Origin of the sequence: Niveibacterium sp. 24ML (assembly GCF_026586805.1) — a bacterium.
Classification (GTDB): Bacteria; Pseudomonadota; Gammaproteobacteria; order Burkholderiales; family Rhodocyclaceae; genus Niveibacterium.
Window position 1 is genome coordinate 1 of sequence record NZ_JAPFHA010000010.1, and the last position, 54486, is coordinate 54486.

Genomic DNA, 54486 nt, shown 5'->3' on the forward strand with positions numbered 1-54486 from the left:
AGCCTGTGGGCGAAACACCCCCTGCTGCGGAGCCAGACCGCCAACCTCTATGGCCAGCTTCAGTATGACCAACTGCACCTGAGTGACCGCGTTGAAGTCGGCGCGGTCGAGAACAAGCGTCGCCTCAAGAACTGGATGGCGAGCCTCACTGCCGATCTGCACGACACCCTGCTGTCCGGCGGCCTCAACCTCCTGAGCCTGAGCTACACCAATGGCGAGGTGAGCTTCCAGGATGAGGCGGCAGGTCTCTCCGATGCGGCCAGCGCGCAGACCAGCGGCGGCTTCGCGAAATGGAATGCCAGCCTCAGCCGCTTGCAGCGGCTGGGGCTACGCACGAGCCTGTATCTGTCGTACTTCGGCCAATGGGCCCAGAGCAATCTGGACTCATCCATGAAGATGAGCGTTGGCGGCCCTTACTCGGTGCGCGCCTACGCGCCCGGCGCGATCTCGGGCGACGAGGGCAATCTGGGCAGCATCGAACTGCGCCAGGATCTGGGTTCAGCCCTAGGGTTCTGGCAGGCAGTCGCCTTCGCCGACAGTGCCCGCGTCACGATCAACCATTCGCCCTGGGGCGACAGCACCAACCACGCCACGCTCAGCGGCGCGGGCGTGGGGCTCAACTGGGCGGGGCCGCAGCAGCTCTCCGGGCGTCTCTACTGGGCGACGCACATTGGCGATAAACCCGAGCTCGTTAGCACCGTTCCATCTACGCGTCTCTGGGCTGAATTGCGCTGGGGGTTTTAAGGGCACAGCGGTCACGCCGCGTCACGCATGAAAGCGACGCTACAAGTGGAAGGAGGGCGCGTTCGACTCCCGGTTGTGTCCTTCGCGGATGTGGTGAGTGCCGAAATTTCTTTTCGGCGCGTACCGGAGCGATCCGGTTGAGGTCGCCGCAAGCGGTGTACGAGCCCATGCGTTTGGATTTCCCGTGAAGTTGGTGATGCGCTGAGCGACGCGATTGTCAGCGGGTAAGTGCTGACAGTCTTGTTGCTGATGAACAGCGCCATGGCCACTTCGATGTTGATCCGCCCCTCAGCCAGTAGACGTAGCACCGTAATCTCGCAATCGGACAGCAATTCGGTCGGCGACTTCGCTCCGATGTCCACGCGGGCTCTCTGCATGGCCCTAGCCGGGAACAGCCTGAGCCAACGGATTCTCAGGTCAGCAAATGGAGCACGCGGCAACGGTCCAACCTGAGTCGTCGTGTTCCCGTTCAGAACAGAGTGACTCACATTGGAGGGAGGAGAGGAGGGAGTCCCTGTTGGTAAAATGGGAATCCGTTTGGGAAAATCTGGGGAAAATTTCGATCGAAACGCGGTACAAAGCGGCACATCGAAAATCAAAAATTCCCAATAAAATCAATGGTGCGGGTGATAGGACTCGAACCTACACGCCTTGCGGCGCCAGAACCTAAATCTGTTTTACCCCCAAAAACACCCCAAAACGCACGACTTCTGTTCGGTGATAGTCCGCTTTCCGCGATTCCCCGCAATCTTTTGTATTGACTTGCACAGACGCCTGTCTTGCCCGGCATGTAGTGCTGCTGTAGTGTTCAGCTGAGTGCACTCAGTGCGCTCTGTTTTTCGTCTACCTACCGTCTACCCGCTGACGCAACAGAACCGTCGATGACGTCTACCCACCCGCGCGGAGCGTTTGAACTTCGCGTACAACATGCAATTGACTATCCGCCGCGTGCCGGGTCAAAAGCTGAAATCCGAGACGAGTCGACGCCGGGACTCGTAGTCAGAGTCTCAAGCTCAGGTAAAGCGAGTTACTACGCTGAGTTGTACGACCGTATCTCTAAGAAGAGAACATACGAAAAGCTCGGCGATTTCGGCGTCATCAAGCTCGCAAAGGCGCGAGCAGTCGCAGCGCAGCGACGCGAGAGAGTGCAGCACCAAGCTGCAGATGGGATTAGTTACGTCGAACAAAAGAACGCTCGTCGCGCACAAGAACTTGTTGATGACAAGCGTTCATCAACGACGCTGAAGTCCTGCATTGACGCATATATAAATGCAAAGCACCTTGCAGCTGCTTCTGTCTCTGAATACCGAGGCACCCTCGAAAGCAAGTTGAATTCGTTCGACATTCTGGAGCGACCGGTCAGCGAAATCACGAAAAGCTGGTTCGACGGACGCTTCAAAGAGATCTATGCCCGGTCGAAATCAACCGGCTGGAGGTGGTGGGCTTACTTGCACGCGGTACTCAAGCATGCTGCTGAACGCGACCCAAACTTGTTTCCGGACGGCCTGCCAGTTCCCGAAAAGAAAGCTCTGCGGGGATTTGAAAAACCGGGCCGGAAAAGCAGTCGCCTCGATCTCACGCAGTTGCCTGCTCTCCGCGCGCGGCTGCTTGAACTCGACCCGGATGACCGCGACTACGTACTTCTACTGCTGCTGACGGGGATGCGCAGCGGAGCTGTGATGCGGTTGCGTTACGTCATGTCCTGCAGCCGCGCGGACGCGCTCGCGTGGAGCGAGGGGAGGGCGCTGATATTTGACGCAACAGAAGCTCGCGCGCCGCGCGAACTCGTTGTGTCAGAACAAGTCCGTGGGCTTATCAGCGACCGCTACGCGCGGCTCTCGAATACGTCTGACTATTTGTTTTGGAGCAAGCGGAAACCAGCGGACACAAACAAAGCGATGCAAGATGATCGCGATGTATTTAAGCGGCTAGGCTTTTACGCAAACGACAAAACGCTTCTTACAGCGCATGATTTGCGCAGGACTTTTGCATACATTGCGCGGGCGGTCCTCGGTATCGACCCGCTTCTAATTGCGAAATTGCAGCTGCACTCAACAAAGAATCTTAGTGTGTCCGACGGCTATGTGTCAGCGACTAACGCCGACCTTCGTCGGGTTACAAATCGAATTTCTGGTGAAATACTTCGCTGGATGCGATCTACAGAAGAAGAAATCGCGAAAGAGTTGGGCGTTGGCAGCAATGCGTCTAGCCCGGCACCGAGTTTTGCACTTTAGCGCTGTCGTCGTGGCAAAGCTCGTTATCGATTACGTGCCAGTTCAGCGGGAACTCGAAGAAGCGTCGCGCACCGGCTGCGACGTATTGAACTCGCTGCGCATCGATATCTGCTTTGATTGACGCTACGATTTCTGCAGATTTCGGATGTTCGCCGTTTTCGATGAGAGCTATAACATCTTGAACAGTTTGATCGTCGCCGCGTAAAGCAGCACGTAAGATTCGCGAGATAAGGTACGCGACTTGCCCGTCTGTTCTTGCTGCTGTTCTTGCTGTCATGATTATCTGCATTGTGAGACAAAAATAGACACCATAACCTACACGACGGTTCGAGCAAACCTTGCCCGAACGATGGATCGCGTTTGCAACGACCACGAGCCGCTGATCATCACGCGCAATGGAGAGCAGTCGGTAGTTATGCTCTCGCTCGAAGACTACAAAGCGCTCGAAGAAACCGCGTACCTCCTGCGCACACCCGCAAACGCGAAGCGTCTTTTGGCGGCGGCGGCGCAGTTGGGTGCCGGAAATGGCACTGAGCGGGAACTTGCAGAGTGAAGCTGATCTTCGCTGATGAGGTATGGGCGCGGCCGAAGCGGGCGATGTCGATTGATTTTCGATAATTCGATCCGACCATCGCGCGCTATCAAACGTACTCTGTCGCCCGGATGTAGATTGAGCGCGCGTCGAACCGGCTCAGGAATTTCGACAATCGCATCTCCGCTGCCGTCGCCGGCCGACATTAAAGTTGCGCTGTATCGCTGCGCTCGCTCGCAAGTCTGTATTTTCTGTCTTCGCTTCATCTGAACGCCCTTGTCGTTAGAAACAAAAAGACCCGCGCAAGCGGGTCTTTTTCTGCTTATTCAGCAGTTAGAGCGACATACAGCAGTTGCTTACTCTTCTTTCTAAGCTGCTTATTCAGCAGTGAAGTGCCACGAGTAAAACGCTACGCTTCACATTCCTGCTTGTCAACAAAATTGACTGCCCGCTGGTACGCAGTTTCTGAAGTTTTGAGAGCAAAAAACGACAAAACACTTCAAAAACTGCGTACCGGACGCCCCACGAACTATTGACTAGCCGACCCACGAAAAATATTTTTGCGTGCCGGCGTCGCTCCAAGCCGTTCATCCGCGCAATTCCGCGCGAACCCTCTCCGCAATAAATCCATAGCTGACAAGGCGTTACGTACGCTCGCGCCTGCAATAACTATAGACATGAGTTAAGTTGTTGATTGCAAAGCGGAAAGTTGACATGTGATTGCACGAAGACCATTATTTGCACATGCAAAACGAAATCACATCGTCACGTAAGTATTTACCGGTCAGGTGCTCAGATGCGCAGCACCGGTGGGTTGCGCAAATGTCCAGTGTTGCGACTGCGTTGCAGTCTGACGGCAAGAAGATCTCCGGAAATCGCTTGCTGAGCGATCTTCTCGCGCTCGTCAGCAAGCGGGGGGACGTTGTGTCTGACTTGCTCAGTAGCGTGCCGGAAGAGCTTGTTAACGCACTACAGAAGCACTTCGACGACGCGCAGCGAAAAGCCATCAGGGGGCTGCGCGCTGGCAAAACGGGGGCAAAAAATGCGGACTAACGATAGTACAAATGCGACGTTGCTCGTTTGCCTTGCGGCGATTCTGTGCAGCTGCGCGACGGTGGAGAACGGCCGCGTCAGCGTCGGTCTGCCGCCGCAGATCGCGCGGGCCGTGGCGCCTGCACCCGCACCCGCACAGCTGGTGGGTTACGAGAAGCTCGTTGTGGGGCAGACGAAGACTTTTGCAGGCAGTGACGGGCATTTCGAGCAAGCCATCGCGGTGCTCTCTTCAAACGCTGAAGAGCGTGAAAAGACTTGCAAGCTTGTCGGCAAGTTCGCGTCGACTAATAGCGACGTGCGCGTAACGCTGCACCTCGCTGCAGCTGCTTCGAGCGATGAAGCAAATGCGCTTGTGAAAGCGATCAAGTCGGGTGCGGGGAAGCGAGCGGTAGCAGTTGAAGTCGTCGGCAACAACCCTGCCGCGCACGCTCTGCTGGTGTGGGTTCGGGACACGAAAGCAGTATCAGAGCCGACGCTCGCGCATGTGCTCGTCGCCAAGAAACTACAGCTGCCGGAGTAGTGAAATGAAAAGAATCGCGGGTTTTCTCTTAACGCTGTTCTCGATCTCTGCTCACGCAGCAGGGTTGCCGGTTTTTCGGATCGACGCGAATGAGCTTTACACGATCAACCGACTCGGCGCGGCATTCGAGCAGTCGTTCGTCGTATTCGACATGAACCGGATGCCCGCTGCGCTCCGCGCGGCAGTAGCAGTTGGTGAGTCGTCGCAAAGAAGCGCTGGGAAAGTGTTTCTTGCTGTCGCGCCGGGTGACGAAGACAAGTCGCTTGTGATTGAGCGCTTGATCCGGATTAGCGCAGGGGACCCGAATCTCGAAGTCATCCGGCTTGCTGCGCAGGGCAAGAGCTACGTCTGGTTGCGCAGCAGTGCTGCAACACAAAAGACTTTGAGCGAGACGCTGAGTTCGCTCGACATTCAGTTTCCATGATTGAAGAAAAGGAGAACGACATGAGCAATGGTCTGAAAGCGCTTTTCGCAAGTCTCTTGTGTGCAGCAGCTGCAGCGGTTTCTGCTGACGACTTTGTATTCGTTGGCCCGAAGACTGTTGATTCACTGCCGGCAGTGATTGCTTCGAAAGCTGGCAAGTTCGCTGCAGGGGTGAAATTCGAACAAGTCACGAGTCCCGCAGCTGCAGTCGAGCAGCCGGGCGGGCACGTTGATGCGGCAATTCTTTCTGTTGTCGATGCTGTTGCTATTACCCGCGCGCACCCGGAGTTCGTTCTTGTACAAGACGTCTCGGCGACGCGCGCTTCAATTGTGTGCCAACGGACTGAGACTTTGCGCTCACAACGTCAGCTCGGGCAAATCAGGAAGGTAGGTGTCGCGGACCTTGGCGGCGCAGAGGTGCTCGCGCTGGCGCTGTGGGAACGCGAGTTTCATGCGAAACCCGGCTCGCTGTCTGACAAAGCAGTAAAGATTCCGGCGGGCGATCTCGGCCGCGCTTTTGAATCCGGGGAAGTCGATTGCGTCTCGGTCACGTTCCCTATTGATGACCCGTTCGCAGCTCCTGCCGCAATTCGCTCTTCAATCGACCGGGTTGTCTGGTCAACCGAGTCTGCATATCAACCGGGTTCCAAAAAGCTTATCGGCCGCATTCCTGCAGCTGTTCTTGTTGTGAATCGCGAATCGTGTGAGCGCAGTTCGATTCAGTGCCTTTCGGTCGCCCGAGGTCTTGTTGCGGGTGCGCAGGAGTTCTATCTGCATAACGTTGAATTGATGGAGAAATTCGGGTTTGCAGACAAAGCGCTCATGAAAATTATCAATGAGACGAACGAGCGCAAGAACTTCCTGCCACGCGACAACCCGTATGACTACTCGCTCGCTGCCGCTCTGACTGTCGAGCGCGGCTGGTCGAATTGAAAACAGTTTCCACTGAACGAAAGTGAAGAACATGAATACGAAACGACTTGTGCTTCTCGCAATGCTCGCTGCGATCCCGGTTGCAGCAAGCGCTGACGAAACCGGTACGCTCAAGAAGATCAAAGAAAGTGGCTCGATCACGCTTGGCATCCGCGAATCGTCGATCCCGCTCTCCTACCTCGACGCGAACCAGAAGCCGGTCGGTTACCACATCGACATCTGCAACCGCATCGTGGATGCGATCAAGGTCAAGCTCGCGCTGCCGAACCTGAAGGTCAACACCCAGCCGGTGACCTCGCAGAACCGCATTCCGCTCGTCACCAACGGCACGGTGGATCTTGAGTGCGGCTCTACGACGAACAACGCGACACGACAGAACCAAGTTGCCTTTGCGCCGACAACGTATGTCACGACCGTCCGCATGGCCGTGAAGAAGGCCTCCGGCATCACCAGTCTGTCGCAACTGGACGGCAAGCCCGTCGCGACGACCTCGGGCACGACCTCGGTTCAGCTGATGCGCGCTCACGAGAAGAGCAAAGGCGTGAACTTCAAGGAGGTGACCGGCAAGGACCACGCCGATTCTTTTTTGATGCTCGCGTCGGATCGCGCCGTCGCCTTCGTGATGGATGACAACCTGCTTGCCGGCCTCATCGCTACCGCTCAAAGCCCGAGCGACTACGCGGTCGTCGGCGAGGCGCTGTCGGTGGAGCCCATCGCGATCATGTTCCGCAAGGATGACCCGCAGTTCAAAGGGCTGGTGCATGCCACCGTGCGTGACCTGATCAAGACCGGTGAGGTCGCCAAGCTCTACACCAAGTGGTTCACCCAGCCGATCCCGCCGAAGAACGCCAACCTGAACCTGCCGATGAGCGATGCGCTCAAGAGCGCGCTTCAGTCGCCGAACGACGCGCCCGCCGAGCAGTACAACAAGAAGTAAGCACGTGCGGCGCCTCCAGCGCAGGGGCGCCGCGCTCTCAACGTCCATTGCAGCAATCACTCACTGTTAGCCCGACGCGATGAACTACCACTGGAACTGGGGCGTGTATCTCGAACAGGTCAGCTCGGGCGACGAGCGCTACCTCGACTGGATCGTCTCGGCACTTGGCTGGACGGTTGCGGTGTCGATGACGGCGTGGGTCATCGCGCTGTTGCTTGGCGGAGTCGTCGGCACGCTGCGCACCGCGCCGAACCGCTGGCTGGTGATCGCCGGAAACGCATGGGTCGAGTTCTTCCGCAACGTGCCACTGCTTGTGCAACTCTTCATCTGGTTCTTCGTCGTGCCGGAATTTCTGCCCGCCGAACTGTCGCGCTGGGTAAAGCAGGACATGCCCGCCAAGGAATTCTTCACTGCCACGATCTGCCTCGGTCTCTTCACCTCGGCGCGCGTCGCCGAACAAGTGCGCTCCGGCATCCAGAGTCTGCCGCGCGGCCAGAAGATGGCGGGGCTCGCGATGGGGTTCACGCTGGCCCAGACCTACCGCTACGTGATCCTGCCGATGGCCTTTCGCATCGTGATCCCGCCGCTCACGTCCGAGTTCATGAACATCATCAAGAACTCTGCGGTGGCGTTCGCCATCGGCCTGATGGAGCTGACCTTTATTTCGCGCCAGATGATCGAGGAATCCGGCCAGGTGTTCGAAAGCCTGCTCGCCGCGACCATCCTCTACACCGTCTGCGCCTTTGCTGCGAACCGTGTGATGGCCTTCATCGAGGCACGTGCCCGCGTGCCCGGCTACATCGCCGGGGCGAAGTGAGGGATGACGATGCTCGGCCAACTCGACTTTTCCATCGTCGGCCCCGGCTTGCCGTTCATCTGGATCGGACTGCTGTTCAGCCTGAAACTCACGCTCGTTGCCATGAGCGGCGGCATCGTGCTCGGTACGCTGCTTGCGCTGGCGCGCACCTCGTCGAAGGTCGCTGCGTCGCGCGCAGCCGCTGCCTACGTCAACACGGTGCGCTCGATCCCGCTGCTAATGGTGATCCTGTGGTTCTTCTTTTTGATCCCACTGTTCACCGGCGCGCCGATGGGCGCCGAGAACTCAGCGCTGATCACCTTCACGGCGTTCGAAGCTGCGTACTACTCGGAGATCGTGCGGGCTGGCTTGAACAGTGTTCCGCAGCCGCAGCGATTCGCAGCTGCAGCGCTGGGGCTCACGAAGATTCAAGCGCTTGCACACGTCGTGCTACCGCAAGCCTTTCGCAACATGCTGCCGGTCCTGCTGACGCAGACCATCGTCCTGTTTCAGGACACCTCGCTGGTGTACGCCATCGGCGCCAAGGATCTGCTGAAGGCCGCCGAGATCACCGGCAAGAACTACAACCGCCCGGTGGAGATGTACCTCTTCGTCGCGCTCATCTACTTCTCGATCTGCTTCTGCCTGTCGACGCTGGTGAAGTGCCTGCAGAAGCGCATCGCCATCATTCGCTAACGGAACGTCCCCCATGTCGATGATCGAAATCCGCAACGTCTCCAAGTGGTATGGCCAGTTTCAGGTGCTCGCCGACTGCAGCACACAGGTGAGCAAGGGCGAAGTGGTGGTCGTGTGCGGCCCCTCCGGTTCCGGCAAGTCGACCCTGATCAAGTGCGTGAATGGGTTGGAGCCCTTCCAGAAGGGGGATGTCGTCGTCGACGAGATCTCGGTCGGCGCCGCGAAAACCGATCTGCCCAAGCTGCGGGCGCGCGTCGGCATGGTTTTCCAGCACTTCGAGCTGTTCCCGCACATGAGCGTCATCGAAAACCTGACGATTGCGCAGACCAAGGTACTCGGCCGCGCGCGCGACGAAGCGCGCGAGCGGGGCATCAAATTGCTCGACCGCGTCGGGCTCAAGGCTCACGCGGCCAAGTTCCCCGGCGAGTTGTCGGGCGGCCAGCAGCAACGCGTGGCGATTGCCCGCGCGCTCGCGATGGACCCGATCTGCATGCTCTTCGACGAGCCCACCTCGGCGCTCGACCCGGAGATGGTCAACGAGGTGCTCGACGTGATGGTCGAGCTGGCCCGCGAAGGCATGACGATGATGGTCGTCACGCACGAGATGGGCTTTGCTCGCAAGGTCGCGCACCGCGTGATCTTCATGGACACCGGTCGGGTCGTCGAGGAAGCGGGGGCGGATACCTTTTTCGGTGCGCCGACCTCGCGGCGAGCGCAGCAGTTCCTCGCGTCGCTCAAGCACTGATTTCTAGTAACACCGGGAGCAGAAATAATGACAAACGGAACGAATGTTGTCGCAAGCTTATTGCTTGCAAGTGCGCTGTCTGCATGCGTCGTAGCGCCCCAGCGGAGCGGGGCGGGCATGCCTGCAGGGCAGGGAGCGTTGCCGCAATACGCTGCCGGTGAGCAGCGGCGGGCGAACTCACAGGAACTTGCAGTGATTGAATCCTTGAAGCCTGTCGATCTTAAAGCACAAGCTGGTTCGACCGGCAAGTACGCTGGTGCCGCGCTCGGCGCGGCGCTGGGCGGGTTGGGCGGGTCAGCTGTGGGGCACGGCAAGGGGAAACAAGCCGCAACGCTTGTAGGCGCAGCTGCCGGAGGTGCCGTTGGTGGGTCGCTAGGTTCTGACTACGACGAACGTGCGAGCCATACGCTGGGTCTCGAAATTGTCGTGAAGATGAGCGATGGGAAGCTTGTCAGTGTCATACAAGCACAGAACGACAGCGAGAAGTTTGAGCGCGGGCAGCTTGTACGGGTTGTACACGCCCAGGGGGGACTACATGTCTCTCCGTACTGAAGTTGCAGCTGAGCGTCCCTACATGAAGTTGCCCCGGCTCGACCTTGCGATGCTCAGCGTCATTGTGCTGCTCGCTGCAGTTTCGTTCGCAACCGCTGACTCGCGAGACGAAGTAAAGCAAACTGTAATTCGAATTTATTGGCTTTCAGGATCTGCGCTTCCGCTCTTTTATGTTCCGCAGATCATGAAGTTCCTGCGGGGCAAGCAGGGCGTCGGCGATTTCGATGTGAAAGCTGACATCGCGCAGTTCCTGCTGCGGCTTCCTGCATTCTTGTATGCTTTCGTCGCACTCAACCCCGCAGCTGTTGCTCCATTCGCTTTTGCCGTGGGCGGAGATCTCGTCGGGCGGGCAGGGCGGCTGATTGCGATTTGTATACGTCTGCGACGCGAGAGAAAGAACTGATGCTGGTCTTCCTCGACACCGAGTTCACCGACTTCATCGACTGCGAGTTGATCAGCATCGGCATCGTGTCCGAGGACGGCCAGCATGTGTTTTACGCCGAGCGCAACGATTACCGGCGCGAATGGGAGAGCGATTTTGTGCGGCTCGCGGTGCTGCCGCAACTGGGGCAGCAGCCTGCGGCGATCTGCAACCGCGATGAACTCCAGACCCGACTGTGGGCGTGGTTCGAATCCCTTCCGGGGCGCGTCCAGATCGCGTGCGACTCCCAACACGATCAAGACTTGCTGTGGGACGCTTTCGGCGAAGGGCTGCCAGAGAATCTCGATCCCAAGCGTTTTGATCTCGCGACACTTTCAAACACCGCCGCGTTTCACGCAGCAGTCTGCGACTATCACGCCAAACAAGGCAGCTGGCATCACGCGCTGCACGATGCGCAGGCGCACCGCTCCGGGTGGCTGGCATGGAAGGGGCAGCACACAAGTGCGCTTTCAGCAGTTGAACTTACTCCATGCTGCGGCTTCATCAAGCTCTCAGCTGCTGGCAATGCATATGTTTCTCGCGCTGAAGCGAAGGATCTTCTTAGCGAGTTCGAAGCTTACGATCAAGTCGAAGTTGATTTCGAGGGTGTAGAAGAGATCGGTGCGTCATTCGCCGATGAACTAGTGCGCGTCTTTCCGCTCTCTCATCCTGCTGCGCAACTGACAATCGTCAATGCGAGCAGCAAGGTACTGCAAATGCTCAAGCGCTCGCAGAGTCGAGCTGACCTTCCTCAGCCTCCAAAACCAGTATTTTATTTCTAACTGGGCAGCGTTCTTATCGGTGCGTTTTCGTGTTCGTCGCAACGAGTCATGTGCCAACCGTTTGCAATTAGCAGTTTTCCCGGTTTTCCGCACTCATCACATATGCGCACTGACATTGCCTCTGCCATCGCGATCATGCCGCGCTGGACATCGTTTGCGTTGCGCACATAAAAACATAGAGCGCCGAATTTTTCTTTTACTTGTATCGCGACAACTTGGGGCGACTTATTGTGATCAGTGAAGAACTGAAGGCGCTCGCACAGTACATCTATTAAATCGAACCAGCCGTCGCCGCATGAGAAACCACGGGACATGCAACTGACCTGTGGGCTCTTGTGTCGGTCAGCGAAGATAAGTGGGTAACGTGCGCTTAGCAAATCGTCGAGGCGCTCTCTCATCTCGTGCTACTTTTCTAACGTCTTATGCCAGAGCAATGGCAGCTGGACATCCTGCCTTTCTTTGCACAAATTGCAGACTAGAGCGTGCGATTGCGTTGGGTCTCCGGTCAGCTCAAAGAGTATTCCAGGCGCTGAGACTTTGTATTTGCCGTTTTCAAAGCTAGACACCGTAACGTTGATCTTCTTCATTCCTTCTTGTGTCTTGGCTTCAAGAACTCCATTACCCTTGTCATCCAAAAGCCTTATAACAGCCGGGAATGTCTGATCGTCGCCAACCAGCGTAAGTTTCTCTTGAATATTCCAAGAGCCGACGTATGCGTAATATGTACTTCCGACGACTGCAGAAACTACAAGCAGTATAGCTGCGATGCTAATTTTCGGGCTCTGCGGGATGAACGGTGGAATTAGCATGGTCTCTCTTTCGTGGGATTGAAGTGTTGCGAATTGCGATTGCCGCTCCGGCGATGACAAAGCTTGATTGTGCGACGATGTAAGTGAGAGTGTCGTTTGCGAACAGCGCGTTGACAGCAAGCGTTACCGCTATGCCTGCGATAACGTATGCAGCGTCAGCGACCGCAGGGCTACGCAAAACGCTTGCGCAACGCAAAACCGTTGCCCCCACATTCAATAGCTGCACGGATAAGGTCGAAGGCTGCTTGAGTTTTGGTTAGATAGCGCCAGCCGCTATTCATTACCCAGAGCCCCGAATTTGGGCCGGTTCCGACATAGACATTGAGCCCTGCGTTTGCATTCATCGACGCGTTCAGTGCATTCATCTGGAACCCCGCAGCGAACGCGACGCCCGCAACAGCACCTGCGGCATTCGCAATCGTCGGGATGCCGTTTGCCGTCGCGAAGTTATATTGAACGAGTGGGACGAAGATCTCCGGTGCGCTGCCGCTGCCGTCGCCGCATGACAGCCGGGAGATTTGTCGGAGATCGATCTTCGCATATGCCGGTTTTTGGACTTTCAGGTTTTCAGGGTCAGGTATATGAATGCCGACGATATGTAGTGACAGCTGCCCCGTTTCGTCTTCTTCCAGCGCGCATGCAGGCCCCGCTTTCAGCGGACCATTGATTGTCTTTTTGTTTAGCTTCCTTGTTGCACGTTTGAACTTGTTACGTGCGAAGCGGAATTGCATGAAGTCGATAAAGCTCGACACCATTCGTTTTCCGACCACAGCTAGCAAAAAGACAACAAGCAGCGGAACAATTGCGCCGCTGTCGTGTATGTATGAACCAATTGCGCCGGCAATGAATAGTCCTAGCATGAACATGCCTAGGGTCTTGTGCAGATTGACAACGTAGTACGTTCCCGTTTCTAGCAGCGCACGAATGAACTGCCGTGGCGCTAATACGAACGCAGCAATGTTGATGCCGTAGACCGCAAATACCGTTGCAAATATCGCGATTTCCCGTGGATCGTGCGAACGAAACATTTCTTTCTGGCCCCCGGTTTAGTGAATCGAAGCGCAAAGCTCTGCAGCTCTTGCGCGCGTAAGTGCTGCGAATCCATCGACTGCTTCGACTGATAGACTTACCGCTGCTCGAATATCTTCAGAACTCAATTCTTCAAGTCTTGCGTGTTTCAATAGTCGTTCAAGAAAGAGCGCGGTATTCATTGCGCAGATCGCATCAGCGGGGTCTGCGATGTCGTTGCAATGTGTTTGATACAAATAGATAGAAATAGAAAGGCAGTTGAGCGCAAGATATTCGTCGATGCTCAGACCTGTGCGCTCGAAGCGCATTTTGTCGGTGTCGATCATGAATGTGGATGCAGATTGCTCGCCGAGTCGCGCGCACATGAATGCGACGAAGGTAGGTGTGTCGGGCGCTACAATAGTGCGCACTATGCCCGCGAGCGGCAATTCGATTCCGGTTCGATACAGGAGAACCACCTCGGGTTCGTCGGGCTCTTTCATCTGCAGCGTTCCATCTGCGGATTCCCGGACCCCAGCGAGCGCTCCAGCGTCGCCTGCACTGACCCATCCCCCGGTAGAGAAATCGCACTGAGGACAATGTTCGCCGTCCCAGTTACCTTGCATATGCCTCGCGGCAACTTGAAAGCGAGGCGCAATGCTTGCGCTGCATCGGGCTGGTTATCAAAGCAAAAGGAAGTGCCAGCTTCAGGCGGTAGCGCCCGCTTCCCCGACGAGTCTGCTGTGAAACACACTCGGTCCCCGACCTCGTCGGCAATCGCAGGGGTCGCATCGCGAACAAAAGTGCCGCTAACTTCAACGTGACCGGTGTACCTCACGCAAGCATCAGCGCTCTGTTGGCGCGTCCAACCCTGACTCGTGCGGGACGCGGCTGTTGCACTGGGGGTTGGCGCACCTGAGTCACCCATCCCAATACATTGCGCGCGTGGCTTTGGCACAGCGCCCGGATCGGCTTGGGCAACCTTGACAAGGTGTGCAATATCGCTGATCGGCATATCAGGCGTCGACGGCGTCTGATTTTCCACGTACGAAGAAACCACAACCGTCAGTTCCCGTTCCAAACACGCAGCGTTCTTTGCCCCGGAAGCGCGCATCCCCAAGGCCTGATAGGTCTGCGAGTCGGCCTCAAAACAGAACATCGCCGGTCGTGTATCTCCCGGCAAGCGAGGAATCCGGTTCAAGTGTGTTTGCATCGGGTACATGCACACAGAGCCCGCCAGCGGGTGGTCTGACGCTCGAACAAGCTGGACCTTTCCCCGGATTTCGACTTCTCCGGTGTATGTCGTGATCAAGCCGTTCTGTGACGACTGCTTCCAATTCGCCCACGGCGAAAGCCGCTGCTGAGCTGAATTAGATTGTTGTTGTGGCTGAGTTTCCACGGACTTCTTTGTCGCGTCATGCAACGCTTTGTTCAAAAGCGAACCCAGCGTCTCGGCTGCATTTGCTGAAAATGGAAGTATTGCCAATATTGATATCGGCGCTACGAATTTTCGTAATTGCATTTCAGCCTCGGCGTTGGGTATGAAGCGCTATCTTGCAAACTATTCAAGCCATGCAAGCGTGAAGAACCCCACACGACATAGACGTTCTCTCATGACTCAGGTCAATACACCGTCATTGGACACGCACGCTCGCAATAGCTACCTCGCGCTCGACTTCACTGAGTTCTTCTCGCTCGCAGTTGCTAAACGCACGACTCGTGATTACGTTGTCATCAACAATGATTCGTCGCGCAGCATGACTCAGCGCTGACTTGATGCTGGGGTGTTCGAGCAGGGGGTCAGTGTCGTTGTCGAGCAAAACGACGGTGAGATTTTCGTTGCGTTCTGCAAAGGCACCTTGCAGTGCGAGGCCGCGTTGGATGTCTGTTGTGAACAGGACAGGGCACTCGTGATCAGAGTCAGCTAAGCGATACACACGCTTCGAGAAGCGGTCGGTCAAGTCAACGTCTGCCCGTCGCACATCGCGATCTGCGCCGGCATCGCTTCGCTCCAGCTGACGAGGTACATCACCTTGCAGTACGCTTTCAAGCCGTCCGGGGGCGTGAACCACACTGAGTTGGGACATGTCGCGCAGGCCGTGTCGGGCAGCGGGTGGCGGTGGGCGATAGCCTGCAAGGTCGGGCTTGTGACTGGCGCGCTGGGGGGCGCGGGCAGCTGCTGGAGAAGGGACTGAAGGCTGGTCGGTTCGGGCATGATGGTCTCCGGACAATGTGACCCCGCGTGAAGCGGCGAGCCCTTCGAGGGCGAGGCGGGTTTCTGCTTGCAAGCGCAGCGACGCTTGCTTCGTGTTCTCGACAGCAGCAGCGGCAGCTTCAGCAGCAAGGACTTCTTCGCGTCGCTGTGTCAGTGCTTCTTCGAGCGTGCCGTGCGCTGCGAGGTAGTCGACAGCAGCGACGCGAGCGCCGGTCGTCGATCCGACGCGAGCTACCTCAGCGACGATCTCGTCGTCGCTGATCTCATGCGCTGGGCGCCAGTCGGGGCTCCGTGACTGTATTGACTTGATGTACGGCTCAGCGTTGATGACAACGTCTGCATCTTCGCGATGGCGCGTGAGCGCGACGTACAACGACTCTTTGTTGTTGTTCTCTAGCACGATGACTTCGCGCTGATCCGTCGCCCCCTGCGCTGCGTGTACTGTTCTCGCAGTGCAGTGTTCAAGCTGGTACGCGCGCTTGTCGTTGTTGAACAAGTCGTTTTTCTTGTCGCCGTCCAGCCGCAAGACGTACTCGCCGCCGCGATCCAGCGTGATCTTGACCGCTGGAACGGAGCCGCCCAGGTCAATACTTGTCACGGTGCCTTCAAGGCGGTTTACGAGGCCCTGCGCTGCGTCGTCGCCCGCGACGCGCGCGCGCTTTGCAGTCCTGCGGAAAGCGATGCGGTCGCCGGGCGCTAGTTCGGATTTCCAGCAGTGATCGCCGTCGGTCAGCTGGATGGCTACTGCGCTGCTACGATCAACGATGCCGCGTGCCGACAGGTCAGTCCGCACTTCAGCTGTCACAGCGCGCGCTGTTGCGCGGGTTGCAGCGACGATGCCGACGTGTTGATCGACGTGGTTGTCGAAGCGCTGCTTTGTATACAGCGCGGCAGCTGTCCGAACGGTTTCCTCGCGGGTGCGACAGATGTGCAGCTTCCCAGCTTCGCGGTACGCGCGGAGAGCCCCTGCTGCGTCGCCCTCTGCTGCGCGCAAACCTGCTTCGCGTTGCCAGTCAACAGTTTGGCGGCGGACAGTGTTGATCCGCGCGCTGCTGAGCTTGTCGACAACAGACGAGAAGATCGCCGACCCGGCAACTGGCGACAGCTGATTCCGGTCGCCCGCGAACCACACTCCCGAACCGGCTTTCCGCGCAGCGGCGAGGATCGTGTTGGCGTCGCGCGCGTTCAACATCGATGCTTCGTCTACAACAATCCTGTCGCGCTCACTCAGCTTCAGTTTCCCAGTGCGCAGGTCTTCAGCGAGCTGCGCGATTGCAGTCGAGTATTCTGCGCCGGTCTCTTGTTTGACGACGCCTGCGGCGCGGTGACTGATCGCTGTACCAAGAAGCCGGAGCCCTGCACGGTCGCACACAGACTTGACTACGCTCAGTGTTGTACTTTTGCCTGAGCCTGCAGGGCCTTCAAAGACAGCTAACGCTTGATCTCCCACCGGAGCGCGCGCGTCAAGGTGCTCCGCCGGATCGCGCTCGTCGTGAGCGAGGAGAAGATGTCGTACAGCACGCGCTTGCTCGTCAGTTAGAGGGCGCTCTGGATTGCGCTGGGCTTTCGCGATCTCGTCCTCGACGATGTCGAGCGACACTGCGCGACCCGCCGACAGCTCGCGGCTTTGCCACAGCACATCGAGTTCCAGCGACAGCTGCTCACGTGTTGTGTACAGGCGTTCATGTTTCGATTCCTCACCTGTATCGACGAGTTCTGATAACTCCTCGCGCGATGCTCGTTCGACTGCAGCGATGTCGTTGCAGCGTCCGACCAACGCTTTTGTGAACTCGCGGCGAAACTGCGGTTCAGAAAACGTCGATTCGTTCGTTGTGAGCGTTGCGTATGCACGACCGCGCGCGAATGCGCGCAGGTCATCTGTCAGCTTTGCGGGTGTTGGTTCTTGATGCAGCCGCCCGCGCGCGTCGGCGAGCATGTTGGATATTGAAGACCGGTCGAGACCGAACTCCTTACCCATTTCTCGCCACATACGCTGCAGCTGTTCAGGCTCGATCTCGTCACGTTTACCAGCGCGGTCTTTTGCGACGTGCTTCTGTTCTAACGCGCTTGACATCGAATCGAGCGCTTCCTTGCCTCCCGCGTTCGCGAGAATCTGAGCCCGACGTTGCGAAAACGACTCAATAGCCGGAGCGAATACTTCGCAGGGCAAGTCAAGTTTGAAACCGCGCTTACCTTGGGTTTCGATTGCGCGAACGCCAAGTCGCTGTTCAATCTCGCGTGCAAGGTTCGAGTGATACATCGACTCAGCTTCCGCGCGCCACGCGAAAAGCCTTTGCGCATCGATAGTGCGGCACTTCCCGTCTGAGTCTTGTGCAACGTTCAATAGCGCAGCATGTGTATGCAGCTGCGGCATGGGAATTCCATCTTTACGCCCAGCCTCGTCAACTGGGCGCGCGGTCTTGTGTTCAAACAGTGCGACTGCAATCCGAGAAACGTCTACTTGTTCAGTGCCGCCGTGCCCCGACCTGGACTTAATAACTTCGCGACGCATGTGATCCAGCGCAGATTCAACTGCTGCGCGCTGCGCAGCTTCGACAGTCTCGCGCACGTTGTCGTCGCCGAGAGCCCAAATGATCGAAAGATCTTTCGGGCAACTGAATGCGATGTTAAAGCCCTTGACCGCGCCACGCTCTCCAGCGTTCTGCCGGAGTTTTGAACCGGCAATTGGATCGAAACCGTCGGCGAGCTTGCGGAAATCTGATGCGTCAACAGCGCCGCGAAGGACTGCAATGCCGTTTCGAAGCCAGTACCCGGTGCCTTCCGCAGCAAGGTACTCTTCGTGCCTGTCGCGGGCATGATCAAGCAGATACGACACGCTCTCGTCGCTGAGTATCTTCTTAACCGACAGCGACATGATCAGTCACTGTCGCTGCTGCGCAGCGGGACCCAATCGTCGCCTACGCGTCGTGCAATTCGAGACAGCACAGTTGAGTTGTAGTGTCGGCCTTGGTGGTTCCAGAGCGCTGGGGGCTGTGCTGACAGCCAGCGGCGGATGATTTCGCGCCCAACGGTTTCCGCAAACTCGCCCGCTTCGGCACTATCTATTGGTGCGGGGTTTGCCTGCGAAACGTGCCACAGCTGACTGATGTATTCGTCTGTAAGGTTCGACAGATTGTCTGTCTCGACTGTGAACGTAATAATCGTTTTCATGTCGCTCTCACACTGTTTGTGACGACGTCTTAGCGTCGAAGGCGCGCTCGCTGCGCGTCATGAATTCGCGCTCGCGGGGCTGCTCAAAGCGCGCGTGAAGCAACTCTATTAACTGTCTGTTGACGCTATAAAGCTGTTCCAGATGGGCAGTAATTGCTGCGACGTCAGCACGCAGTTCACGCACTTGCTCTGTGTTTTCACGAGACCGGGAAGCAAACGCTGTCAGAGCGTGTTCAATGTTCTCGACACGCTCGACAAGATCGCGCCGCTTAATTTCAGCTTCCGTCACATCGACCACTTGCCCGGCCAGGTCTCGCTCGACTAACTCACGTATGTACCGATTCGGCTCGGGGCACCCTTGCTCAGCGGCCCTCGCTGCTAAGCGTTGTGTAAAACGAGCGTCTGGATGTCGGAACGTAGATACAGCTGTCGGCCCCTTCTTTTCTTTGCGCATCTTGCGTTCTCCGAGCGTATTCATATGCAGACACTTTGCTTACGCGCTAAGTCGTTAATTGCACGATAGTACAAGCGCGATGGAAAGACAATTGTATTCAGTGTCTGCAATTGCAGACTAAGTAGAAATAGCCGCAATAGCCAGTGTTTGCAAGGTATGCAAACGAAACCCAATGCACCGGCAGGTGCATTGGGTGTGGGAAAACAAGTGAATCGCTGCAGAAATGGGGGTTCATTGCGCGCAAGGTGCTGGCTGTATGCATGCGAGATCTTGCGGTTGGCAGCCCTGTGTATAAAACGGCATTGAGCAATGTACAAAACGGCAATGGTCAATGTACAAAACGGCAATAGGGAAGGCTGGATGTATGAAACGGTTGCAAGTGATGTACAAAACGGCAATTGCCGATGTACAAAACGGCGATGCGTGGTCGAGTTGTACAAAATGGATGTGAAGGATGTACGAAACGGCATTGATTGATGTACGAAACGGCGTTCGGCGATGTATGAAACGGCAATAGGCCAATGAATGTATAAAACGGCGGTGGCTGATGTACGAAACGGCAGTCAGGGGGGTGAGGCGCATGTCACGTACGATCCCTGTGCTCAGCTTGAGACATTCAAGCGCGCAAGGCGCTTGTTATTGTGCCCTTCCGCGCTTGAGCTGGTCAGTGCTGGAGACGCAAGGATCTTGAGCGACTTACGCGTCCAGTTGTTGAGCGCTTCAGCAACTCAATAACTGAGCAACTTAGGTATTGACTCATGTACGAGTGAAGTGCCGGAATGGCTTGATACCTACGCGATTCCGGAGTTGAGCAGTTAAATATCTGGAACATTGAAAAGTGTTGATATAGCGGGATTTCCTCGTAGAAGATTGACCGACCTGCACGCTTGTACTATCGTGCAATGAAATAGTGAAATCGTGGAGTCGTGCAATGAGTTTGTCTGACTTTGAAGCGAAACTTCCCGCTGCAGTCGCTGCAAAATTGCCGGGGGCGCCCGTTGATTCAGAGCAGGGTACCCAAGCCCCGGTTACTGACGCTCGAAAGAAAACGTTGCGCAACAAACAACCAAGCGAGCAGCTGCAGCAAGTTGCTGTGTACTTGACTGAATCTCAGCTGCAGCAGATTGACGACGAGCGGGTGGCGGTGCGTCCAATTTTGTCGCGCTCAGAGTTTCTGCGTAGCGTTGTTACACGCTCGCTTGCTCGAAGCAAGCGCTAAGGGTTGTAGCAGTGTCAAACAAATTACCCGACCTGCGCGTCTTGCTCGACATGTCTGAAGTCGAAAAACTCGAATTGCAGGCTGCTGCAATCGCTGCTGCACGTGCTCAGCGGGGAGATGTCCGGCAAGGTTTTGTACGTTCGACACTCTTGCAACTCGCGACATCCATGCGTCACGAAATCTTCGAATGCGCATGCGACCGAGACCTTGAAGCCGCCGTTGACGTGGGTGATCAGTTGTTTGAAGAGTTCTTCTCTGTTCGTGAGTTGCTTGCTGCACGTCCTTGCGTTGAAGCGCGCGAGCGCGGCGCAGATGAAGTCTGGGGTCCTAAGCGGCTCATTGCAGATCCTGTTGTTGTGTCGTCGCGCCACTCGACAAGCGAGTTAAGTTTCCTCCGGTGGCGTTCAGCAGCTGGGCGTGTGATCGACAAGGATCGGGGCGTAACGATTACGTCGCTAGTGCGCGAAGGTCTTTTGATAGTCGATGCGCTTGAAATGTCTGCTGTTGCCGGAAACCGGCGATATGCAAATCAGGTGCGACGTGATCTGTACTTTCAAGACCTGGAGTTCGCGGGGCTGTACAAACTCTCGACGAAGAAAGACATGCCCCGGTTTGATGTTGTTGGCACTGTTCGTGACGAGACGCGTGCGAAGAAAGCGAGCGACCTGTGATTATTTCATTCCTTGGCGCTAAGGGCGGTACTGGAAAAACTACTCTGGCCCACGCTTTCGCAGCCGGGGTCGTGATCGAGAAAGGTCTCTGCATCGAAGAAAGTTGGTACGTCTTGACCGACGACCGCGAAGTCTTTCCAGATGCTCAGCGCCCTTACCGCGTTCGCGATGGGCGAGATCCGCGTGAGCTTGAGCGCTTCGTTAACTTGATGCTGAAGCTTAATCGCGAGCAGCCTGACCATCGCTGCGTGCTTGTCATAGACGGCGGCGGCAACCGAACTGAGATCGACGACTGGCTCTCAAGCGTCTCGACTTTGTGCGTGCTACCTGCGGACCCGAGTTTCGAGTCTGTCAAGCGAGTCTGGCGCGATGCTGAGCGCATGCCGTCAGCTGTGATCTTACCTAACCGGTGGCCGACCAACAGTTTTGCCGCGCAGGCGGACAAACCCCTGCTTGAAGTTCTTCACCAAGAGTTTCCGGGCCGGGTGCTAGAGCCCCTGCCTTCGATGCACGCAGTGAACAAGTTGCTTGCGGCAGATTTCACAGCGCTCGACAGCGGACAGCGGACGTTTTGCCGTGCGGTTGCAGACCGCGTGTACCACACGGCAAGGGCGCGGAGTGCTGGCTCATCAGGCGATCAAAGTTTGGTGGAACGATAGTACAAATGCGACATGAACGGAGCGAGAAATGAAGAGAGAAGATGTTGAACTGCCACCAGCTGAGGCTGCACATGCAGCTGCGGCCGAGAAGGGGGGCAAGGCTGTTGCGCGGTACGCGCAAGACGATCAGCTAGCAGACGGGTGGGCACACCGGCAGGACCCGCACTATGTAAACGGGAAGTCGCAGCTGCGCGGGCAGATCCGCGCGCTCGTCAGTTTCGGACACTGCTGGCACTCGCGCATCGCAGCGTTGCCGTGGGGCCCCGCGCTGCTCACGGGGTTCTCGATCTTCCTGCTCGCTTTTGCGCTCTACGCATCGCGCGCACCTCGGCTGTTCGAGTCGCATCCCGCCGCCGCAGCGGAATCGCGCAACGAACGCAGCCAGGTCAATAGTGAGGTCGTGCGGGCAATTCGATGGCAGCCAACAACTCAAGTCACGCGCGATGACGTAGCGCAGCACAACGTGACGCTCGCAGGCGAGCTGCCGAACTTCGTCAAACAGCAGCTGGACGCGTTAAGCAAGACAAACAAGCTGTCAGCTGACATCCCGTGCGCCGAGTTGACCGCTATCACGAGCAGCTGGGCGAATCCGTCGACGGGCAAGCCAGACGTTCCTCTCTGCCGGTCGGCTGGCGACACGATCTACATCGCGAGCGTCGTGCTCAACGAACGTCAGCAGCTGCAGCCATGGCTGGGTGCGTTTCACAAAGCAGACGGGTGGCACTACGTGAATGTACAGGTGCCGGGCCTACGGACAGCTGAAGTCAGTGGTTTCGAGACTATTCCGGCTGCGCGCATCGCCCCATCGCTCTTGAGCGCGTTCCCTGAAATCGGAGGTGTGAAATGACTTCGCTGATCGAAAACGCCTTGAGCGCGCTTGCGGTCTTGATTGAGCTGATCTCGCAACCATTCAAACTGCTGTTCGGACTGTTCATGTTTGTGCTGTCGCTGCCACAGCGCGCCATCACGTCTGTATACAAACTGGCACGCAGGACGCCGCTGAAGCGGCTCGGCGCTCAGATCGACGCACGTTTCTCAGACGCGAACATCGAGGCGTGGTTCGACAAACGCTTTGCGAACGCCGTTGACCCCGCACACCGGGGCGACGTAGATGCAGTTGCTGAGCAGCTCTACCCGCGCGCTCAGCATGCGTGGCTATATGAAGAGCGCATCCCGGCACATGTACGGCTGCCCGTCGTCGTTGACGGCCGTCTGCCGAATGGCCAGCTGATCGCAGAAGGCTTGGCACCCAGTCTGATCGACACAGCTGCGGTCGGTGTCGCAGCTCGCAAGGCCGCGCGCGTCGGCGTGATCAACGCGTTCGTCATGTTCGTCGCGCTCGTCGCTGCGTGTGCGATTCTGTTCGGACATCTCTCCGGCAGCGATGCGCACGCTGCTGTCAGCGCGGATCAGCTGACCGGTAGCTATTGGTCTCAATCCGAGTTCGACGCAGCACTCGCGGATGCACAGAAGTCAGCTGACCGGGTCGCGTTCGTGAAGGCGCTCGGGGCAAAGTCGCTTGTCTTAACCGTTGACCTGCTGGTTGCAGCCGCCGGGGGCGTCTTGTTCGGCGCACTCGTTGGGTTCGCGCACTTCCGCAAGCTGCTGTCGTCGAGTGTTGAGGCGCGTCTCGAACCCTACGCACGGCTGTTTCTCGACTCGCTGCGCCGATACCACGAACGCTTCGACCGCGTGCAAACATCGCGCGCGAAGTACAGCGAGACGATTGCTCGCTCGAACAAAGACGAATCGTTCCGCTTCAATTTCGGCATCTCAACGGGGGACGCCTTGTTCCGAGGCGGCCTGAGCTGTCCTGAGCCGCAAACGGTGATGCAGCTGTCTTTGTCAGAAATGGGCAAGGGCGGGATATGGTTTTTCGGCGATACAGGCCAAGGTAAGACTTCCCAGCTGATCCTGCCGCTCTGCCGGCAATGGATTACCGCGATGCGCGACAGCGCTACGGGTTTTGTGAAAAGCGCGCTGTGGGTTTCAGACGCTAAAGCGGTTTTGTGGCGCGAAGTGAGCGCGCTCGCAAGCGACTTGTGCATGTCTGAGTTTGTCCGTGTGATTGGAATCGCAGACAACGAATTTGGAGTCGATCCGCTCGAAGGCGTTGATCCGCCTGTGGCTGCTGACATCCTGACCGGCGCAGTTGATCAAGCGACCGGCGGCGGAAAAGACGGGTCCGGCGCGCAATGGAAACTCGCTGCTGCTGATGCGTTTCTGCAGACAGCAATTATTGCCCGAGCTTGGGAGAAGACGAGCGATGGGGTCAGCTACATGAGCGAAACTAGTGAGCGATGCTATTCGCTCGCTGCTATCTACCGACTCGTGACTGACGTCGAACCCTACTCGCGCATGAACCGCGCGATTGAAGCGATCAACGAGGCAATTCAACAGAACTCCGGTCTCGGAGGATTCGCATCGCTTGTCGGACCGTCTCTCGAAAACGCAATTACCTACATGTGCATCGACTGGCGCGCGCTCGCTGCGGAAACGAGAACAAGCGTCTTGTTCAACGTGCGAAATGCACTAGGGATGCTGCTTACTCATGACGGGTTGTATTACAACTTCTCGTCAGGGAACCCCCGCCGTCTCTACGACGTCAGCGAGGCATTCGACAAGCGAATCACTCTTGTGAACCTCCCGGAAGGGAATTACGGTGTTGCCGCGCGCTTGCTGAATATCTTCATCAACAATCGCATAAAGATTGAAGCGAAGCGCCGCGAGGATTGCGATGGGAAGATTTCTGAGAAGTCGCGACTCATTTGCGTATTCGACGAAGCCCAGAATCTACTGATAAAGGGCAATTTGTGGGCAGATAGTGAGTGGTCAAACATCGCTAGATCGTCCGGAGTCGTCGGTGTGTATTCGACTCAGCATTTGACAGCAGTGAACATGTCACTTGGTGAGCATGCTGCAGCGAACATGAAATTGAATCTGTCGAACGCAATTGTCTTACAGACGCGCGATCCAGCAACCTTCGAATTCTTCAAAAGTTTCGTTGGCACTGCAAAGCGCTACCAAATTCGCAACGACGGTGAATTCGAGAGTTACGACGCTTTCCGACGCATGACCGGGCTCGATGCGATTGAAGAAGTGCAGGTGCCGGTCCGTCTAAGCGAAGATTCAACCCCATACGTGCGCAAGTCGCTATCAGCTGTCTTCGACATCCTGCATGTCACGCAACCATTCGAATTCTCGCTCGGTTCGACATCGCTCTCTCTTGATCTCGATTACGCGCCGCCTTTAATTGAGGTAAATCCGGGGCAGCCTTCGGGCAACTCATCTGAGTACCGGAACTTCATGCGCGCGGCAAAGCACCGCGCTGAAGACAAGCGCTCTGAAGCACAGAGAGACGCGTCTGAAGAGCCCATCCTGCGGCCGGAGGATTTCGCGGCAGCTGGCAACCGGGCGTTCTGCTTGTTCCAAACGCCAAACGGTTTCAGATATGACTTCGTGCATGTAAATGCACCTCGTGCAGGAGAAATGCAATGAGCAAAACGTGGTGGGATATGACTCAAGACGAGCGTCTCGAAGCACTCCGCGAAAAGCACTCGTCAAAACGCTGGCGCGATGAAAGCTATGGCCGTTTTCGAAATGAAGCGTCGAACCTTGCACAAAGCGCTTACGACGAGCACTGCGCGCACGAGCAGCTGAAGGGTGATTTCGGGCAGCGGATCGAGAGCGCTCAAAACCAAACAGAGAAAAAGCACCTGCAACTGCAGCTTGCAGTCATTACAGCTGATCACGACCAGCACGTCGCGGAGCGTGCTGCGGGGGTCCAAGGAGTTGTAGGCGATAAAGAACAGCAGGTGCGGATGCAGCAGTTTGCAGCAGCTGCTGAGCAGCAGCGGGCGACAGCGCTGACTGCGCTGCAAGCGTTTGAAAAGCTGCACAAGCTTAGCGACAACCCAGCTGCCCAGCTCCAAGGGCAGGGCCGGGGCCAGGACGAGCCAAGCGCTTTTGCTACCCCCGTTCAAGAAGCGCACGCAATTAAGGCCCTCCAGCGCAATCTCAACGCGACGGCTGAAAACACGGGACAAGCGTCTTGGCAATCCATTGCTGCGGGGCACGAACGCGCCCAAGCGAACGCTGACCTGCTCGGCTTCGACGTCGATGAAGTCATGCGCAACCTTGATCTTCAGCCTGCTGGTTCGCTCGAACGCCGCATGACTGACAAGTGCATTTCTGCATGTGCTCGCAATGAGCACCGCGCTGTACCACCGCCGAACGTTGTGAAGTCAATAAGCGAGACGGTCGAGAGGGCGACGCAGAAGCAATCTGACGCTGATCGCAAGCGCCAGTCAACTTCCGCCCGGCTGTGACCACCGAGGACGACTTTGACGACAGCGACGAGCGCGCAGCTGCGCTCGTCGAGCGCATGCGCATTCAGCATGAAAGCGACGCAAACAACTGTGCGCGAATCGAGCGCGCAGTTCGCGCTGGAATCGAGCGTGCATGCGCTCAGATCGCTATTCAGCGCGAAGAATTCGAGGCAAAGCGGGCCAAAAAGAAAAGAGTTTCAGCGAATGAAAGTCGCGCAAATGCTATTGACTTGCGCGCAGAAGAAGATGCTCGCGCGGAAAATGAATTGCTCAATTCATTGTCGTCTCGGAATCGAGGGAATAGAATTGCATTGGAATTGGAGAGTGAAAGTGCGAAACATGAAAAGCAAAGCGTGTTTAGTAGTTTGCTGGAGCAGCTTGACGCTGCTCGCGACGCCCGTGTTTGCGTTCAAGTCGAAAGCGAACCCGCCCACAGCCGCCCCGGCGGCGGCGCAGTCGGCGCCGAGTGCGGCACCAGTTGCGGCTCCGGCACCGGCCCCAGCGCTGCAAGCGACGCAACCGACGCAGCCGCCGACGACGACGAAGGAGACGAGGGCGACGACGGTGGAGCCGTCCCCATCGCGCGGATCGCGCGCTGAAGATGCGGTCCGCTACACGCCGCCTGCCGGTTCGATCAAGTTCGCAAAACCCCTTGGCGATCAGAAAGTCGATAAGCCCAAGTCGCTTGTGAAGCCGGCTGCGAGCGGAAAGAACGAAGACGTTTGGGGCGCTCTGGCAGCGCAAAAATGATGATTTACGACCAGTTCACTGAAGCGCGTGAAGGTCTCATCAAGACTGCAGAGCAGCTTGAACAATACCTCGCGCGACTTGAGCCGCACGTCAATCCAACTCTATTGACTTGGGAGGCGTGGGAGACGTTCTGTGACTGCCGCCGGGGTCTTGACCGCGCGCTGAGGACTCGCATTCTGCGTCAGTACGACATCGTGCTGCTTACTGAAATCGAGAAGATCGTGTCGCGAATGTTCGACGTGCAGAACAGAATTGCCGCTGCAAGTTTGAGCTGGGCGCCGACACCGCGCCCAGCGTGGAGGCAAAGATGACTTCGCTGATCGAGAAGATACTGCTATTGACTGCAGATGAATTCATGAAACGGGCGGGCGCTGGATTGCCGGACCCACAGCTGCAGCCTATGCGGTCAGAATTGGCGCGCGACGCGCTGGTTGAAAAGCGTGAAATCGCAATTGCGGGGAAAAGTGTAAACAGCTGTAACAAACCCCGCTAAATAGTGCAATTCGCGGGTTTCACTAAATGAAAGTAATAATCCGGCCGATTCTATTTATTGTGATTGCGCATTGAAAGTGATAGCGTATTAAACATGCAATTACGAAAAGAGGCGGTGCGAAATGGATGGCACGGACAAATTAGTGCTTTGGCTCTATCGAGCCGGGGCGGCGGCGGCGGGCGCAATAATCGTGCTCGCTGCTAGCTCAGCGAACTTACTAAATCTGAACGCGCTCACCTGAGCGCGTTTTTCATTTCTGGCTATTGACTTGAGATGGTTCGTCGAGTCAATCGCACAAGGAGATGTGCAGATGAGCGACATCACGATTTTCGAAGCATCAGCTGACGCTGACGAAGACAACTTAGTCGTGCTCAGTGCGCTCGATGCGCTTGCGCACCCTGTCACCCCTGCGCCCGGCGCGGCGGTGACGATGATCTTCGGGAACAGCGCTGCATTCGAAGCGTTCCTTGCGGACCCAGCGCGGTTCGCGTCTGAGCTTGCCGAGCGTGCGCGCAAGCTCGCGCACGCAAGCGACTTGGTTATCAGCTGACGGAGGAGGCACAGCATGTCATTCGAGTCATTCTTGCAGCATCAGCGCTCGCGCGCTGACCGGCCGCTGCCGTCCGGGCAGCGCAATCACTTCGAGAATATCGACACGTCGCGGATCTCGCAGCGACTTCCAGTCGAAGCACCTCGATCCAAGTCGCTTGGGTATTTTGCGAGCGAGCGGGGCGGCAGCATCTACGCGCCTGATTCAGCTGTGCGGGTCAACTGGGACGCGATCAAGCTCGAACCCATCGCGCGGCAGACCGCGCGCGATCAGCGGAGCGAAGCGGTTGCAAACAAACAGCTCAGCGAAAGCTTGGACGCGCGACAAGACGCTTTGATGTCGCGGATGTCGAAGAAAACGGACGTCCAGCCCGCTGCAGCTGTCTCGCAAGGTATGCAAAGTCGCTTTGCCGACCTGTCGCAGCGCATTGATTCGTCGCGCGCGACGCGAGAAGCTGACCGGCTGAAGCAATCCAGCGGTCAACAAGTGCCGAAGATCAGCTGACAGGGGGAGACAAACATGAAACTCAATACACAAGCCCCGGCAGGTCGGTATATCAATGCTCGCGATGGTGCGCTCGCGCTCGCACTTCTGCAGCATGCAGACGCCCCCGAAATTCTGGGAACGGTGCGTGTATATGAAACGCAAGACAATACCCAGCTGCCTGCGTTTCATCTTGAAGCAGAAGGGTATGAGATGCCAGTGCTCGTGCTCGTCGATGACCCGAAGTCTGCATTGCGGTTTGAAGTGTCGGGCTATCAGACAGTCGAGAGCTATTTCGACGAACCGCAGAGACGCAAATACGCAACTTTCTTCAAGCAGCTGTGCGAGCGTCAAGGATGGGGCGTGGATCTCTTCTGTGTGCTGAACGTCGTGCACTGGTTGTCCGAGCGGCAAATTGATCTCTGGGACGATGCTTTAGCAGCTGCAAACCTTGCAGCTGCAGCGAGGGCGCATTTTTACGATTTTGTAGAAGCTGTGCAGTTGCGAGAACCTGCGCTGATGCAGTGATGGAAACCCCGTCAATGAAAGCCCGCATATGCGGGCTTTTTTTGTTTGTGGACATATCAGGAACGCTACCGGAATTGCACGCTCGCTTTCCAAAAAATCCGATCAGGTGGACATATCAGGAACGCATCATAAAGCCACCTTATCGACTTCCATGCATATTTATTCATGTGGTGAATAGCAAGGGGTTTCACCAAATCATAGTCGGAAAAATCCCGTTTTTTCACCAAACGATAGTAATAAACGGTTGTTTTACGTGAGAACGGTTAGAAAAATTATTGATTGGTAATATCTTTCTGAAAGGCCGAAAATGGAATCACTGAATCACTGAATCACTGAATCACTGAATCACTGAATCACTGAATCAACGAGGAGCTTAGCAATGACGAAGAACGAATTGCGCGCAGTGAAAGCAGCAGCACATGCAGCTCGTGAAGATGCTGAAGCATCTCTGCAAAGCATGTTGCAACTTAAAGCAGTGCTCGACGCGCAAATCGAAGCTGCGCGCTGGCGTGCAGCGAGTGCCGCACGTCGTGCTGTTGAAGTCGAAGCGCAAATCGACGCGTTGATCACTGAATTACTGTAATCACTGAATAGCTGAATCACTGAACGAAAGAATTGCAAATAGGAGCTACAAAATGCGCTATGGACGCAATAATGAACTCATTCCGGTTACTGAAGCTGAGGAAGCTATAGTCGGAAAAGCAACAATGCTGCTAGATCAAGCAATCAAGCTGGGGAAAGTTGAACCGCGTTACAACATGTACTACCGCAAGGAAGGCATCAAGTACAGAAAGCATCGAAAGTTCAGAGTCCTCGATATATCAAAAGACGGGAACGACGTGCTGTTCAGTAGCTCTGATCTGCTGCAGGGCAAGTACTACACCAGCTCTCGGAATACCCGTTTCTTCTTGTTGAGGAAAAGGGGTCGGAGCGTACAAGCTGACTATACAAGCGCGCAAATGTTCTCGTACCTTGATCGATGCTCAGATTATCTCGGTGACATCATTGAGATGCTAATAGAGAAGTTGAAAATCACTCCCCCAGCGCGAGTCCGAAAGGGCTACAAAGTAGTAGTGCGTGACAAGAACGGACGCCTTCGCAGCGTTTACGACGGTAGCCTTTGGACGCGCCTGCGCTGGCGGAACGAGACGGCGAAACGCAACGCTGGCAGCGGGTTCTATTACTTTCGTAATGCGGACGATGCAATCCGCTCGGCATCAAAGATACCAGACTGGAACGTGAAGGACCTCGTGCTTGTAGAAGTTGAAGCCGGAGGGGCCGAGTTCCGTGTCAGCGAAAACGAGCTTCGCTGCAGCTACCTGCGGACAACAAAGATCGTCGGTTGTATTGCCGACTTGCAGCAGAAGGTCGGTGCAAGCGCCGAATTGGCGAATAGCGCGGCGCAAGTTGTTAGTGGTGCATGCTCTGCAGTTGTATAGCGAAAAGTAGCAATGCTATGAATAAAGAAGCCATTCTGATTGCAAATCAGGTTGAAGAGATTCTTGAGTATGACGACCGGACGCCGCCACGATGGCACGGACATGTCGGGCACGCTAGTGCATTAAATAGCGGGCTGGTCATCACGCGAAGCTATGCAAGCCCGCGCGAAGGAGCAAACGAAGAACGCCTGCGGGTCTTCGTTGAAGGCAAAACTGCGCGACTTGTCGGTTTCGATGAAAACAATCGACACTTCGACATAAGTCGCAATATCGATGCTGTGGAACTAATGCAACTCTTTCTTCGGGAAGCAATTGCAGGTTGTAGGGCAGTGCGGGACTTCGTAGAAGCGTTGCGCAAACACCTCGGCGAGTACGGAGAGCCGCTATGAACAACAAACAAGACGAAAAGGATTATGTTCGAATCACTGTCACGATTCGACCGGAGCAAAATATTGCTCTTCGTAAGCGCGCAATCAGTGAGGGTGTTTCGATAAGCCGTCAGGTCAAGGACGCGCTAGACATTGCTGCAGAAGCAAAGCGCGCTAACGCTGTCAAAGAGAAGAAGTGAAATTAGGAATTGAGTGCAATGCTGACTCAAGACAAACCAGACTTCCGATACGACGCGCGATGCCCAAGGGGCGTTGGGCTGTGGAATCTTTTCTTTCCGGCAATTCGCCACGACGGAGACTATGAAAGCAAAGGCGCTGTCGGAAAGTTGCTCATTGAAAGATCCGGTCGGCAAGCGATTACAATCTCGGCGGGACATGGATGGTCTTGTTTAGTGACAGCACCGTTCGATTTGAGCTTGTACGACGAAACTGTGTTGATCGCACTGACATACTTAGCCGGCTTGAAATCAGCTTCGGAAAATTCAAATGACGGTTCAGCAGAAGTCTATACAGGAGACTATACGACAACATTTCGTCGAATTCACGAAGCAACTTGCAGCAAAGATCACTTCAGACCTGGCTTTACTGCGAAGCGCATCACTGCATCGCTTGCAAGACTTGAGAGTGTGATGATTACGCTTTACAAAGACACGGGAAATCAGAGTGAGCTAAGAAAAGATTTTCCTGAGCATTGCTTTATTAAGTCAAAAGTTGTAGGTGAAGATGTAAGGGTAATCCTTAGCGAATACCTCACAGCTGCTTTGCAAAAACGTGGGGAATTCGGGGGTTGGTTTTTGTTGTCGCTCGGCGAGCGCGCGGTGCTCGGAAAGAACGAAAAGGCGAAAATCGGTCATCGTTTTCTCTCTGTGCACTGCCTTCGTCCAGCGGCTGGTCACACATCGAAGGGACAATTCATTCCTTTGCTAGACTTTGTTGCAGCAGTCAACGGAGGAAAAGAAAAGCTTGAGAAGATGAGTCACAAGACGCTTTTGAACCGAGTTTACGAAGCGCGAAAGCTTGTGAAAGATCTGCACGAATCTCTTAAAGGATTCGGCTGGACAATCGGATTGCAAGGGCGCAGCAGGAGGCACGGAGAGATTTCTGACCGAGTCTACGTAGAGCGAAGAGAAGAGAAGAAGAAAAAGCTCTTATAAACACCCGCTCGGAGCAGTCAAGAAGTTGGCCGATTCGGCACTGTCGGCCATTTCGGCGGATATGGATGCGCTTTACGCCAAGGGCGGGCGACCTTCGATTCCGCCAGAGCACGACCGACCCCGAGGCGAGGCTCATGCGCAAAGGCAACGGCCAACCGGCCAAGCTCAGCTACGGCGGCCACGCCTTCATGGAAAACTGCAGCGGCCTGTGCGTAGATCTGCTCATCACTGACGCCACACTGGCCGAGCATCAGGGCGCGCGCCAACTGCTCTACCGTGCCCTTCGCCGGAAGATGCATCCGAAGACGCTGGGGGCCGACAAGGGCTACCACGTGAAGGACTTCGTCGCGCACCTGCGCGAACATCAGATCAAACCGCACATCGCGCGCACCGAAGTGCGACAGACACCGAGACTTGATGGACGCAGCACTTGCAATTGTGGGGTCTGGCCGGGGCAGATTTTGGTGTTCAGGAACGCTTTCCGGTGCTCCAACGCCCCGTGAAGGTCGGGGTGAATTGCGGTGCAAGCCGGGGCAGAATTTGGGGGCAAACCGGGGCAGATTCGTGGTGGAGACTGGCAGTCTGACGCAGCGTAACCACCCAGCGAACGGGGCGCCAACCGAAGTTGCGGCCTTCGCAATCTAAATATGTACAAATATGTCTTGCGGAAACAATGACTTAGAGCGCTTTTAATCAACGAAGTTGTGGTTTATGGCCGGGGCAGATTTTGGTGAAGACGGGGGCATTTTCGGCGCAAACCCGCATGCGTGGACATATCAGGAACGCCCGTGGACATAACGCCGACAAACGGACATATCAGGAACGCTTTGGTGGCGGGCGGGGCGGATTTTTGGTGAAGGCCGGGGAAGGGGCGGGGATGGCCGGGGCAGTTGGGTGGCGTAAGGTCTTGAAAAAACAAGACTTCGTGGGTGCGATGGTGTTAAAAGAAATGATAAATACGTATACCCATGTTAGAGAGCCTTTGCGCACGACGGTGCAAAAATACGGCGGCCTACGGCCGGGGCACCCCTACGGGGCTCCCCCTCCCTACATCGACGCCCCCGCAAGCGGGGGCCAGATCGCACCCTGCGGGTGCTGGACGGCACCCGGCCCTCAGTTCGACCTGCCTGCCGTCCAGCTTCAATAGCCCGCACCGGCCCAAGCGGGAACACCGTGGGGCGCTGCCCCACGCCCCGCCCTCGCCGCCGGGGGCTCGCGGGGGTTGGGGACAAACCACCCCAACCCCCACGGCCAGAGCGTGTTTTGTCCCGAGGCCGTACAACCCCCGCCCGTCGGACAAGTCCGACGGGTCGAGGGTCTGACGGAACAGGGCGTGTCAATCGAACGAAAACCGCCTCAGCGGCGTTTTCAGGTGCAGGGATGGGGTGAGACGTGGAGAAGGGGTCAAGGATCGCGCAGCGACCGCGCAGCGGCCTGTCCTTGACGCCTTTGGAGCGTCGATAAGCTCCGGGTGAGCGGGGCAGGGAAGTCTTTCACCTGCCCCGGTTGCCCCACGGCGAGTGCGGGGTGTGGGGCAGCGCCCCACGGTGTTCCACTGATTGAAATCAGCTACTGCGGCGTGACAACCGGCACAATTCCGGATGCGCTTCTGCATCCAAACAACCTTCCTTGACGATGCAAAACACTGAATCTCAGTCACCCCCTCAAGGGCGCTTGTGCCTCTCCATGGTCAATGTGACCGGCGAACTTTCGGCGCTCAAAGCCCGCTCGGCCATCAAATCCGAAATCGAGGCTATTGCGGCCGGCTACAGCCCGCACGATCTGGGCGTCATCCGAGTCTTTGCGACGATTCGCCAGGTTTCGCAGATTGGCACCGGACGTTTGGACAAGCTGCTCAAAACCCTTGTCGACGCGATCCCCGCGCTGCAAACCATCCAGTTGATCCGAGAGCCCGGGCGGCTCTCCGCGGAGCAGATGATGGCCCGTGCCCAGGAGGGCGAACGCGACATGACGGCCATCATGGAGCGGGCAGGGCGCGAGGAGACCGAAGATGCAAGTCCCGTTTAAGCGTGTCGTGATGCCCACCCAGGCTGAGTTGCTGGCGTGGGTACGCGAAACACCGCCGGCGTGGGCCAACCAGACCATCAAGTCCTGGGACGACGTCTTTCCACGCAGTGGTGCCGTTGATGTTCTGAACTTCGTCTCCGAGGAGCGCTGGTGCGTTGGGGACATCGACATAAATGCCGTGGTCGGACAATGGGACCACTATGCAGGTTGCACCTGGCGCGACGCCATCCTTGAGCCCAAGTATCGGGCTGGACGAATGGTCAATGTGCTGCACATGCTCGACAAGAACCCCGGCTACTACACAGCGCGGATTGGCGAAGCCAAGGAGATTTACTTCAGCTCGGTGGATGGCGAGAGTTGGTATTCGGACGGCGGTGGCAACCACCGAACGATCGTTGCGAAATTTGCGCTGGCATTCGCCGCAGAGAAGAGCGGGCGGCCTGTAACGCTTACCAACGTGCATCTGCATCAGTATGAGGTGGACTGGCACTGCCACAGCCTTTACCTGCGACTGCGCGCCCTGATCGAAGAGCGCGACCTCGGCATCAACATTCATTTTGAGCGACACCGTTTGGCTCAAGTGGAGAAGGGCGTTGAGCGGTTTGGCACGGTCTTTTTCGTTACGGACTGGCGACACACGGGGAACGCGCTGAGCAATCGCGCGCTGATGAATCATCTCGACAGTCAGGAGTTTTGCGCCTACGCGAACTGGGTGCTTGCCTCTGATGGAGTGCTCAGTCGCCAGGATCGCATCAAAGTGGGTTGGCAGAAGTGGTTCGGTCGCCACCCCAACTCGTTGGTGTTTCCCGGTTTTCGGGCCCGTCCTCATACAAGCCGTATGCAGTTCGTCGAGGAGCTGCAGGCGCTCGCTGGAGCGACGCGCTGACTGCGGCCGGCAGTCCGGGCTTTGTTCTACGACTGTTGTACGTTGGCCTCGCGCCCGTTTTACTGCGATCCCGACGCGATCCAGTACGTGGGCAGCGCAATAACTTCTCGGGCGACGGAATAGAGGTCGCGCCACTCAAGATAGCGGGCGTGCGCCGAGTGCACCGTCACGACGCCGGCTTGGTGCAGCGCGTACCGGCTGCGCGTCACGTGGAAGTATTGGGTGACGACAATTGCCCTGGTGAAGCCGCGCTGCCGCATGATCGCGGCACTGTTTTGCGCGGTGGCCTGCGTAGTGTTACCCATCTCATCGAGAATAATGGCCGTTCGAGGTAGCTTCCGCTGATCGATCAGGTAGTCCGCCATCACGCGAGCTTCGCTGAAGCCTTCCTTGCCGGTGCCGCCGCTAACGATCACGTGCAGAACCAGACCTTGTTGGTAGAGGTCGGCGGTTCGATCCAGACGCGCCCGCAGGCGCGCAGATGGCGTCCCGTCAGGCATGACTTTCGAGCCGAGAACAACGGCAACATCACTCTTTGTCGCGTCGTCGTCCAGGCCATCCACTGCAATTACCGTGACACCGGCCGCGAACAAAAACGCCAGACCAATGGCGATGCGCTTCAATGCCTTCATGGCTTGGCTGCCGCGCTGGTGGCCAGCTTCTCCAGAATGATCTTGCGCTGCTCAGCGTAAATCGCGTTGCAGATCCGTGGTTCGTCGAAGCCGTATTTGGCGAGGCAGAAGTCAGCGAACTCGGAGTGCTGGGAAGAGGAGAGGGTCGAGAAATCCTGCACGTCGCGTTCGTCGCAGTCCATGTATGAACGATACAGGATAGTCGTGCTTGGGTAGCGCTTCACGAAGGCGACGTAACGCGGATACAGAGCCGCCGCTGTGATCTATGCCCTGCAGTGGATGGGGCTTCCTGTAATAATGCCCATTGCATACACCAAGGCATTTTCAAGACATGGATCTAAATCCACGCGGCCTTTTGTCGGCGTTGCTGCCCTTCACCGACGACACCCGTCTGCTTTCGCTGCATCTCGACGCTGGTAGCCCTGCGACTGGCGCTCTGCTGGTCCGGCGCGTGCAGGGGCGCGAGGCGGTCTCCGAATGCGGCAGCTTTGAAGTCGAGTGCTATGCCTTGGATGCTGGGATCGAGGCCAAGCAACTGTTGGGACGGCGCCTGAGCGTCTCGCTCAATGGTGCGGCGGGAGGCGAGCGCTGGTTCAACGGCATTGTGACCAAGGCCGCGCCGCGCGAAGCGGACGGCGGACGTCGGCGGTATGTGCTCACAATCGCCCCGGCGCTTGCGCTGCTGGGCATTCCTCGCAGCAGCTGGATCTATCAGGAGCTTTCCGTTCCGGACATTCTGGACGCCGAGCTTTCGCGCTGGCAGGCGAAGATTGCCGACTTGCAGTGGCGCTTCGATCTCGTCGGTGAGTATCCGGTTCGTAGTTACACGGCCTCGTATGCCGAAAGCCCGTTGGCCTTCATCGAACGGCTATGTGCCGAGGAAGGCATCGGCTACCGGATCGAGCACCTACCGGTGAGCGGTACGCTGGTCGGTCAAACGCGCGTGGTGTTCTTCGATCGCAGCGATACGCTCCCTACCAATGCTCAGGCCACGACGCGCTTTCATCGCGCCGCCGTCACTGAAGCTGCCGATACGATCGATCGATGGGAGAGTGAATCGCGCTTCGTCCCAGGCGAAGTCACCCTGGCAAGTTGGGAATACAAAGGCGCCAGCACACAATCCGCCTCGGAAGGGACTGCCTTTGAACACGGCGCTGCGCGCCAACTGATTGCCGCACTGGAAGACTACGCACCGCAAGCCCAGTACTACGGATCGGGCACGGAAGATCTGCGTCGTTACACCCGCTTGCGCATGGAGGCGTTAGAAGCGCAAGCGAAGACCCGCTTTGGTGAAGGCTCGGTGCGCAGCTTCATCCCCGGTACTGTCACAGCGATCACCGGACACTACGACGGTCTTCTTGGTGCGATTACAAACGCGGTCAGCGGGGGTAGCCAGGACGACAGTTACCTGTTGCTCTCCGTCGAGCATGATGCGCGTAACAACCTGCCGAAAGAGTTCCTGGACGCGCCCACCCTCGAAAAGCGCTCTGATCTTGCAGGGGTTGTAACCGAGGTCGGCTTTGAGCCGGGCTACCGCAACGCTTTCACCGCGATCCGTCAGTCTGTTACTTGGCGCCCGGCGTTCGACCATATACGCTTCACCAAACCGACCGCGCCGAGTCTACAAACCGCACTGGTGGTCGGATCATCCGGCAACGAGATCGACGTCGACGAACTGGGTCGCGTGCTGGTGTGCTTTCACTGGGACCGCAATCGCACCAATACCTGTCGCTTGCGTGTGAGCAACGCGATTGCCGGAAGCGGCTGGGGCATGCAAACCCTCCCTCGCATCGGTCAGGAAGTTCTGATCGGCTTCATCGAAGGGGACATCGATCGACCGATGGTGATCGGCAGTGTTCACAACGGTGCCAATCAGCCCCCGCGCTTCTCCCATGTCGGCGCGCTCCCGGAAAACCGCGCGCTTTCCGGCTACAAGAGCGCCGAACTCGGGGGCGGTCGCTACAACCAGTGGCTTGCGGACGATACCCCTGGTGAAATCAGCTTCAAGCTGCAGAGCGAACATGCCTACAGCGAAGTGAACCTTGGTTACCTTACCGGCGCGCGCATCAACGGCAAGGCGACACCGAGGGGTGAGGGGGCCGAACTGCGTTCAGACAAGATGACGGCCGTGCGCGGTGCGCAAGGGGTGTTGGTCTCCGCCGAGCCGCAGACGAAGGCCGGGGGCGCCCATCTCTCGCGTGACACCCTCGCCGGGCAACTGGACGCAGCACAGGCGCTAGTGAGCAAAGCCAGCGAACTGGCCGGCACCCATCAAGCGGGTGAAACCGACACCAAGGCGCAGGAGGCGTTGATCCAGCGCGTCAAAGACTGGGAGATCGGTAGCAACACCACCAAGGGCAGCCCCACAGGTACGGCAGCACAACCGATCGTCGCGATCAGTGGCCCAGCCGGCGTAGTGGTGGGCTCACCGGAGAGCACAACGCTCGCGACGGGCCATGTACTCAACCTCAGCAGCGGCCTGCATACCCAAGTCAATGCTGGACGCTCAATTCGCATGCGTGCGCTTGATGGACTGAGCCTCTTCACGCAGCAGAGCGGGATCCAGCAGATCGCAGGCAAAGGCAAGATTCAGATTCAGGCGCAGGACGGCGAGACGGAGCTCTCCGCCGCAAAGGACGTTCACATCTACTCTGCCGGCGGACACGTGCTTGTCGAGGCGCCGAACACCCTGACGCTCCGTGTCGGAGGCGCGCAACTCACGCTCAACGCGAGCGGCGTCACGATTGAGACTGCTGGCAGCTTCAACGTGAAAGCATCGAGTTTCAACTTTGGCGGTGGTGGCAACGCCTCGGTCAGCCTGCCTGACATGCCGCACAGCGCGCTCAAAACCGATGAGAAGTTCCATCTGAAATTTCCCAACGGCGAACCGATGGGCAACCTCAAAGCCGAGGTCAAAACCGCATCGGGTGAGGTGCTGTGGTCCGGACGAACCGATGCCAGCGGCGCCACGGGTCTGGCCACCAAGAATCTACCTGAAGCCATTCACGTCGCCTTCCTGCCTGACTGAGTCCCATGAACGAACCGCTACGCCGCGTCGCACTCACCTTCGACGATAACTTCAATCCGCTCTCGCGCTCGGCGCTCAGCGCGAGCGACTTTACCTGTCGTGCCATGGCGGTCTGGCCAGCTCGCATGCCGATTCCCGTGATCTTCATTCCGGGAATCATGGGGTCTAATTTGATCGACAAGCAGGATAAGCCGGCATGGCGACCGCCGAATGGCGGTTCAGAAAAGATTGGGGAACTCAAGGCACGCGTCCGACAAAAGCCGGAGGAGCGCCAAAAACAACTCAACCCCGAGACAGTCAAAGTGTGGAACCGGACGGAATCGGTGAAGTTGGGTACTGACTATCCAGCCCTCGACAGTGCTGAAGCAGGTCGGCGTTACTGGGGAGAGGTTTTTGCAGACGGCTACTTGCCCTTCTTGCGCATCCTCGAAGATCGCCTGAATTATCCGTTTGAGGACATCTCCGGCAAAAATCCCGATGCCCCCAAACGTGCACCGGCATGGGATGAGACCATCGCCGGCGATCAGCCGCATCCCTGGACGCCGATCACCGGCTTTGAAGCGCTCACCGACGGCGAGTTCGCCAGCCGTTTCGGCAAGGTCTACTTCCCCGTCTTCGCCTGCGGCTACAACTGGCTCAAGAGTAATGAAGACTCGGCCGATCTCGTGGTGAAAAGGGTTGAAGAAGTCATCGCCCGTATTTCCAAGAGCTGCTACTTCAAGAAACCCGAGAAGGTCATCCTGGTGACCCACTCGATGGGCGGGCTCGTGGCGCGACGCGCCGCACAAAAGCTCGGCGACAAGGTGCTCGGCGTCGTGCACGGCGTCATGCCGACTGAAGGCGCGCCAGTGACCTACCGGCGCTTCAAGGCCGGCACCGAAGCCTCATGGGATGGCCTCGGGGGCTGGCTAGGCAATCTCGGTGCAGCTGCCGTGCTCGGCTGGGACGCGGCCGACATCACGTGTGTGATGGCCAACGCGTCTGGCCCGCTGGAACTGCTACCAACCAAACGCTACCCGCCGGGCTGGCTTAAGGTGACCGACGGCAAGAAGACCATCGAGCTACCCAAGGCCAGTGGCAATCCTTACAGCGACATCTACGGCAGGAGCACAAACGAATGCTGGTGGGGGATGGTCGATCCAGAATTGATTGATCCGGCGAAGTTGCTTCCAGCTTTGACAAAGCTGAAGTCACACGACTTCTTCCTCAAGAACCTTGAAAAGGCCGAGAACTTTCACGACACGATCGCGGGTTACTGCCACGATAGGACCTACGCTCATTATGGCGATGACCCGAAGCAGCCGAGTTTCGTGAGCGTGACTTGGCGAACGAACGGAGACCTATCGAGCTTCACTGACGAAGACGTGCTGACCGCCCAGAGGGGCGACGTTGATCTTCTCGGTCCGACTCAAGCCAAGATCGGCAAAACCTCCGTACGCTTCAAACTGGAGGGCAAGGATGGACCAGGCGACGGCACCGTGCCGGCGCCTTCGGGGCACGCCGTTTCCGATCTTGACGGCATCCGCACGGTGTTTCGGCTGCAAGGACTCAAGCTCGAACATGCCGATAGCTACAAGAACAGCACGGTGCACAACACGGTGCTCTATGCCATCGGCAAGATCGCCCAACACCTCCCCCTCAACAGCGACGGGACCACGGGATGACCCGCATCGATCACAGCCGATCCAAGCTCCTCCGCGCAGCCCTCTTGGCTTTCGCGCTGATTGGAGTCGTGCCAGCAGTTGCTCAAGGCGCCAGCAAGGACAGGATACCCATGACCGAAACCACCGCCCCCAAGGGATTTCGCACGCACTGCGTCGGGCGCTACCTCATCGACCTACCAGAGACAGCAGACATACGGTTCTTCACCGTCGACTACGACTGGATGCGCGTATCGGTGAAACCCGCGACTAGGTCAAGTTATTTGGGTGAAGCGAAGACGCTCGAAGATCGTCTGCGCGCCACTCCGCACAAGAAGGACCCAAGCCTTCTACGTCTTGTGGATCGAGATCGCGACGAGAACTCAATCGTATTTGTTCATTGGGAAAAGTCGTTCTCAAGCCACACGAGCAAGGTCGAAGGCTTTGTGTGGAACAACGGAACTCAATTGTCAGTCAGTGGAGAGGTCAGTCAAGACAAGGCAAATGTAGGTCTCACTGACGCAAAAAGGGCGCTTGCGGATTTCCGCCCTCGCGCGCCCGACGAAATCCCAACCGAACCCGGATTTTGCATCGACGGCGGCTACTTCGTCGGCGTGCCAGAGGCCAATCAGGAAGAGGCTTCGATCCGGCTGACGCTCAAGGATCATCCCGACGTGTGGATCGATATCACTACCGACACGATCGGCAAGGAGCAGGTTGTCGACGCTGGGCTGCTGGCGCGCGTCGACAAGGGTATGTCGGTACCGCTGCCGCTCGATATCCTGAACGAACTTGCGAAGGTTCGCACGCTGCGTCGCGGTCAGCATCCCGTGGGGCCGGTCAGAGCAGAGGAATTGTTGGAAGCCATGCCGAACAAGACCGGCCGGTATGCTCACCAGTTTCGCTGGGAGGCCTTTGGAGAGCGCGCGCAGACACTGGCGCCGTCCATCGTGGTCGAGTTTGGGTCTGGCAAGAACAAAACCGGTGACGAGGACAGCGGCCAACCGTCCCTGACCGACGAGCAGGCCATCGCGCTGTTCGACGCCATCGTGAATTCGATCCGTCTGCGTCCGACGGCGCCGGCAAAGACATCCGCCAACGAACCGCCCCCCACTCCACTTGGCGGACTCGCTGCCACCGGACGCATTTGCCCGCAAACCGGTTGGTGGGAATGTGCGGACGAAGGTCGCATCGCCGGCAGCCGGCGCCAGTTCTTCCGAGCTGGTGAAGTGCTGCCCAAGGTCACGCAGGAAGGCGAACCAAGCTTCATGCAACGCCTCAAGGGTGAAGTGCCAACGCACCGCGCGGCAACGGTGTGGAAGCTCGTGGACTACAACGAATCCGGCCTCACGGCCGAAGCGCCGACTGACGCGTCGAGAGCTTAGGCCGGCACATGCGAACCCTCAGCGCCGTCGTCTGGCGAATCTTCGCCGTGATTGTCATCCTCGTTGCAGGAAACGCCTGCGTGAGCGAGGTCGCCGCAGCAGATAAAGCTCAACAGAAGCGCGCAGCCTGCTTTGGCCGGTTCCTGATCGACTTGCCCGACGGTGCGGAGCCTGCAGGGTTGATCACCGACTACCGGTTTGGGCAGATCAAGTCCGAGCCAACGACACTCGACGCGCAGGCATTTGCCAAGAAGATGAAGGATTGGGAACAACAGCTTCGCGTCGGACACGATCGCCATGGTGACATCTACGTCCAGACTCGAATGGCGGGAGAAGGCGACTCCTATTTGTTCGAGCTCAAGCAGGAGCTGCTACTTGGTCCGTCTAACGGGTTCGACGCCTACAAGTGGGATAAGGGCATCGTCTTTTCGATTCGGCAATCTGGATTGCTACCAGACAAGTTGGAAGCGCTGTTCCAAGAGATCCAAACCGAACTGCTACCAAGTCTGCACGCCCGGACGACCGATGCCGTACCTGAAGTGCCAGGGCTTTGCATTCGAGACGGATTCATCGACAGTGATGGCAGTGAGCGCACTCTCGAAGCTGTCCAGCTTCAATTGTCCTTCAAGCGCTGGCCGGATCTTGCAGTCACAGTCCGCAGTTCGACCGTCCATGCGCCGGAACCATCACTCCTGGAGCGCATGAAGCGCGGACCCGTGCCAGCGATCCTTCGCTCGGCAGTGGCATCGATCAAGCGTGTCCGGGAAGGTCGACATAATGTTGGCCCGATAACCGGAGAGGAGTCCCTTGAGATGTACCCGTCGGATCACGGGTTCAAGACACATGAGTTCCGGTGGGAATCGCACTTCGCACTGAATGACCCGTTCAAGCCAATGCTGGTCGTAGAGCTCTCGACGGGTCGCGGTAACAATGACAAGGCACCGACGATCAGCGAGAAGGAGGCGGTTGAACTCTTCGACAGCATCGTCAATTCAATCCGTCTGCGGCCTGCCGGCCCTGCAAAAATCTCGGCTGTAGAACCTCCGCGGACGCCGTTGGGCGAGTTGGCCGCTATCGGCCGCACGTGCCCCCAAACCGGAATGTGGCGCTCGGAAGAATGTGAAGAGCAACGATTCGTGGCAGGAAAAATCATGCCGCGAACTCTCGTCACCGGCAGTTCGTCGCTATGGCAGAAGCTGCGCGGTGATGTTGGTCAAGTAAAGATCGCGACGGTCTGGACGCTCGTTGCTTACGACGCGCCGCAGTCGATTGCGTCCAACGAATCAGCTCCCACGGACGCCAATGGCGCGTCCTCCAAGGATCAGGGCTGATGCCACGCGTGATCCGCCTCAACGACCCGACCGATCATGGCGGAAACGTGGTCGGCGCGAACGGAACCTATCTCGTGATGGGACTGCCAGTGGCTCGTGTGGGTGATGTCTGCACTTGTCCCAAGAAGGGCCACGACGGCTGCACGATCATCGAAGGCGATCCCAACTTTGTCGTCGACGGTCGCGCAGTGGCCTTCGAAGGCCACAAGACCAGCTGCGGCGCTGAGTTGATTGCGACGCTTGGAACGTTCACCAACGGCTGAGCCATGAGAACGGTCGACGGTCTTCCTGACTGGTTTTGCGTGGCATTCGCCCACCTCGCACCAGACGACTTCGCGACAGTGTCCGCGCTCTGGAAGTCGGAACCCGCACTGCGAACTGTCGCCTTACTCATCGATACGCTGCATCCGTCGCGTCATCGGCACACGCGTTGCCCGTGCTGCGGTCACGTGGGCGCTCGGTGGCACAGCAGCTATAGCGATGCGATGCGCAACCGTTGCGAGGCCTGCGGCAAATCCTTCACGAACACCGTCGGAACACCGTTCTTTCGCGTGCATGAGCGCAATTGGCCTGCGCTCTACGGCACGCTGGTCGTGCTATGGGGGCCATGGACGCCCGTGCAGGCGTGGCGCATCGCAGGCTGTACCGACGCCAAACAACTGGCTGACTTTCGTCGCAGACTGGCGCCCCTCTTTGAACAACTGCCGGACGACACACTTCTTGCAAGCCGTGCTGCTTATCGACTCGGCTTCACCCCGAACCAACAAGGAGTCCTTTGCTTGCGCTGCGGTGGTCGCGACATCGTTTATCGCAAGCGCGGGAACCATGCCAATCCAACCTTTGCGTGCCTGAACTGCCGGTATCAGTTCCAGCTCCATGCCTCGCGACGGCACATGCTTCCGCTCGATGAGTCAGTGAGGTGCCCCGACTGCTCCGGTCGAGCGCTCAACCGCTCCTTCATCGATACGTGCGGCCGGCAGCATTACCGCTGTCGCGATTGCAAACGCAATTTCGTTACGCAACCCAGAAAGCGCCATCCGTCGCAGGGCGGCGGGCTGGGCGTTCAATAACGCCCGGACGGCCCGGAATCGGGCAGGGCGGGGCGAGAGTAGGCTTCTGCCACAGTACGCAGGGCCGGTAGCTTCGCTGCACGGTCATCCGGGTTGTCGAGCGATTCCATCTCCGCCTTGAGTCATTGGCGTTGTAAAGTGCAACGCATCCAGACGGCTGTTCTGTCGCCACCCCTATTGCCTCAGGTAACTCGATGCCTTCAACCTTCGCGCATTCAAACCACTTTTCAAGCGATGCGATCGAAAGCGTCCTGCGCTTGCAGAAAGCCGCAGCACGACAATTTCCGAAGGCCGCCAGAGAAATGACCGAGACGATACGGCTGATGCGTTCTGCGGAGAAGTTCAATCTTCCTGATGACGGCTTGCTTCTGGATTTGAAGTCATACCGGCCAGAGTTTGAGCCAATGTTGATGCTGCCCTATCCGCTTGTAACCTTGGAATTTTCGGTCAAAACGCCCCCAGAAAGGGGCGCACTTCCGTCGTCGAAGCGAATTGTCCTCGCGTGGACGCAGGATGCTGATACCACCTTCAAGATGCCAAGCGCTCCCGCGCGGTCGATCTATTTCACCCAAGTTTGGTTTGATGACGAGCAAGGCGAGTGGGAGCCATCGCCGGTGGTGTGGGGCTTCGATCCTGGCGAACTTGATATTACCGACGGAAACTTCGCGGTAACTGGGTTTCACCACTTTCCTTGCCATCCAGAGCCCTACGAACGATTTGACGAGCAATCGCTGAACCAAGATTTGCAGAGCGCTGCCACGCCGCTATTTGAGTTTTGCCTGACGATTAACTGCGAAAACATCGAGTCGGAACTGGTCGTGCCGCCAGAAAAGTTGGGGGCGAAGCGCAAAAAGAACGGCCGCGAGCCTTTCTATAGCTATCACGTACTCCGCATTCCGGTCGCCCAGAGCAGCGAGACTGCTATAGACGGATCTTCGCTTGCCGATCGAAACTCCCCGAGAGCGCACTGGCGCCGAGGCCACCTAAGGCGACTATCAACGGGCAAGGTAGTCTGGGTGAGGCACACAATCGTTGGAACGGCTGAACTCGGGAGAGTGGAGAAGTCCTATCTGCTAGAGAAGTAATATCGCGGCTCGTTGTCAGAGGTCTTGCGTTTCACAGAAGAAGCTGCGGCTGGTTCAGTGCGCTGACTGCGGAAACGCTGACAAAAAGCGAACGCAGCGAGGGTCTTGGCGCCTTGGCTGATGCAGCGAAGCAATCTGCCGAACGCGCAGGTGCGGCAATCGACGATGCACTCGATTTTGTTGAAGTGAGCAACAAACGCATCGCAGCGCTTGAAGAGCAAGCTAAGCGCAGATCAGACTGAGAGCTTGAAAAGCTACCCGGCGTCTACCTACTATGAGCGTTTCGCGTCAGCGGCGCCAGGGTTGTGTGAAAAAACCTATGAAAATCAAAGTGGTGCGGGTGATAGGACTCGAACCTACACGCCTTGCGGCGCCAGAACCTAAATCTGGTGCGTCTACCAATTTCGCCACACCCGCACGAGTGTGTTTGAGGGCGCGCAGTATAGCCTATTGCAGGGGCTCAGGCTGCTGCTGCGCGCCTCTTGGGCTGGGTGCGCTTATGCGGAAAGCGCCTCGCCCTTGTGGGCGTGGATGATCTGCATCAGCTGCGAAAAGACTTTCGGCGTGCCGGCGACGATGTTGCCGGTGTTGAAGTAATCGGCATCGCCAGCGAAGTCACTGACCAATCCGCCGGCCTCCTGCACCATCAGCGCTGCGGCAGCGAAGTCCCACGGTGCGAGGCCGATTTCGAAGAAGGCGTCGAAGCGGCCGCAGGCGACGTAGGCCAGGTCGAGCGAGGCGGAGCCGGGGCGGCGCAGGCCTGCGGTTTTCTCTGTCAGCTCGCGGAAAATCTTGATGTAGGCGTCGGCGTGCGCGAACGAGCGGTAGGGGAATCCGGTGCCGACCAGCGAATCCGAGAGGCGGATGCGCTTTGATACGCGGATGCGTCGATCGTTCAGGAAGGCGCCGCGGCCGCGCGATGCGGTGAAGAGTTCGTTGCGCGTCGGGTCGTACACCACGCCGTGATGCACCACGCCGGCCTGGGCGTAGGCAATCGAGACGGCATACTGCGGGAAACCGTGGATGAAGTTGGTGGTGCCATCGAGAGGATCAATGATCCACTGGTGCTCGCTGTCGCCGAGGCTGCCGGACTCCTCTGCTAGAATTGCGTGGTCCGGATAGGCTTCCCGGATTGTCTCGATGATCGTTTGCTCTGCGGCCCGATCGACTTCCGTGACGAATTCGTTGGGCTGTTTTGTTTGGACTTCGAGTTGGTCGAGGTCCATCGAGGCGCGGTTGATGATGCTAGCCGCGCGGCGCGCTGCCTTGACTGCGATGGTGAGCGTCGGGTGCATGAAGTGCGTCTGCCTTGCTGCGGCGAATGCCGCCTGGTCGTGGGTTTGCCGGTATCAGCAAACCTTTCGAAATCGGAAAACCCTACATTCTACTATGACTGAGCCTTTGGCGCTGAGCCGCATTCGTGTCGTGCTATCGCGCCCGAGCCATCCGGGCAATATCGGCGCGGCGGCGCGGGCGATGAAGACCATGGGCTTGAACCAGCTCGTGCTGGTTTCGCCCAAGCGTTTTCCCGATGCAGAGGCCACCGCACGGGCCTCTGGCGCAGTTGATGTGCTTGAGGCTGCACGGGTGGTGGATTCGCTGGAAGCGGCGCTTGAAGGGACCGTGCTCGCTGCCGCGCTGACCTCGCGTATTCGCGAGATGTGTGCCGCGCCACGCTGGGCGAGCGAGGTGTCGCGGGAACTGCTTGCGCACGCCGAGCAGGGGGATGTGGCCGTGGTGTTCGGCAATGAGACGTTTGGACTGTCGAACGAAGAGGTGATGCTCTGCCAGCGTGCCGTCACCATCCCGGCAAATGCGGAGTATGCGTCGCTCAATCTCGGTGCTGCGGTTCAGGTGATTGCCTACGAGTTGCGCCGCTCTGCGCTTGAGGGGCGACTTGCGTCGATGCCGCAGTCGCTTGGTGAGCTTGCACCGCATGATGATGTCGAGCGCCTGATCGCGCATTTCGAGCGTGCAATGACTGCGAGCGGGTTTATGGATCCGGCCAAGCCCAGACGCCTTATGCCCAGGCTTAGGCGTCTCTTCGGGCGGGCCGGTGTTGAGCGGGAAGAGGTGGCGATTCTGCGTGGCATGCTCGCCAGCTTCGAAGCGATAGTTGACCAAAAAACTAGGGATTAATACGATTCCCTGCCCGAGCCGTATTCCTTTTACTCCCGACCTGGAAGCACCTCATGTTTGCGCGATTGCGTGAAGATATTGCCAGCGTTCTAGCACGTGACCCTGCGGCCCGATCACGCTGGGAGGTGCTGACCTGTTACCCGGGTGTACATGCCCTGATCTACCACCGCATCTCTAACGCCTTGTGGCGTCGTAACTGGTACTGGCTGGCGCGCTTTGTGTCGCATTTCTCTCGCTGGCTCACTGGCATTGAGATTCATCCCGGCGCGACGATCGGTCGCCGGGTCTTTATCGACCACGGGATGGGGGTCGTGATTGGCGAGACCGCCGACATTGGCGACGATTGCACCATCTATCAGGGCGTGACCCTGGGCGGGACGTCGCTTTACCGCGGCGCGAAGCGGCATCCGACGCTCGAAGCGGGCGTCGTGATCGGGGCGGGTGCGCAGGTGCTTGGCGGTTTCACGGTGGGGGCGGGCGCGAAGGTCGGTTCCAATGCGGTGGTGGTGAAACCGGTACCGCCCGGCGCGACCGCGGTGGGGAATCCGGCGCGCATCATCGAAACCGCGCGGGAGCAGGCCCGTGAAGAGAAGGCCATGGAAATGGGTTTCTCTGCCTACGGCGTGACGCAGAACATGGACGACCCGGTGGCCAAGGCTTTGCATGGCTTGCTTGATCACGCGGTTGAGACCGATAGGCGCTTTGACGTGCTGCTCGCGAAGCTCAAGGCCGCCGGTGTGGATGTGGATGGTGGTCTTGCGGCGTGTGACCGCTTCGACCCCGGCCAGCTATCAAAGATGGTGGATTGAACGCGCCGCTTAATGTTGACTGATTTAATCGGGAATTGTATTCTTGAGTAAATCAATCAACTATTGATGCCGGTTGGGCGCGATTTCCGCGAACCCGGCTTCATGCGGGGCTGAGCAATGAGACTGACAACCAAGGGGCGCTTTGCGGTAACGGCGATGATTGACCTCGCTTTGCGCGAAGGCGACGGGCCGGTCACCTTGTCGGGCATCAGTGAGCGTCAGCGGATTTCGCTGTCCTACCTTGAACAGCTGTTCGGTAAATTGCGCCGGCACAATCTGGTTGCGAGCGTGCGCGGCCCGGGTGGTGGCTACTGCTTGTCGCGCCCGGCGCCGGACATCTCGGTGGCAGACATCATTATCGCGGTGGATGAACCGCTTGATGCCACACAGTGCGGTGGCAAAGAGAATTGCCAGGACGAGCATCGCTGCATGACGCACGATCTCTGGACAAATCTGAACAAGCGGATGTACGAGTACCTGCATTCGGTCAATCTGGGCGGTCTGGTCGCTCAGCAGCGTGCCAAGGCCGAAGGCAAGGTCGTGATGCACGATGAGCGTGCATGCCTTGGCAAAGCCAAGACCAAGCTGAAGTCCGAGGCGATTGCTTCGGCCTGATGCCGATCATGTTTGCGCCGACCTACCTCGACTTCAACGCCACCACGCCGCTTGACGCGCGGGTGCGTGAGGCGATGCTCCCTTACCTTGAGGCGCGTTTCGGCAATGCGTCGAGCCGGCACGAGTACGGTCGACAGGCGAGGGCTGCAATTGATCTGGCGCGGCAGCAGGTTGCGGCAGCAGCGGGTGCGCATCCGACCGAGGTGGTGTTCACCGCCGGTGGGTCTGAGGCGAACAACTTGTTTATCAAAGGCGCCGCCGCCCTGATCAAGCCGGGCACGGTGGTGGTCGGCGCGACGGAGCATCCCTGTGTGCGAGAGCCTGCGCGGCAGTTGGCGCGGGCCGGCTGGCAGATGTCGGTTGCCGCGGTGGATGCGGCTGGTCAGATCGATTCCGTTGCGTTTTCCGCGGCGATGGCCTTGCGACCCAAGCTCGTATCGGTGATGGCGGCCAATAACGAGACGGGCGTGTTGCAGAACATTGTCGCGCTGGCTGCGCAGGCGCGTGCCGCCGGGGCGTGGTTTCACACCGATGCCGTGCAGACCCTGGGCAAGGTGCCGGTGAGTTTTCGCGACTGGGGCGTGGGCGCGATGACGCTCTCGTCGCACAAGATTCGCGGACCGATCGGTGCGGGCGCACTGGTGCTGGATAAGCGGATTGAACTCGCGCCGCTGATTGCCGGCGGCGGGCAGGAGCGCGGCTTGCGCTCGGGTACCGAGAACGTCGCTGCAATCGTTGGGTTCGGGCGTGCTTGCGAGTTGGCGGTGGCTGACCTGGCCCAACGTGGCCGGGCGCTAGCAAGCCTGCGAAACAAGCTTGAGGCAAGCCTGGCCGCGCGTGGTGCGCGGATTTTCGGCGCGCAGGCGCCGCGGCTGCCGAATACCGCTTTCTTCGCCTTTGAGCATGTCGATGGCGAGACGCTGGTGGCCAAGCTTGATCGTGCGGGGTTTGCGGTAGCCAGTGGATCGGCCTGTTCAAGCGCAGATCCACGCCCGTCCGCGACGCTGCTGGCGATGGGCGTGGAAGAACAGATTGCACGTGGCGCCGTCCGGGTGAGCCTGGGTGACGAAACGACGGATGAAGATGTCGAGCGCTTCCTTACTGCGCTCGGCGAAACGCTGGCGAATTTGAGAACGTTCTCGGCTGTAACGGTCTGAGTATCTGAGAGATGCGGGTGACGCCCGCCTGGAGTCGACACAATGCTGAAGTTCCCGATCTACCTTGACTACTCCGCGACAACGCCGGTTGATCCGCGTGTTGCTGCGAAGATGATTCCTTACCTGACCGAGCATTTCGGCAACCCCGCCAGCCGCTCGCACGCCTACGGTTGGGAGGCTGAGCGCGCGGTCGAAGAGGCGCGCGAGCAGGTGGCTGCGCTGGTGAATGCCGACGCCAAGGAGATCATCTGGACCTCTGGTGCGACGGAGTCCAACAACCTCGCGATCAAGGGGGCAGCCCACTTCTACGCCGGTAAGGGCAAGCACCTGATCACCGTGAAGACCGAGCACAAGGCGGTGCTGGACACCACCCGCGAGCTGGAGCGCCAGGGCTTCGAGGTGACCTATCTTGATGTGCAGGATAACGGCCTGATTGACCTTGATACCTTCAAGGCGGCACTGCGCCCCGATACGATCGTCGTATCGGTGATGTTCGTGAACAACGAGATCGGCGTGATCCAGCCGATCGCCGAGATTGGCGAGATCTGCCGCGAGCGCGGGATCATCTTCCATGTCGACGCGGCGCAGGCAACCGGCAAAGTCGAGATCGACCTTGAAAAACTCAAGGTCGACCTGATGTCCTTCTCAGCGCACAAAACGTACGGCCCGAAGGGAATTGGCGCGCTGTATGTACGTCGCAAGCCGCGCGTGCGGCTCGAAGCACAGATGCACGGCGGTGGCCATGAGCGTGGCCTGCGTTCCGGCACGCTTGCGACGCATCAGATTGTTGGCATGGGCGAGGCGTTCCGGACTGCACGTGAAGACATGGCGGCGGACAATGCGCGCATCGCCAAGCTGCGTGATCGGCTGATGAACGGTTTGGCGGATATCGAGGCGACCTATGTGAATGGGGATCTCGTGCATCGCGTGCCGCACAACCTGAACATCAGCTTCGCCTACGTTGAAGGCGAGTCGATGATCATGGCGGTGAAGGATCTGGCGGTGTCGTCGGGCTCTGCCTGTACCTCCGCCTCGTTGGAGCCTTCCTACGTGCTGCGCGCGCTGGGTCGCAATGATGAGCTGGCACACAGCTCGATCCGGTTCACGATCGGCCGTTTCACGACTGAAGAAGAGATCGACTACACGATCGATCTGTTGCACAAGAAGATCGGCAAGCTCCGTGAGCTGTCCCCGCTGTGGGAAATGGTTCAGGAAGGCGTTGATCTGAATACGGTCCAGTGGGCCGCGCACTGACGAATACTGAGGAGCACCAAAATGGCCTATAGCGAAAAGGTTCTGGATCACTACGAGCATCCGCGCAACGTCGGATCCTTCGGCAAGACTGAAGCCGATGTCGGCACCGGCATGGTGGGCGCGCCGGCCTGTGGCGACGTGATGAAGCTGCAGATCAAGGTCAACCCGGAAACTGGCGTGATTGAAGACGCCAAGTTCAAGACTTACGGATGTGGCTCGGCAATTGCTTCATCGTCGCTTGTGACCGAGTGGGTCAAGGGCAAGACGCTGGATCAGGCGCTCGACATCCGCAATACGCTGATCGCTGAAGAGCTCGCGCTGCCACCGGTTAAAATCCACTGTTCAATCCTGGCAGAGGACGCGATCAAGGCCGCGGTAGAGGACTACCGCCAGAAGCAGGCCGAGGCGTCCGCCAAAGCTGACTGAGGGAATCATGGCTGTCACCTTGTCTGAAAGCGCTGCAAAGCACGTGGCCAACTTCCTGAGCCGTCGCGGCAAGGGGGTCGGGATTCGCCTGGGTGTGAAGACCACCGGCTGTTCCGGCATGGCCTACAAGCTCGAATACGCGGACGAAGCGCAGGGCGAGGACCTCGTATTCGAGAGCTTTGGCGTGAAGGTACTCGTCGACCCCAAGAGCCTGCCGTATATTGATGGAACCGAGCTCGATTTTGTGCGTGAGGGGCTCAACGAAGGTTTCAAGTTCAACAACCCGAACGTCAAGGATCAGTGCGGTTGCGGCGAAAGCTTCAACGTCTGAGTCTGATCTGCACGCCTGGCATGACGCCGCCGCGGCGCTTGAGTGCGTGCGGCGGCGTTGGCTTTACTGAATTCGATGAACGCATCTAACGCCTTCGGCGACTACTTCGCATTGTTCGGTTTGCCGCGCCGTTTTGCGGTAGATCCCACAGTGCTCGAATCGGCCTACCTCGATGTGCAGGCAAAGATTCACCCCGACCGTTTTTCGCACATGCCGGAAAACGAACGCAGGGTGGCAATGCAGTGGGCTTCGCATGCGAACGAGGGTTACCGCGTGCTCAGGCGAGCGGTGCCGCGTGCGCGCTACCTGTTGCACCTGGCGGGCATCGATCCGCAAATCGAATCGAACACCGCGATGCCGGCCGATTTCCTGATGCGGCAGATGCTCTTGCGCGAAGCGGTTGAAGAGGCGCAGGACGATGCAGACGTGGAAGCGCTCGACGGCTTGTTGCGTGAGTTGCGGCGCGACGCCCGTGCGATGGAGCAACAGCTCGCCGGCGATTTTGACGAGCATGGCGACCTGATCGCGGCGACCGCGCGGGTGCGCCAATTGATGTTCCTTGAGCGGCTGCAGGAAGACATCGGCAGTGCGCTGGAAACTCTGGAAAACTGATGGCTCTTCTACAGATTGCTGAACCCGGCCAGTCGGCCGCGCCGCACGAGCATCGGCTCGCGGTGGGGATTGACCTTGGCACCACCCATTCTCTGGTGGCTACCGTGCGGCACAGTCTGCCCGAGTGCCTGCCGGGCGAGCAGTGCGGCATCCTGCTGCCCTCGATCGTGCGTTATCTGCCCGATGGCAGCGTGGCCGTGGGCAAGGAAGCGGCTGAACATCAAGCCACCGACTCGCAGAACACGATTGTTTCGGTAAAGCGCTTCATGGGCCGGGGGCTTGATGACCTGGAAGCCGGCGCGCGCAAGCAGTACGACTTCGTTGATGCCGAAGGGATGGTGCGGATCAACACCCGCGCCGGCGTCAAGAGCCCGGTTGAGGTCTCGGCCGAAATCCTCAAAGTCTTGCGCCAGCGCGCGGAAAGCCGTCTGGGCGGCGAGCTGGTTGGCGCGGTGATCACTGTTCCGGCCTACTTTGACGACGCGCAGCGCCAGGCCACCAAAGACGCCGCACGGCTTGCCGGGCTGAACGTGCTGCGCCTGCTCAACGAGCCGACTGCGGCGGCGATCGCCTACGGCCTCGACAACGAAACCGAAGGCATCTATGCCGTCTTCGATCTGGGCGGGGGCACTTTCGATTTCTCGGTGCTCAAACTATCGAGAGGGGTGTTCGAGGTGCTGGCCACCAGTGGCGATGCTGCACTGGGTGGCGACGATTTCGATCAGGCGCTTGCAACCTGGCTACGGGCGCAAGGCGCTGCCGACGAGCTTTCGCCGGAAGACGCCCGTGCCGTGCTGGTGGAATGCCGCCGCGTCAAGGAAGTGCTCTCGCGCAAGGATGCTGAAGTTGCGAGCGTCGCGCTAACCAACGGTAGCACGCTATCGGCAGAAGTCACCCGTGCGCAGTTCGAAGCGCTGACCGCAAAGCTGGTCGCCAAGACGCTGACGCCGGTGCGCAAGGCGCTGCGTGACGCCAACCTTTCGGTTGAAGATGTGCACGGCGTCGTGCTGGTCGGCGGTGCAACGCGCATGCCGCAGATTCGTGAGGCGGTCGCCCAGCACTTTGGCGATGAACCGCTGACCGATATCGATCCGGACAAAGTGGTCGCGATCGGCGCTGCGATCCAAGCCAATGTACTGGCCGGCAACCGGCGTGAGGAAGACGATTGGCTGCTGCTGGACGTGATTCCGCTTTCGCTTGGCATCGAAACGATGGGCGGCTTGGTCGAAAAGATCGTGACCCGCAACTCCACGATCCCGACCGCAAAAGCGCAGGAGTTCACCACCTACAAGGATGGCCAGACCGCGATGGCGATCCACGTTGTGCAGGGGGAGCGCGAACTGGTGCGGGATTGCCGCTCGCTCGGGCGCTTCGAGTTGCGCGGCATCCCCCCCATGGCGGCCGGGGCAGCCCGGATCAGGGTCACCTTCCAGGTCGATGCCGATGGCTTGCTGTCGGTCGCCGCGCGCGAATTGTCGTCGGGCGTCGAGGCTTCCATCGTCGTCAAGCCCTCGTATGGGCTGTCTGATGACGAAGTTGCCGGAATGCTGCGCGCGGGATTTGAACATGCGGATGAAGATATGCGTCTGCGTGCATTGCGCGAGCAACAGGTTGAAGCGCAACGCATGGTGGAATCGGTCCAGTCCGCGCTGGATGTCGACGGTGACCTGCTTGACGCGCCAGAGCGTGCCGAAATCGAAGCCGCACTGGCCGCTTTGAGCGGTTTGATTGCGGGTAACGACGGACGCGCCATCAAGAGCGCGCTCGAAGGCATCAACAAACTGACCGAAACCTTCGCCGCGCGCCGCATGGACAAAACGATCCGCGCCGCATTGGCCGGGCAGAAGCTCAGTGACCTGAAGGTTTGAAGAAATGACTCAAGTGATCGTGTTGCCGCATGTTGAACTCTGCCCGGAAGGGACGGTGCTCGATGCGGCCGAAGGCGAATCCATTTGCGACGCCCTGCTGCATGCCGGCATCGAAATCGAGCATGCTTGTGAGAAGTCGTGCGCATGCACCACTTGTCATGTGGTGGTGCGTGAAGGGTTCAATACGCTTGAGCCCGCCGAAGAAATTGAAGAAGACCTGCTCGACAAGGCCTGGGGCCTTGAGCCTTGCTCGCGGCTCTCGTGCCAGGCAATGGTTGGCAAGACGCCGCTGGTGGTAGAGATCCCGCGCTACACCATCAACATGGCCAGGGAGGGAAAGCGATGAAATGGACGGACGTACGCGAAATCGCAATCGCGCTGACCGAGCATCACCCGGATGCCGATCCGCTGAAAGTGAATTTCGTTGATCTGATGAACTGGGTGATCGCCTTGCCTGGCTTCGACGACGACCCCAAGCGCTGTGGCGAGAAGATTCTCGAAG

65 protein-coding genes, 1 tRNA gene and 2 pseudogenes (1 of these 68 only partly in view) are annotated in these 54486 nt (G+C 58.1%); 53 read left to right on the forward strand and 15 right to left on the reverse strand.

Annotation, left to right across the window (positions count from 1 at the left end; translation table 11 throughout):
- A partial coding sequence (locus OPU71_RS10125; RefSeq protein WP_324256055.1) for a ShlB/FhaC/HecB family hemolysin secretion/activation protein occupies positions 1-744 on the forward strand: 744 nt, incomplete at its 5' end.
- Positions 745-755: 11 nt separating this feature from the next.
- Here the strand turns inward: OPU71_RS10125 and OPU71_RS21350 are convergent.
- Positions 756-1121, reverse strand: a complete 366-nt coding sequence (locus tag OPU71_RS21350) for a LuxR C-terminal-related transcriptional regulator (RefSeq protein WP_420712368.1) — start codon at positions 1119-1121, stop codon at positions 756-758.
- A gap of 504 nt (positions 1122-1625) precedes the next feature.
- Between OPU71_RS21350 and OPU71_RS10130 the strand changes: the two genes are divergently transcribed.
- Positions 1626-2978 (forward strand): tyrosine-type recombinase/integrase, encoded by a 1353-nt coding sequence (locus tag OPU71_RS10130; RefSeq protein ID WP_267727844.1) that lies wholly within the window; start codon positions 1626-1628, stop codon positions 2976-2978.
- Here OPU71_RS10130 and OPU71_RS10135 read toward each other — a convergent pair.
- Complete coding sequence (locus OPU71_RS10135; RefSeq protein ID WP_267727996.1) at positions 2950-3255, reverse strand: hypothetical protein; 306 nt, start codon at positions 3253-3255, stop codon at positions 2950-2952. The two genes, OPU71_RS10130 and OPU71_RS10135, sit on opposite strands and share 29 nt — an antisense overlap.
- Here OPU71_RS10135 and OPU71_RS10140 point away from each other — a divergent pair.
- A complete protein-coding gene (locus OPU71_RS10140; protein WP_267727845.1) occupies positions 3220-3531 on the forward strand; it encodes a type II toxin-antitoxin system Phd/YefM family antitoxin in 312 nt (103 codons plus the stop codon). The genes OPU71_RS10135 and OPU71_RS10140 overlap by 36 nt on opposite strands.
- A gap of 59 nt (positions 3532-3590) precedes the next feature.
- On the opposite strand, the pseudogene OPU71_RS21355 reads toward OPU71_RS10140, so the two are convergent.
- A pseudogene (locus OPU71_RS21355) lies at positions 3591-3776 on the reverse strand (AbrB/MazE/SpoVT family DNA-binding domain-containing protein); the annotation flags it as partial.
- 478 nt (positions 3777-4254) lie between these two features.
- On the opposite strand from OPU71_RS21355, the gene OPU71_RS10145 reads away from it, so the two are divergent.
- From OPU71_RS10145 to OPU71_RS10195, 11 genes are all read left to right on the forward strand, one after another.
- On the forward strand, positions 4255-4563 hold the full coding sequence (locus tag OPU71_RS10145; RefSeq protein WP_267727846.1) for a hypothetical protein: 309 nt from the start codon (positions 4255-4257) through the stop codon (positions 4561-4563).
- Between the two features lie 61 nt (positions 4564-4624).
- The gene (locus tag OPU71_RS10150) at positions 4625-5083 is read left to right on the forward strand and encodes a hypothetical protein (protein WP_267727847.1); all 459 of its coding nucleotides are present in this window, start codon (positions 4625-4627) and stop codon (positions 5081-5083) included.
- 4 nt (positions 5084-5087) lie between these two features.
- Positions 5088-5507 (forward strand): hypothetical protein, encoded by a 420-nt coding sequence (locus OPU71_RS10155; RefSeq protein ID WP_267727848.1) that lies wholly within the window; start codon positions 5088-5090, stop codon positions 5505-5507.
- Complete coding sequence (locus OPU71_RS10160) at positions 5504-6439, forward strand: hypothetical protein (protein WP_267727849.1); 936 nt, start codon at positions 5504-5506, stop codon at positions 6437-6439. The genes OPU71_RS10155 and OPU71_RS10160 overlap by 4 nt, the downstream gene beginning before the upstream one ends.
- Before the next feature lie 31 nt (positions 6440-6470).
- Positions 6471-7376 carry a transporter substrate-binding domain-containing protein gene (locus tag OPU71_RS10165; protein WP_267727850.1) on the forward strand — a complete coding sequence of 302 codons (906 nt, stop codon included), beginning with the start codon at positions 6471-6473 and terminating at the stop codon, positions 7374-7376.
- A 79-nt stretch (positions 7377-7455) separates the two neighbouring features.
- Positions 7456-8193 (forward strand): amino acid ABC transporter permease, encoded by a 738-nt coding sequence (locus tag OPU71_RS10170; RefSeq protein WP_267727851.1) that lies wholly within the window; start codon positions 7456-7458, stop codon positions 8191-8193.
- A 3-nt stretch (positions 8194-8196) separates the two neighbouring features.
- The gene (locus OPU71_RS10175; protein WP_324256056.1) at positions 8197-8868 is read left to right on the forward strand and encodes an amino acid ABC transporter permease; all 672 of its coding nucleotides are present in this window, start codon (positions 8197-8199) and stop codon (positions 8866-8868) included.
- Between the two features lie 19 nt (positions 8869-8887).
- Positions 8888-9613, forward strand: coding sequence for an amino acid ABC transporter ATP-binding protein (locus OPU71_RS10180; protein ID WP_267727991.1), 726 nt, complete (start codon positions 8888-8890; stop codon positions 9611-9613).
- Between the two features lie 192 nt (positions 9614-9805).
- Positions 9806-10165, forward strand: a complete 360-nt coding sequence (locus OPU71_RS10185) for a glycine zipper 2TM domain-containing protein (protein ID WP_267727852.1) — start codon at positions 9806-9808, stop codon at positions 10163-10165.
- Complete coding sequence (locus OPU71_RS10190) at positions 10149-10568, forward strand: hypothetical protein (protein WP_267727853.1); 420 nt, start codon at positions 10149-10151, stop codon at positions 10566-10568. The genes OPU71_RS10185 and OPU71_RS10190 overlap by 17 nt, the downstream gene beginning before the upstream one ends.
- Entirely contained in the window at positions 10568-11368 is an 801-nt protein-coding gene (locus tag OPU71_RS10195; RefSeq protein ID WP_267727854.1) for an STAS-like domain-containing protein, read from the forward strand. Before OPU71_RS10190 ends, OPU71_RS10195 begins: the two co-directional genes overlap by 1 nt.
- Here OPU71_RS10195 and OPU71_RS10200 read toward each other — a convergent pair.
- The 8 genes from OPU71_RS10200 to OPU71_RS10235 all read right to left on the reverse strand — a co-directional run bounded on the left by OPU71_RS10200 (position 11365) and on the right by OPU71_RS10235 (position 19049).
- Positions 11365-11682 (reverse strand): hypothetical protein, encoded by a 318-nt coding sequence (locus OPU71_RS10200; protein ID WP_267727855.1) that lies wholly within the window; start codon positions 11680-11682, stop codon positions 11365-11367. The two genes, OPU71_RS10195 and OPU71_RS10200, sit on opposite strands and share 4 nt — an antisense overlap.
- Before the next feature lie 90 nt (positions 11683-11772).
- Positions 11773-12177: a hypothetical protein gene (locus OPU71_RS10205; protein ID WP_267727856.1), complete on the reverse strand. Its 405-nt coding sequence runs from the start codon at positions 12175-12177 to the stop codon at positions 11773-11775.
- A 170-nt stretch (positions 12178-12347) separates the two neighbouring features.
- Positions 12348-13205: a hypothetical protein gene (locus tag OPU71_RS10210; protein ID WP_267727857.1), complete on the reverse strand. Its 858-nt coding sequence runs from the start codon at positions 13203-13205 to the stop codon at positions 12348-12350.
- An 18-nt stretch (positions 13206-13223) separates the two neighbouring features.
- The gene (locus OPU71_RS10215; protein ID WP_267727858.1) at positions 13224-13688 is read right to left on the reverse strand and encodes a hypothetical protein; all 465 of its coding nucleotides are present in this window, start codon (positions 13686-13688) and stop codon (positions 13224-13226) included.
- A complete protein-coding gene (locus tag OPU71_RS10220) occupies positions 13685-14707 on the reverse strand; it encodes a hypothetical protein (protein WP_267727859.1) in 1023 nt (340 codons plus the stop codon). Before OPU71_RS10220 ends, OPU71_RS10215 begins: the two co-directional genes overlap by 4 nt.
- 112 nt (positions 14708-14819) lie before the next feature.
- The gene (gene mobF, locus OPU71_RS10225) at positions 14820-18275 is read right to left on the reverse strand and encodes a MobF family relaxase (protein ID WP_267727860.1); all 3456 of its coding nucleotides are present in this window, start codon (positions 18273-18275) and stop codon (positions 14820-14822) included.
- 2 nt (positions 18276-18277) lie between these two features.
- Positions 18278-18571, reverse strand: coding sequence for a hypothetical protein (locus OPU71_RS10230; RefSeq protein ID WP_267727861.1), 294 nt, complete (start codon positions 18569-18571; stop codon positions 18278-18280).
- Positions 18572-18578: 7 nt separating this feature from the next.
- Positions 18579-19049 carry a hypothetical protein gene (locus OPU71_RS10235; protein WP_267727862.1) on the reverse strand — a complete coding sequence of 157 codons (471 nt, stop codon included), beginning with the start codon at positions 19047-19049 and terminating at the stop codon, positions 18579-18581.
- Between the two features lie 907 nt (positions 19050-19956).
- Between OPU71_RS10235 and OPU71_RS10240 the strand changes: the two genes are divergently transcribed.
- From OPU71_RS10240 to OPU71_RS10335, 20 genes and pseudogenes are all read left to right on the forward strand, one after another.
- On the forward strand, positions 19957-20244 hold the full coding sequence (locus OPU71_RS10240) for a hypothetical protein (protein WP_267727863.1): 288 nt from the start codon (positions 19957-19959) through the stop codon (positions 20242-20244).
- A gap of 11 nt (positions 20245-20255) precedes the next feature.
- Positions 20256-20915: a hypothetical protein gene (locus tag OPU71_RS10245; RefSeq protein WP_267727864.1), complete on the forward strand. Its 660-nt coding sequence runs from the start codon at positions 20256-20258 to the stop codon at positions 20913-20915.
- 71 nt (positions 20916-20986) lie between these two features.
- The gene (locus tag OPU71_RS10250) at positions 20987-21574 is read left to right on the forward strand and encodes a hypothetical protein (protein WP_267727865.1); all 588 of its coding nucleotides are present in this window, start codon (positions 20987-20989) and stop codon (positions 21572-21574) included.
- Between the two features lie 28 nt (positions 21575-21602).
- Complete coding sequence (locus OPU71_RS10255) at positions 21603-22421, forward strand: hypothetical protein (protein ID WP_267727866.1); 819 nt, start codon at positions 21603-21605, stop codon at positions 22419-22421.
- Entirely contained in the window at positions 22418-25072 is a 2655-nt protein-coding gene (locus OPU71_RS10260; protein WP_267727867.1) for a TraM recognition domain-containing protein, read from the forward strand. The genes OPU71_RS10255 and OPU71_RS10260 overlap by 4 nt, the downstream gene beginning before the upstream one ends.
- Positions 25069-25902: a hypothetical protein gene (locus tag OPU71_RS10265; RefSeq protein WP_267727868.1), complete on the forward strand. Its 834-nt coding sequence runs from the start codon at positions 25069-25071 to the stop codon at positions 25900-25902. Before OPU71_RS10260 ends, OPU71_RS10265 begins: the two co-directional genes overlap by 4 nt.
- On the forward strand, positions 25899-26501 hold the full coding sequence (locus OPU71_RS10270; protein ID WP_267727869.1) for a hypothetical protein: 603 nt from the start codon (positions 25899-25901) through the stop codon (positions 26499-26501). Before OPU71_RS10265 ends, OPU71_RS10270 begins: the two co-directional genes overlap by 4 nt.
- Positions 26502-26648: 147 nt before the next feature.
- Complete coding sequence (locus OPU71_RS10275; protein WP_267727870.1) at positions 26649-26963, forward strand: hypothetical protein; 315 nt, start codon at positions 26649-26651, stop codon at positions 26961-26963.
- On the forward strand, positions 26960-27145 hold the full coding sequence (locus OPU71_RS10280; protein WP_267727871.1) for a hypothetical protein: 186 nt from the start codon (positions 26960-26962) through the stop codon (positions 27143-27145). The genes OPU71_RS10275 and OPU71_RS10280 overlap by 4 nt, the downstream gene beginning before the upstream one ends.
- Positions 27146-27455: 310 nt before the next feature.
- Positions 27456-27695, forward strand: coding sequence for a hypothetical protein (locus OPU71_RS10285; protein ID WP_267727872.1), 240 nt, complete (start codon positions 27456-27458; stop codon positions 27693-27695).
- Between the two features lie 15 nt (positions 27696-27710).
- Entirely contained in the window at positions 27711-28199 is a 489-nt protein-coding gene (locus OPU71_RS10290; RefSeq protein WP_267727873.1) for a hypothetical protein, read from the forward strand.
- Positions 28200-28214: 15 nt separating this feature from the next.
- Entirely contained in the window at positions 28215-28706 is a 492-nt protein-coding gene (locus tag OPU71_RS10295; RefSeq protein ID WP_267727874.1) for a hypothetical protein, read from the forward strand.
- A 379-nt stretch (positions 28707-29085) separates the two neighbouring features.
- Positions 29086-29289: a hypothetical protein gene (locus OPU71_RS10300; protein WP_267727875.1), complete on the forward strand. Its 204-nt coding sequence runs from the start codon at positions 29086-29088 to the stop codon at positions 29287-29289.
- Positions 29290-29341: 52 nt separating this feature from the next.
- A complete protein-coding gene (locus OPU71_RS10305) occupies positions 29342-30145 on the forward strand; it encodes a hypothetical protein (RefSeq protein WP_267727876.1) in 804 nt (267 codons plus the stop codon).
- 17 nt (positions 30146-30162) lie between these two features.
- Complete coding sequence (locus OPU71_RS10310) at positions 30163-30534, forward strand: hypothetical protein (protein WP_267727877.1); 372 nt, start codon at positions 30163-30165, stop codon at positions 30532-30534.
- Positions 30531-30713, forward strand: coding sequence for a hypothetical protein (locus OPU71_RS10315; protein WP_267727878.1), 183 nt, complete (start codon positions 30531-30533; stop codon positions 30711-30713). Before OPU71_RS10310 ends, OPU71_RS10315 begins: the two co-directional genes overlap by 4 nt.
- Before the next feature lie 18 nt (positions 30714-30731).
- Entirely contained in the window at positions 30732-31688 is a 957-nt protein-coding gene (locus OPU71_RS10320) for a hypothetical protein (RefSeq protein ID WP_267727879.1), read from the forward strand.
- A 104-nt stretch (positions 31689-31792) separates the two neighbouring features.
- Positions 31793-32119, forward strand: a pseudogene (locus OPU71_RS10325) (transposase); the annotation flags it as partial.
- 1255 nt (positions 32120-33374) lie between these two features.
- Positions 33375-33716: a hypothetical protein gene (locus tag OPU71_RS10330; RefSeq protein WP_267727880.1), complete on the forward strand. Its 342-nt coding sequence runs from the start codon at positions 33375-33377 to the stop codon at positions 33714-33716.
- A complete protein-coding gene (locus OPU71_RS10335) occupies positions 33700-34602 on the forward strand; it encodes a hypothetical protein (protein ID WP_267727881.1) in 903 nt (300 codons plus the stop codon). Before OPU71_RS10330 ends, OPU71_RS10335 begins: the two co-directional genes overlap by 17 nt.
- A 59-nt stretch (positions 34603-34661) precedes the next feature.
- On the opposite strand, the gene OPU71_RS10340 is transcribed toward OPU71_RS10335, so the two are convergent.
- Entirely contained in the window at positions 34662-35234 is a 573-nt protein-coding gene (locus OPU71_RS10340) for a YdcF family protein (protein ID WP_267727882.1), read from the reverse strand.
- Positions 35231-35416 (reverse strand): hypothetical protein, encoded by a 186-nt coding sequence (locus OPU71_RS10345; protein WP_267727883.1) that lies wholly within the window; start codon positions 35414-35416, stop codon positions 35231-35233. The genes OPU71_RS10340 and OPU71_RS10345 overlap by 4 nt, the downstream gene beginning before the upstream one ends.
- Before the next feature lie 149 nt (positions 35417-35565).
- Between OPU71_RS10345 and OPU71_RS10350 the strand changes: the two genes are divergently transcribed.
- The 8 genes from OPU71_RS10350 to OPU71_RS10385 all read left to right on the forward strand — a co-directional run bounded on the left by OPU71_RS10350 (position 35566) and on the right by OPU71_RS10385 (position 45015).
- Entirely contained in the window at positions 35566-38262 is a 2697-nt protein-coding gene (locus OPU71_RS10350; RefSeq protein WP_267727884.1) for a type VI secretion system Vgr family protein, read from the forward strand.
- 5 nt (positions 38263-38267) lie between these two features.
- Positions 38268-39926, forward strand: a complete 1659-nt coding sequence (locus OPU71_RS10355) for an esterase/lipase family protein (RefSeq protein ID WP_267727885.1) — start codon at positions 38268-38270, stop codon at positions 39924-39926.
- On the forward strand, positions 39923-41287 hold the full coding sequence (locus tag OPU71_RS10360) for a T6SS immunity protein Tli4 family protein (protein WP_267727886.1): 1365 nt from the start codon (positions 39923-39925) through the stop codon (positions 41285-41287). The genes OPU71_RS10355 and OPU71_RS10360 overlap by 4 nt, the downstream gene beginning before the upstream one ends.
- Before the next feature lie 8 nt (positions 41288-41295).
- The gene (locus OPU71_RS10365; RefSeq protein WP_267727887.1) at positions 41296-42618 is read left to right on the forward strand and encodes a T6SS immunity protein Tli4 family protein; all 1323 of its coding nucleotides are present in this window, start codon (positions 41296-41298) and stop codon (positions 42616-42618) included.
- Positions 42618-42881, forward strand: coding sequence for a PAAR domain-containing protein (locus tag OPU71_RS10370; RefSeq protein WP_267727888.1), 264 nt, complete (start codon positions 42618-42620; stop codon positions 42879-42881). Before OPU71_RS10365 ends, OPU71_RS10370 begins: the two co-directional genes overlap by 1 nt.
- Before the next feature lie 3 nt (positions 42882-42884).
- Positions 42885-43688, forward strand: coding sequence for a hypothetical protein (locus OPU71_RS10375; protein WP_267727889.1), 804 nt, complete (start codon positions 42885-42887; stop codon positions 43686-43688).
- A 194-nt stretch (positions 43689-43882) separates the two neighbouring features.
- A complete protein-coding gene (locus OPU71_RS10380; RefSeq protein ID WP_267727891.1) occupies positions 43883-44773 on the forward strand; it encodes a hypothetical protein in 891 nt (296 codons plus the stop codon).
- A gap of 113 nt (positions 44774-44886) precedes the next feature.
- Positions 44887-45015 (forward strand): hypothetical protein, encoded by a 129-nt coding sequence (locus OPU71_RS10385; RefSeq protein ID WP_267727892.1) that lies wholly within the window; start codon positions 44887-44889, stop codon positions 45013-45015.
- Between the two features lie 90 nt (positions 45016-45105).
- On the opposite strand, the gene OPU71_RS10390 is transcribed toward OPU71_RS10385, so the two are convergent.
- Together OPU71_RS10390 and OPU71_RS10395 are read right to left on the reverse strand one after the other, a co-directional pair.
- Positions 45106-45190, reverse strand: a tRNA-Leu gene (locus tag OPU71_RS10390).
- An 80-nt stretch (positions 45191-45270) separates the two neighbouring features.
- Positions 45271-46068: an inositol monophosphatase family protein gene (locus tag OPU71_RS10395; protein WP_267727893.1), complete on the reverse strand. Its 798-nt coding sequence runs from the start codon at positions 46066-46068 to the stop codon at positions 45271-45273.
- Positions 46069-46162: 94 nt separating this feature from the next.
- Between OPU71_RS10395 and OPU71_RS10400 the strand changes: the two genes are divergently transcribed.
- From OPU71_RS10400 to iscX, 11 genes are all read left to right on the forward strand, one after another.
- Positions 46163-46912 (forward strand): RNA methyltransferase, encoded by a 750-nt coding sequence (locus OPU71_RS10400; protein ID WP_267727894.1) that lies wholly within the window; start codon positions 46163-46165, stop codon positions 46910-46912.
- Positions 46913-46965: 53 nt separating this feature from the next.
- Entirely contained in the window at positions 46966-47721 is a 756-nt protein-coding gene (gene cysE / locus OPU71_RS10405; RefSeq protein WP_267727895.1) for a serine O-acetyltransferase, read from the forward strand.
- A gap of 117 nt (positions 47722-47838) precedes the next feature.
- A complete protein-coding gene (gene iscR / locus OPU71_RS10410; RefSeq protein WP_267727896.1) occupies positions 47839-48336 on the forward strand; it encodes a Fe-S cluster assembly transcriptional regulator IscR in 498 nt (165 codons plus the stop codon).
- Between the two features lie 8 nt (positions 48337-48344).
- Positions 48345-49493 carry a cysteine desulfurase family protein gene (locus tag OPU71_RS10415; RefSeq protein ID WP_267727897.1) on the forward strand — a complete coding sequence of 383 codons (1149 nt, stop codon included), beginning with the start codon at positions 48345-48347 and terminating at the stop codon, positions 49491-49493.
- Between the two features lie 45 nt (positions 49494-49538).
- A complete protein-coding gene (locus tag OPU71_RS10420; protein ID WP_267727992.1) occupies positions 49539-50747 on the forward strand; it encodes an IscS subfamily cysteine desulfurase in 1209 nt (402 codons plus the stop codon).
- 21 nt (positions 50748-50768) lie between these two features.
- Positions 50769-51173: a Fe-S cluster assembly scaffold IscU gene (iscU, locus tag OPU71_RS10425; RefSeq protein WP_267727898.1), complete on the forward strand. Its 405-nt coding sequence runs from the start codon at positions 50769-50771 to the stop codon at positions 51171-51173.
- A gap of 7 nt (positions 51174-51180) precedes the next feature.
- Positions 51181-51504: an iron-sulfur cluster assembly protein IscA gene (gene iscA / locus OPU71_RS10430; RefSeq protein WP_267727899.1), complete on the forward strand. Its 324-nt coding sequence runs from the start codon at positions 51181-51183 to the stop codon at positions 51502-51504.
- Positions 51505-51579: 75 nt separating this feature from the next.
- A complete protein-coding gene (gene hscB, locus OPU71_RS10435; protein WP_267727900.1) occupies positions 51580-52116 on the forward strand; it encodes a Fe-S protein assembly co-chaperone HscB in 537 nt (178 codons plus the stop codon).
- The gene (gene hscA / locus OPU71_RS10440; protein WP_267727901.1) at positions 52116-53984 is read left to right on the forward strand and encodes a Fe-S protein assembly chaperone HscA; all 1869 of its coding nucleotides are present in this window, start codon (positions 52116-52118) and stop codon (positions 53982-53984) included. The genes hscB and hscA overlap by 1 nt, the downstream gene beginning before the upstream one ends.
- Positions 53985-53988: 4 nt before the next feature.
- Complete coding sequence (gene fdx / locus OPU71_RS10445) at positions 53989-54330, forward strand: ISC system 2Fe-2S type ferredoxin (RefSeq protein WP_267727902.1); 342 nt, start codon at positions 53989-53991, stop codon at positions 54328-54330.
- Positions 54327-54486 carry the 5' portion of a Fe-S cluster assembly protein IscX gene (iscX, locus tag OPU71_RS10450; RefSeq protein WP_267727903.1) on the forward strand. The gene runs 35 nt beyond the window's last position, so only the first 160 of its 195 coding nucleotides appear in the window; its start codon is at positions 54327-54329; its stop codon lies off the right edge, out of view. The genes fdx and iscX overlap by 4 nt, the downstream gene beginning before the upstream one ends.

Bases quoted from the DNA above. Each gene is read 5' to 3' on its own strand.
- OPU71_RS21350 (WP_420712368.1), bottom strand. From the start codon at position 1,121: ATGCAGAGAGCCCGCGTGGACATCGGAGCGAAGTCGCCGACCGAATTG.
- OPU71_RS10370 (WP_267727888.1), top strand. From the start codon at position 42,618: ATGCCACGCGTGATCCGCCTCAACGACCCGACCGATCATGGCGGAAAC.
- fdx (WP_267727902.1), top strand. From the start codon at position 53,989: ATGACTCAAGTGATCGTGTTGCCGCATGTTGAACTCTGCCCGGAAGGG.
- OPU71_RS10335 (WP_267727881.1), top strand. From the start codon at position 33,700: ATGCAAGTCCCGTTTAAGCGTGTCGTGATGCCCACCCAGGCTGAGTTG.
- OPU71_RS10190 (WP_267727853.1), top strand. From the start codon at position 10,149: ATGTCTCTCCGTACTGAAGTTGCAGCTGAGCGTCCCTACATGAAGTTG.
- OPU71_RS10220 (WP_267727859.1), bottom strand. From the start codon at position 14,707: ATGCAATTACGAAAATTCGTAGCGCCGATATCAATATTGGCAATACTT.
- OPU71_RS10375 (WP_267727889.1), top strand. From the start codon at position 42,885: ATGAGAACGGTCGACGGTCTTCCTGACTGGTTTTGCGTGGCATTCGCC.
- OPU71_RS10210 (WP_267727857.1), bottom strand. From the start codon at position 13,205: ATGTTTCGTTCGCACGATCCACGGGAAATCGCGATATTTGCAACGGTA.
- OPU71_RS10340 (WP_267727882.1), bottom strand. From the start codon at position 35,234: ATGAAGGCATTGAAGCGCATCGCCATTGGTCTGGCGTTTTTGTTCGCG.
- OPU71_RS10280 (WP_267727871.1), top strand. From the start codon at position 26,960: ATGACTTCGCTGATCGAGAAGATACTGCTATTGACTGCAGATGAATTC.
- mobF (WP_267727860.1), bottom strand. From the start codon at position 18,275: ATGTCGCTGTCGGTTAAGAAGATACTCAGCGACGAGAGCGTGTCGTAT.
- hscB (WP_267727900.1), top strand. From the start codon at position 51,580: ATGAACGCATCTAACGCCTTCGGCGACTACTTCGCATTGTTCGGTTTG.
- OPU71_RS10155 (WP_267727848.1), top strand. From the start codon at position 5,088: ATGAAAAGAATCGCGGGTTTTCTCTTAACGCTGTTCTCGATCTCTGCT.
- OPU71_RS10145 (WP_267727846.1), top strand. From the start codon at position 4,255: ATGCAAAACGAAATCACATCGTCACGTAAGTATTTACCGGTCAGGTGC.
- OPU71_RS10130 (WP_267727844.1), top strand. From the start codon at position 1,626: ATGACGTCTACCCACCCGCGCGGAGCGTTTGAACTTCGCGTACAACAT.
- iscA (WP_267727899.1), top strand. From the start codon at position 51,181: ATGGCTGTCACCTTGTCTGAAAGCGCTGCAAAGCACGTGGCCAACTTC.
- OPU71_RS10230 (WP_267727861.1), bottom strand. From the start codon at position 18,571: ATGAAAACGATTATTACGTTCACAGTCGAGACAGACAATCTGTCGAAC.
- OPU71_RS10235 (WP_267727862.1), bottom strand. From the start codon at position 19,049: ATGAATACGCTCGGAGAACGCAAGATGCGCAAAGAAAAGAAGGGGCCG.
- OPU71_RS10165 (WP_267727850.1), top strand. From the start codon at position 6,471: ATGAATACGAAACGACTTGTGCTTCTCGCAATGCTCGCTGCGATCCCG.
- OPU71_RS10170 (WP_267727851.1), top strand. From the start codon at position 7,456: ATGAACTACCACTGGAACTGGGGCGTGTATCTCGAACAGGTCAGCTCG.
- OPU71_RS10415 (WP_267727897.1), top strand. From the start codon at position 48,345: ATGTTTGCGCCGACCTACCTCGACTTCAACGCCACCACGCCGCTTGAC.
- OPU71_RS10355 (WP_267727885.1), top strand. From the start codon at position 38,268: ATGAACGAACCGCTACGCCGCGTCGCACTCACCTTCGACGATAACTTC.
- OPU71_RS10215 (WP_267727858.1), bottom strand. From the start codon at position 13,688: ATGAAAGAGCCCGACGAACCCGAGGTGGTTCTCCTGTATCGAACCGGA.
- hscA (WP_267727901.1), top strand. From the start codon at position 52,116: ATGGCTCTTCTACAGATTGCTGAACCCGGCCAGTCGGCCGCGCCGCAC.
- OPU71_RS10180 (WP_267727991.1), top strand. From the start codon at position 8,888: ATGATCGAAATCCGCAACGTCTCCAAGTGGTATGGCCAGTTTCAGGTG.
- OPU71_RS10350 (WP_267727884.1), top strand. From the start codon at position 35,566: ATGGATCTAAATCCACGCGGCCTTTTGTCGGCGTTGCTGCCCTTCACC.
- OPU71_RS10290 (WP_267727873.1), top strand. From the start codon at position 27,711: ATGTCATTCGAGTCATTCTTGCAGCATCAGCGCTCGCGCGCTGACCGG.
- OPU71_RS10175 (WP_324256056.1), top strand. From the start codon at position 8,197: ATGACGATGCTCGGCCAACTCGACTTTTCCATCGTCGGCCCCGGCTTG.
- OPU71_RS10315 (WP_267727878.1), top strand. From the start codon at position 30,531: ATGAACAACAAACAAGACGAAAAGGATTATGTTCGAATCACTGTCACG.
- OPU71_RS10300 (WP_267727875.1), top strand. From the start codon at position 29,086: ATGACGAAGAACGAATTGCGCGCAGTGAAAGCAGCAGCACATGCAGCT.
- iscR (WP_267727896.1), top strand. From the start codon at position 47,839: ATGAGACTGACAACCAAGGGGCGCTTTGCGGTAACGGCGATGATTGAC.
- OPU71_RS10400 (WP_267727894.1), top strand. From the start codon at position 46,163: ATGACTGAGCCTTTGGCGCTGAGCCGCATTCGTGTCGTGCTATCGCGC.
- OPU71_RS10195 (WP_267727854.1), top strand. From the start codon at position 10,568: ATGCTGGTCTTCCTCGACACCGAGTTCACCGACTTCATCGACTGCGAG.
- OPU71_RS10260 (WP_267727867.1), top strand. From the start codon at position 22,418: ATGACTTCGCTGATCGAAAACGCCTTGAGCGCGCTTGCGGTCTTGATT.
- OPU71_RS10135 (WP_267727996.1), bottom strand. From the start codon at position 3,255: ATGACAGCAAGAACAGCAGCAAGAACAGACGGGCAAGTCGCGTACCTT.
- OPU71_RS10380 (WP_267727891.1), top strand. From the start codon at position 43,883: ATGCCTTCAACCTTCGCGCATTCAAACCACTTTTCAAGCGATGCGATC.
- OPU71_RS10255 (WP_267727866.1), top strand. From the start codon at position 21,603: ATGAAGAGAGAAGATGTTGAACTGCCACCAGCTGAGGCTGCACATGCA.
- OPU71_RS10345 (WP_267727883.1), bottom strand. From the start codon at position 35,416: ATGGACTGCGACGAACGCGACGTGCAGGATTTCTCGACCCTCTCCTCT.
- OPU71_RS10320 (WP_267727879.1), top strand. From the start codon at position 30,732: ATGCTGACTCAAGACAAACCAGACTTCCGATACGACGCGCGATGCCCA.
- OPU71_RS10330 (WP_267727880.1), top strand. From the start codon at position 33,375: ATGGTCAATGTGACCGGCGAACTTTCGGCGCTCAAAGCCCGCTCGGCC.
- OPU71_RS10275 (WP_267727870.1), top strand. From the start codon at position 26,649: ATGATGATTTACGACCAGTTCACTGAAGCGCGTGAAGGTCTCATCAAG.
- OPU71_RS10365 (WP_267727887.1), top strand. From the start codon at position 41,296: ATGCGAACCCTCAGCGCCGTCGTCTGGCGAATCTTCGCCGTGATTGTC.
- OPU71_RS10160 (WP_267727849.1), top strand. From the start codon at position 5,504: ATGATTGAAGAAAAGGAGAACGACATGAGCAATGGTCTGAAAGCGCTT.
- OPU71_RS10285 (WP_267727872.1), top strand. From the start codon at position 27,456: ATGAGCGACATCACGATTTTCGAAGCATCAGCTGACGCTGACGAAGAC.
- cysE (WP_267727895.1), top strand. From the start codon at position 46,966: ATGTTTGCGCGATTGCGTGAAGATATTGCCAGCGTTCTAGCACGTGAC.
- OPU71_RS10200 (WP_267727855.1), bottom strand. From the start codon at position 11,682: ATGTCCCGTGGTTTCTCATGCGGCGACGGCTGGTTCGATTTAATAGAT.
- OPU71_RS10265 (WP_267727868.1), top strand. From the start codon at position 25,069: ATGAGCAAAACGTGGTGGGATATGACTCAAGACGAGCGTCTCGAAGCA.
- OPU71_RS10360 (WP_267727886.1), top strand. From the start codon at position 39,923: ATGACCCGCATCGATCACAGCCGATCCAAGCTCCTCCGCGCAGCCCTC.
- OPU71_RS10310 (WP_267727877.1), top strand. From the start codon at position 30,163: ATGAATAAAGAAGCCATTCTGATTGCAAATCAGGTTGAAGAGATTCTT.
- OPU71_RS10295 (WP_267727874.1), top strand. From the start codon at position 28,215: ATGAAACTCAATACACAAGCCCCGGCAGGTCGGTATATCAATGCTCGC.
- OPU71_RS10240 (WP_267727863.1), top strand. From the start codon at position 19,957: ATGAGTTTGTCTGACTTTGAAGCGAAACTTCCCGCTGCAGTCGCTGCA.
- OPU71_RS10305 (WP_267727876.1), top strand. From the start codon at position 29,342: ATGCGCTATGGACGCAATAATGAACTCATTCCGGTTACTGAAGCTGAG.
- iscU (WP_267727898.1), top strand. From the start codon at position 50,769: ATGGCCTATAGCGAAAAGGTTCTGGATCACTACGAGCATCCGCGCAAC.
- OPU71_RS10205 (WP_267727856.1), bottom strand. From the start codon at position 12,177: ATGCTAATTCCACCGTTCATCCCGCAGAGCCCGAAAATTAGCATCGCA.
- OPU71_RS10395 (WP_267727893.1), bottom strand. From the start codon at position 46,068: ATGCACCCGACGCTCACCATCGCAGTCAAGGCAGCGCGCCGCGCGGCT.